The sequence below is a fragment of the Cobetia sp. 1CM21F genome (genome assembly GCF_023161745.1).
GTDB lineage: Bacteria > Pseudomonadota > Gammaproteobacteria > Pseudomonadales > Halomonadaceae > Cobetia > Cobetia amphilecti.
The window spans coordinates 1,331,275-1,388,945 of the sequence record NZ_JALNTQ010000001.1; the positions used below are offsets into that span (position 1 = coordinate 1,331,275).

Annotated in this window: 49 protein-coding genes and 1 pseudogene (2 of these 50 only partly in view); 19 read left to right on the forward strand and 31 right to left on the reverse strand. The window is 61.9% G+C overall.

Features of this window, described 5'->3' with window-relative positions; genetic code table 11:
* From tolA to MSG32_RS05400, 9 genes are all read right to left on the reverse strand, one after another.
* A protein-coding gene (gene tolA, locus MSG32_RS05360) for a cell envelope integrity protein TolA (RefSeq protein WP_248378325.1) crosses the window boundary here: on the reverse strand, positions 1-369 show its start. Its footprint begins 822 nt before the window's first position; only the first 369 of its 1,191 coding nucleotides appear in the window; its start codon is at positions 367-369; its stop codon lies off the left edge, out of view.
* 3 nt (positions 370-372) lie between these two features.
* Complete coding sequence (tolR, locus tag MSG32_RS05365; RefSeq protein WP_054556687.1) at positions 373-819, reverse strand: protein TolR; 447 nt, start codon at positions 817-819, stop codon at positions 373-375.
* Between the two features lie 14 nt (positions 820-833).
* Positions 834-1,511 carry a protein TolQ gene (tolQ, locus tag MSG32_RS05370; protein WP_107336548.1) on the reverse strand — a complete coding sequence of 226 codons (678 nt, stop codon included), beginning with the start codon at positions 1,509-1,511 and terminating at the stop codon, positions 834-836.
* A gap of 135 nt (positions 1,512-1,646) precedes the next feature.
* Positions 1,647-2,081: a tol-pal system-associated acyl-CoA thioesterase gene (ybgC, locus tag MSG32_RS05375; RefSeq protein WP_176677072.1), complete on the reverse strand. Its 435-nt coding sequence runs from the start codon at positions 2,079-2,081 to the stop codon at positions 1,647-1,649.
* Positions 2,078-3,121, reverse strand: coding sequence for a Holliday junction branch migration DNA helicase RuvB (gene ruvB / locus MSG32_RS05380; protein WP_043333609.1), 1,044 nt, complete (start codon positions 3,119-3,121; stop codon positions 2,078-2,080). The genes ybgC and ruvB overlap by 4 nt, the downstream gene beginning before the upstream one ends.
* 240 nt (positions 3,122-3,361) lie before the next feature.
* On the reverse strand, positions 3,362-3,976 hold the full coding sequence (gene ruvA / locus MSG32_RS05385) for a Holliday junction branch migration protein RuvA (protein ID WP_043333607.1): 615 nt from the start codon (positions 3,974-3,976) through the stop codon (positions 3,362-3,364).
* 312 nt (positions 3,977-4,288) lie between these two features.
* Positions 4,289-4,867 carry a crossover junction endodeoxyribonuclease RuvC gene (gene ruvC, locus MSG32_RS05390; protein ID WP_043333606.1) on the reverse strand — a complete coding sequence of 193 codons (579 nt, stop codon included), beginning with the start codon at positions 4,865-4,867 and terminating at the stop codon, positions 4,289-4,291.
* A 280-nt stretch (positions 4,868-5,147) separates the two neighbouring features.
* On the reverse strand, positions 5,148-6,935 hold the full coding sequence (gene aspS / locus MSG32_RS05395) for an aspartate--tRNA ligase (protein ID WP_225348074.1): 1,788 nt from the start codon (positions 6,933-6,935) through the stop codon (positions 5,148-5,150).
* Between the two features lie 147 nt (positions 6,936-7,082).
* Positions 7,083-7,307: a zinc ribbon domain-containing protein gene (locus tag MSG32_RS05400; protein ID WP_043333602.1), complete on the reverse strand. Its 225-nt coding sequence runs from the start codon at positions 7,305-7,307 to the stop codon at positions 7,083-7,085.
* 319 nt (positions 7,308-7,626) lie between these two features.
* Between MSG32_RS05400 and MSG32_RS05405 the strand changes: the two genes are divergently transcribed.
* Positions 7,627-8,679 carry a D-2-hydroxyacid dehydrogenase gene (locus MSG32_RS05405; protein WP_348983957.1) on the forward strand — a complete coding sequence of 351 codons (1,053 nt, stop codon included), beginning with the start codon at positions 7,627-7,629 and terminating at the stop codon, positions 8,677-8,679.
* 138 nt (positions 8,680-8,817) lie between these two features.
* Here the strand turns inward: MSG32_RS05405 and MSG32_RS05410 are convergent, their stop codons facing one another.
* Positions 8,818-10,734 (reverse strand): cache domain-containing protein, encoded by a 1,917-nt coding sequence (locus MSG32_RS05410; protein WP_248378327.1) that lies wholly within the window; start codon positions 10,732-10,734, stop codon positions 8,818-8,820.
* A 170-nt stretch (positions 10,735-10,904) separates the two neighbouring features.
* Between MSG32_RS05410 and MSG32_RS05415 the strand changes: the two genes are divergently transcribed.
* From MSG32_RS05415 to MSG32_RS05425, 3 genes are all read left to right on the forward strand, one after another.
* A complete protein-coding gene (locus tag MSG32_RS05415) occupies positions 10,905-11,825 on the forward strand; it encodes a ribokinase (RefSeq protein WP_248378329.1) in 921 nt (306 codons plus the stop codon).
* Between the two features lie 143 nt (positions 11,826-11,968).
* Positions 11,969-12,922, forward strand: a complete 954-nt coding sequence (locus tag MSG32_RS05420) for a nucleoside hydrolase (protein WP_131432025.1) — start codon at positions 11,969-11,971, stop codon at positions 12,920-12,922.
* A gap of 412 nt (positions 12,923-13,334) precedes the next feature.
* Positions 13,335-14,489 (forward strand): bifunctional nicotinamide-nucleotide adenylyltransferase/Nudix hydroxylase, encoded by a 1,155-nt coding sequence (locus tag MSG32_RS05425; protein ID WP_107334817.1) that lies wholly within the window; start codon positions 13,335-13,337, stop codon positions 14,487-14,489.
* 135 nt (positions 14,490-14,624) lie between these two features.
* Here MSG32_RS05425 and MSG32_RS05430 read toward each other — a convergent pair whose 3' ends face one another.
* A complete protein-coding gene (locus MSG32_RS05430) occupies positions 14,625-15,557 on the reverse strand; it encodes a LysR substrate-binding domain-containing protein (protein WP_248378331.1) in 933 nt (310 codons plus the stop codon).
* A 321-nt stretch (positions 15,558-15,878) separates the two neighbouring features.
* On the opposite strand from MSG32_RS05430, the gene MSG32_RS05435 reads away from it, so the two are divergent.
* A complete protein-coding gene (locus MSG32_RS05435) occupies positions 15,879-17,288 on the forward strand; it encodes an aspartate ammonia-lyase (protein WP_235507031.1) in 1,410 nt (469 codons plus the stop codon).
* A 137-nt stretch (positions 17,289-17,425) separates the two neighbouring features.
* Here MSG32_RS05435 and MSG32_RS05440 read toward each other — a convergent pair whose 3' ends face one another.
* The 5 genes from MSG32_RS05440 to MSG32_RS05465 all read right to left on the reverse strand — a co-directional run bounded on the left by MSG32_RS05440 (position 17,426) and on the right by MSG32_RS05465 (position 24,293).
* Positions 17,426-17,914, reverse strand: a complete 489-nt coding sequence (locus MSG32_RS05440) for a hypothetical protein (RefSeq protein ID WP_248378333.1) — start codon at positions 17,912-17,914, stop codon at positions 17,426-17,428.
* A gap of 158 nt (positions 17,915-18,072) precedes the next feature.
* On the reverse strand, positions 18,073-19,971 hold the full coding sequence (locus tag MSG32_RS05445; RefSeq protein WP_248378335.1) for a protein kinase: 1,899 nt from the start codon (positions 19,969-19,971) through the stop codon (positions 18,073-18,075).
* A gap of 42 nt (positions 19,972-20,013) precedes the next feature.
* The gene (locus tag MSG32_RS05450; protein WP_348983958.1) at positions 20,014-21,828 is read right to left on the reverse strand and encodes a dihydrolipoyllysine-residue acetyltransferase; all 1,815 of its coding nucleotides are present in this window, start codon (positions 21,826-21,828) and stop codon (positions 20,014-20,016) included.
* A gap of 21 nt (positions 21,829-21,849) precedes the next feature.
* Positions 21,850-22,818 carry an alpha-ketoacid dehydrogenase subunit beta gene (locus MSG32_RS05460; protein ID WP_043333588.1) on the reverse strand — a complete coding sequence of 323 codons (969 nt, stop codon included), beginning with the start codon at positions 22,816-22,818 and terminating at the stop codon, positions 21,850-21,852.
* 149 nt (positions 22,819-22,967) lie between these two features.
* Positions 22,968-24,293 (reverse strand): thiamine pyrophosphate-dependent dehydrogenase E1 component subunit alpha, encoded by a 1,326-nt coding sequence (locus tag MSG32_RS05465; protein WP_248378445.1) that lies wholly within the window; start codon positions 24,291-24,293, stop codon positions 22,968-22,970.
* Between the two features lie 228 nt (positions 24,294-24,521).
* Between MSG32_RS05465 and MSG32_RS05470 the strand changes: the two genes are divergently transcribed.
* Positions 24,522-24,737, forward strand: coding sequence for a hypothetical protein (locus tag MSG32_RS05470; RefSeq protein ID WP_248378337.1), 216 nt, complete (start codon positions 24,522-24,524; stop codon positions 24,735-24,737).
* A 189-nt stretch (positions 24,738-24,926) separates the two neighbouring features.
* The gene (locus MSG32_RS05475; protein WP_054556697.1) at positions 24,927-26,183 is read left to right on the forward strand and encodes a dicarboxylate/amino acid:cation symporter; all 1,257 of its coding nucleotides are present in this window, start codon (positions 24,927-24,929) and stop codon (positions 26,181-26,183) included.
* Between the two features lie 163 nt (positions 26,184-26,346).
* On the opposite strand, the gene MSG32_RS05480 is transcribed toward MSG32_RS05475, so the two are convergent.
* From MSG32_RS05480 to betT, 3 genes are all read right to left on the reverse strand, one after another.
* Complete coding sequence (locus MSG32_RS05480) at positions 26,347-28,149, reverse strand: AMP-binding protein (RefSeq protein WP_282460257.1); 1,803 nt, start codon at positions 28,147-28,149, stop codon at positions 26,347-26,349.
* Between the two features lie 438 nt (positions 28,150-28,587).
* Positions 28,588-30,321 carry a BCCT family transporter gene (locus MSG32_RS05485; protein WP_248378339.1) on the reverse strand — a complete coding sequence of 578 codons (1,734 nt, stop codon included), beginning with the start codon at positions 30,319-30,321 and terminating at the stop codon, positions 28,588-28,590.
* Positions 30,322-30,822: 501 nt separating this feature from the next.
* Positions 30,823-32,850 carry a choline BCCT transporter BetT gene (betT, locus tag MSG32_RS05490; protein ID WP_248378341.1) on the reverse strand — a complete coding sequence of 676 codons (2,028 nt, stop codon included), beginning with the start codon at positions 32,848-32,850 and terminating at the stop codon, positions 30,823-30,825.
* A gap of 267 nt (positions 32,851-33,117) precedes the next feature.
* Here betT and MSG32_RS05495 point away from each other — a divergent pair, with 267 nt between their 5' ends.
* The gene (locus tag MSG32_RS05495; RefSeq protein ID WP_216060601.1) at positions 33,118-33,675 is read left to right on the forward strand and encodes a hypothetical protein; all 558 of its coding nucleotides are present in this window, start codon (positions 33,118-33,120) and stop codon (positions 33,673-33,675) included.
* A gap of 132 nt (positions 33,676-33,807) precedes the next feature.
* Here MSG32_RS05495 and smrA read toward each other — a convergent pair whose 3' ends face one another.
* The 6 genes from smrA to MSG32_RS05525 all read right to left on the reverse strand — a co-directional run bounded on the left by smrA (position 33,808) and on the right by MSG32_RS05525 (position 40,330).
* The gene (smrA, locus tag MSG32_RS05500) at positions 33,808-34,449 is read right to left on the reverse strand and encodes a DNA endonuclease SmrA (RefSeq protein ID WP_282460258.1); all 642 of its coding nucleotides are present in this window, start codon (positions 34,447-34,449) and stop codon (positions 33,808-33,810) included.
* A 155-nt stretch (positions 34,450-34,604) separates the two neighbouring features.
* Positions 34,605-35,681, reverse strand: a complete 1,077-nt coding sequence (locus MSG32_RS05505) for an extracellular solute-binding protein (RefSeq protein WP_197738736.1) — start codon at positions 35,679-35,681, stop codon at positions 34,605-34,607.
* Position 35,682: 1 nt separating this feature from the next.
* Entirely contained in the window at positions 35,683-36,465 is a 783-nt protein-coding gene (gene potC, locus MSG32_RS05510) for a spermidine/putrescine ABC transporter permease PotC (protein WP_043333579.1), read from the reverse strand.
* Positions 36,462-37,343, reverse strand: coding sequence for a spermidine/putrescine ABC transporter permease PotB (gene potB, locus MSG32_RS05515; RefSeq protein ID WP_248378343.1), 882 nt, complete (start codon positions 37,341-37,343; stop codon positions 36,462-36,464). Before potB ends, potC begins: the two co-directional genes overlap by 4 nt.
* The gene (gene potA / locus MSG32_RS05520; protein WP_248378345.1) at positions 37,340-38,473 is read right to left on the reverse strand and encodes a spermidine/putrescine ABC transporter ATP-binding protein PotA; all 1,134 of its coding nucleotides are present in this window, start codon (positions 38,471-38,473) and stop codon (positions 37,340-37,342) included. Before potA ends, potB begins: the two co-directional genes overlap by 4 nt.
* A gap of 573 nt (positions 38,474-39,046) precedes the next feature.
* Positions 39,047-40,330 carry a YihY family inner membrane protein gene (locus tag MSG32_RS05525; protein WP_248378347.1) on the reverse strand — a complete coding sequence of 428 codons (1,284 nt, stop codon included), beginning with the start codon at positions 40,328-40,330 and terminating at the stop codon, positions 39,047-39,049.
* A 105-nt stretch (positions 40,331-40,435) separates the two neighbouring features.
* Here MSG32_RS05525 and MSG32_RS05530 point away from each other — a divergent pair, with 105 nt between their 5' ends.
* From MSG32_RS05530 to MSG32_RS05545, 4 genes are all read left to right on the forward strand, one after another.
* On the forward strand, positions 40,436-40,795 hold the full coding sequence (locus MSG32_RS05530) for an arsenate reductase family protein (protein WP_248378350.1): 360 nt from the start codon (positions 40,436-40,438) through the stop codon (positions 40,793-40,795).
* Between the two features lie 78 nt (positions 40,796-40,873).
* A complete protein-coding gene (gene wrbA / locus MSG32_RS05535; RefSeq protein WP_043333572.1) occupies positions 40,874-41,506 on the forward strand; it encodes an NAD(P)H:quinone oxidoreductase in 633 nt (210 codons plus the stop codon).
* Positions 41,507-41,914 (forward strand): DUF2069 domain-containing protein, encoded by a 408-nt coding sequence (locus MSG32_RS05540; RefSeq protein ID WP_153635739.1) that lies wholly within the window; start codon positions 41,507-41,509, stop codon positions 41,912-41,914.
* A 221-nt stretch (positions 41,915-42,135) separates the two neighbouring features.
* Positions 42,136-42,624: a cytochrome c gene (locus MSG32_RS05545; protein WP_172978663.1), complete on the forward strand. Its 489-nt coding sequence runs from the start codon at positions 42,136-42,138 to the stop codon at positions 42,622-42,624.
* Positions 42,625-42,742: 118 nt separating this feature from the next.
* Here the strand turns inward: MSG32_RS05545 and MSG32_RS05550 are convergent, their stop codons facing one another.
* Positions 42,743-43,501, reverse strand: coding sequence for a cytochrome b/b6 domain-containing protein (locus MSG32_RS05550; RefSeq protein WP_248378352.1), 759 nt, complete (start codon positions 43,499-43,501; stop codon positions 42,743-42,745).
* 339 nt (positions 43,502-43,840) lie between these two features.
* Between MSG32_RS05550 and MSG32_RS05555 the strand changes: the two genes are divergently transcribed.
* The 5 genes from MSG32_RS05555 to MSG32_RS05575 all read left to right on the forward strand — a co-directional run bounded on the left by MSG32_RS05555 (position 43,841) and on the right by MSG32_RS05575 (position 47,409).
* A complete protein-coding gene (locus tag MSG32_RS05555; RefSeq protein ID WP_248378354.1) occupies positions 43,841-44,731 on the forward strand; it encodes an AzlC family ABC transporter permease in 891 nt (296 codons plus the stop codon).
* Positions 44,728-45,102: an AzlD domain-containing protein gene (locus MSG32_RS05560; protein ID WP_248378356.1), complete on the forward strand. Its 375-nt coding sequence runs from the start codon at positions 44,728-44,730 to the stop codon at positions 45,100-45,102. Before MSG32_RS05555 ends, MSG32_RS05560 begins: the two co-directional genes overlap by 4 nt.
* A 70-nt stretch (positions 45,103-45,172) precedes the next feature.
* On the forward strand, positions 45,173-45,823 hold the full coding sequence (pdxH, locus tag MSG32_RS05565) for a pyridoxamine 5'-phosphate oxidase (protein WP_043333565.1): 651 nt from the start codon (positions 45,173-45,175) through the stop codon (positions 45,821-45,823).
* A gap of 320 nt (positions 45,824-46,143) precedes the next feature.
* Entirely contained in the window at positions 46,144-46,671 is a 528-nt protein-coding gene (locus tag MSG32_RS05570; RefSeq protein ID WP_248378358.1) for a hypothetical protein, read from the forward strand.
* Positions 46,672-46,737: 66 nt separating this feature from the next.
* Positions 46,738-47,409, forward strand: a complete 672-nt coding sequence (locus MSG32_RS05575; protein WP_248378360.1) for a pseudouridine synthase — start codon at positions 46,738-46,740, stop codon at positions 47,407-47,409.
* Between the two features lie 166 nt (positions 47,410-47,575).
* Here MSG32_RS05575 and MSG32_RS05580 read toward each other — a convergent pair whose 3' ends face one another.
* The 4 genes from MSG32_RS05580 to MSG32_RS05595 all read right to left on the reverse strand — a co-directional run bounded on the left by MSG32_RS05580 (position 47,576) and on the right by MSG32_RS05595 (position 54,279).
* The gene (locus MSG32_RS05580; RefSeq protein ID WP_043333667.1) at positions 47,576-48,496 is read right to left on the reverse strand and encodes a glycine betaine ABC transporter substrate-binding protein; all 921 of its coding nucleotides are present in this window, start codon (positions 48,494-48,496) and stop codon (positions 47,576-47,578) included.
* A gap of 166 nt (positions 48,497-48,662) precedes the next feature.
* Positions 48,663-49,520: a proline/glycine betaine ABC transporter permease gene (locus tag MSG32_RS05585; protein WP_043333557.1), complete on the reverse strand. Its 858-nt coding sequence runs from the start codon at positions 49,518-49,520 to the stop codon at positions 48,663-48,665.
* Positions 49,517-50,725: a glycine betaine/L-proline ABC transporter ATP-binding protein gene (locus MSG32_RS05590; protein ID WP_043333554.1), complete on the reverse strand. Its 1,209-nt coding sequence runs from the start codon at positions 50,723-50,725 to the stop codon at positions 49,517-49,519. Before MSG32_RS05590 ends, MSG32_RS05585 begins: the two co-directional genes overlap by 4 nt.
* A 464-nt stretch (positions 50,726-51,189) precedes the next feature.
* Positions 51,190-54,279: a bifunctional acetate--CoA ligase family protein/GNAT family N-acetyltransferase gene (locus MSG32_RS05595; RefSeq protein WP_248378362.1), complete on the reverse strand. Its 3,090-nt coding sequence runs from the start codon at positions 54,277-54,279 to the stop codon at positions 51,190-51,192.
* A gap of 201 nt (positions 54,280-54,480) precedes the next feature.
* On the opposite strand from MSG32_RS05595, the pseudogene MSG32_RS05600 reads away from it, so the two are divergent.
* Positions 54,481-55,407 (forward strand): annotated as a pseudogene (locus tag MSG32_RS05600) (histone deacetylase family protein); the annotation flags it as partial.
* Positions 55,408-55,951: 544 nt separating this feature from the next.
* The gene (locus MSG32_RS05605; RefSeq protein WP_043333550.1) at positions 55,952-56,590 is read left to right on the forward strand and encodes an XRE family transcriptional regulator; all 639 of its coding nucleotides are present in this window, start codon (positions 55,952-55,954) and stop codon (positions 56,588-56,590) included.
* A gap of 328 nt (positions 56,591-56,918) precedes the next feature.
* Here the strand turns inward: MSG32_RS05605 and MSG32_RS05610 are convergent, their stop codons facing one another.
* Positions 56,919-57,671: the 3' portion of a helix-turn-helix transcriptional regulator gene (locus MSG32_RS05610; protein WP_248378364.1), read on the reverse strand. It continues 297 nt past the right edge of the window; the window shows 753 of its 1,050 coding nt (coding positions 298-1,050); the start codon falls outside the window, past its right edge; its stop codon occupies positions 56,919-56,921.

The following is a 57,671-nucleotide window of genomic DNA, read 5'->3' on the forward strand; positions in this document are numbered from 1 at the left end:
CTCCGCCGCCTTGGCCTGCTCAGCCGCCTTTTGCTGTTGCGCCTTCTGGACAGCCGCCTTTTCCTCAGCGGCGCTGCGCTGCTGTTCCGCTGCACGCTCTGCCTCTCTGGCCGCCTCTTCCTTGGCGCTCTGGCGCTGATCGGATTCTTCGGCCGCATCACGCGCCTTGCTGGACTTCGCCTGCTGGGCCTGATTGGTCGTGGTCTCGGTACTGACCAGCGTCGCGTTGACGATGGTGGTGTCGGTCTTCTCCGGTTCGGATTCTGGCCAACTCACCAGAGTCAGAATCAGGATGCCCAGGTGCAGACCAACGGCCAGCACCACAGGCAACCCCAACCCGACCCGCTGTTCTATCTCTGGCTGACTCATCCATCAGCCCTCGGTCGGTGGTTCTGAAATCAGCCCGACATTGGGGACACCGGCACCCTGCAGCGTGCTCATCAACCCCATGACATCGCCGTAGGGCGCCGTCTTGGCACCCTTCACCAGCACGGGCGTCTTGGGCTTCTCGGCCACGATGGACGCGACCTTGCTGCCCAGTTCATCCAGTGCCACCGGCGTGCGCTTGTCTTCATCCGACCCCAGATCGATGTAGTAATTGCCGCTGTCGTCCAGCGAGACGATCAATGGTGTCACATCATCGGGATTGTCGATCGGCTTGGAGGTGACCTTGGGCAATTCGACCTGAACACCCTGCGTCATCATCGGCGCGGTGATCATGAAGATGACCAGCAACACCAACATGACGTCGATGAAGGGCACCACATTGATCTCGGAGGACAGCTTGCGCTTGTGGCCTCTGCTATACGGTCCTTTCATTGACTCGCCTCCCTTCAAGCGTCGTTGCTGCCACGACCGTGCAGATTACGATGCAGAATGGAGTGAAGTTCTTCGGCGAAGTCTTCATAGCGACCCAGCAGCTGATCAGCGCGGCTGGCCAGACGGTTGTAGAAGATGACGGCCGGGATTGCCGCGAACAGGCCCATGGCAGTCGCGACCAGTGCTTCGGCAATCCAGGGGGCGACAGTGGTCAGAGTTGCCTGCTGAGCCGTACCCAGTGCCTGGAAGGAGCCCATGATGCCCCACACGGTACCGAACAGGCCGACATAGGGGCTGACGGAGCTGACCGTGGCCAGAAACGGCAGATGAACGTTCAGGCGCTCTTCTTCACGTGACAGCGTGACGCGCATACTGCGTTGCACACCATCCATCACCGCATCGGCATTGCTGGACTTGGGCTTGAGGCGGCTGTACTCGCGGAACCCGGCACGGAAGACGCCAGAGGCGCCCGGGGTGGATTCTTCATCCGTCGGCAATTCACGATAGAGGTGATTGAGGTCGACCCCGGACCAGAAGCGCTTTTCAAAGGCCGCGTAAGCCTGCTTGGCACGGGACAATGCCATCCCGCGCTGAAAGATCACCACCCAGGATGCAATGGAAGCTGCCAGCAACAGCAACATGACTGCCTGAACGACCAGACTGGCGTTCACGAACAGCGAAATGATCGACATCGAATCTTCCACGGAAATCCCTCTTTACTTGGTTCAGTCTGTGCCACCGTCAATCAGTGACACGATAAATAATCTGTTCATCAGCCTGGCGTCTCGGCACCTGACTGGCAGCGGCCTCATCTGCGCCTTGTGATCTCAGACCTCAAGAGCCGCAAGCAATTCCCCGGGCCAGCGTCTGGGGCGCAAGGTCGTGGCATCGACGCAAGCGATCACGACTTCCGCTTCACTCAAGATCTGCTCACCGCGCAGCGCCTTCTGGGTGAACGTCAAACGTGCACCGCGCAAGGCGCCTGCCGTTGCCGTCACGGTCAGCAGGTCATCCAGATGCGCAGGACGAAGATAACGATTTGTTACACTGTGTACTACCAACTGAATGCCTTTTTCAAGCAAGGCTTGCTGCGTGAAGCCCTTCGCTCGCAACCATTCACTGCGCGCGCGCTCCATGAAGCGCAGATAATTCACGTAGTAGACGATGCCACCGGCATCAGTATCCTCGATGTAGACGCGCACAGTGTGGTGAAAACATGCAGCTTCACCCTTCAACGTATTTCCTGCGTCTTCAGATGTCATGACGCGTCATTTCCTTCCTGTCCCAGCCGCGCCTGCTCTTCACGTGGGGTGATCCCGAAGTGCAGATAGGCCGAGCGTGTGACCAGACGCCCACGCGCCGTGCGCATCATGAAGCCCTGCTGAATCAGATAGGGCTCAAGCACATCCTCGATGGTATCGCGCTCTTCCCCGATGGCCGCCGCCAGTGAATCGACACCGACCGGCCCGCCATCGAACTTCTCGATCATCGCCAACAGCAGTCGACGGTCCATGTGATCCAGGCCGTGGCTGTCGACATTGAGCATGTTGAGCGCCTTGTCGGCCACTTCCAGCGTCAAGCGACCATCCGAGCGCACTTCGGCGAAGTCACGCACTCGGCGCAGTAGACGATTGGCAATACGCGGCGTGCCGCGGGAACGACGCGCAATCTCAAGCGCCCCTTCCATCTCGACTTCCATGCCGGAAAGCCTGGCACTGCGTGCCACGATGTCGGTGAGTGACTCGATATCGTAGAACTCGAGGCGCTGGACGATGCCGAAGCGATCGCGCAGCGGCGCCGTCAGCAGCCCCGCGCGCGTCGTCGCGCCCACCAGGGTGAATCGTGGCAGCTCAAGCTTGATCGAGCGGGCCGCGGGGCCTTCACCGATCATGATGTCGAGCTGATAATCTTCCATCGCCGGATAGAGCACTTCCTCGACGGCCGGTGACAGGCGGTGAATCTCGTCGATGAACAGGACATCGCCTTCCTGCAGGTTGGTCAGCATCGCTGCCAGGTCCCCTGCCCGTTCCAGCACCGGCCCGGAGGTCGACTTGATATCGACACTCATCTCGCTGGCGATGATATGCGCCAGCGTCGTCTTGCCGAGTCCGGGCGGGCCGAAGACCAGGGTGTGATCCAGACTATCGCCTCGTCCTCGTGCGGCACTGATGAAGATTTCCATCTGCTCGCGGACGATGGGCTGTCCGATGTAGTCACTCAGCGTGCGTGGCCGATTGGCGCGATCGATCCGCTCTTCCGGATCATGCGTCGCCGCGGAGATCAGTCGGTCCGACTCCATCATGATGCTTGCTCAACTCCTGATGACGCAGGTCACGCACATGACGCGGGTCATGGGCCATGAACGTGCGTCAGTGGCAGGTGGCAAGGTTTGCCAGGGCGGTGCAACGATCTAGCGCATCTGCGTTCAAGCGCGCACTTTCTACCCCAGTAACCTGCCAACCCCTAGTCAATAAATCCAATCACGATGCGCCGTTTCCTTCACGGAAACTATAGGGCGCATGTTTGCTGCCCTGGCGGGGCCTCAGCTGGCCATCTTGCGCGCCAGCGCCGCCTTGATGAGCGCTTCGGTGGAGGCGCCGGTCTCGAGCCCGGAGAGCATCTTGGCCGCCTCGACAGGCTTGTAGCCCAGAGACACCAGCGCGGCTTCGGCATCCGCCAGAGGATGGGTGACCGGCGGTTGCGGCTGGGAGGCACGCGCCATTTCATCCAGCCCATCATCCGCCGGCAGCGTCCAATGCTTGAGGCGATCACGCATCTCGATGATCAGTCGATCCGCCGTCTTCTTGCCGACGCCCGGCAGACGTGTCAGCGCTCGGCTGTCTTCGTCGTGAACACAGCGAATGAAATCGGACTGCTCCATTCCCGACAGAATCGCCAGCGCCAGACGCGGGCCGACACCGGAGATCTTGATCAATTCACGGAACAGTCGACGCTCGGGCTCCTTGCCGAAGCCATACAGCAACTGCGCGTCTTCGCGCACCACCAGGTGGGTGTAAAGCTGGCAATGTTCGCCCACGGCCGGCAAGCCCAACAGGGTGTTCATCGAAGCTTCCAGTTCATAACCGACACCCTGTACGTCAAGCACCAGCTGCGGCGGTTGTTTTTCCAGCAATGTCCCGGTCAGGCGTCCAATCATGTTGCGGCTGTCCTTGCTCGGCAGAGAACGTGTTCGGTGGGATCGTGCTGCTCGCAGACCCGATTCTCTGCACGGATTGTTACAATGCGGGCAAGCCTACCAAAGATGAAGCGTAGGCGGCATGTCCCAGTGTCACGACGAATTTGTCGCATCTTTCTGACAGTCATACCTTGGGTGATGGCACGAAGCCTGATGCCACGCGGCTTGGCGCATCACGCAATCGGCTGCTGCCAGGCTCGGCAGACACTCTACAAGTGACTGAAAAATCGCTATTAATTGAGCACAATACCGCATTTGTCGCTCAGCGGCATGTCAGGCGTCGGGCTCGAAGTCTCGCCAGCTGCTGCTACGCCGTACGCGGGTTCCCTTGCGTCGACTGGTATTCCCCAGCCCCAAGGCTTCCAACTGGTCATTGCCGGGCGTCAGGCGTCGACGCGCGAAACAATGCGTCAAGGCGATGGCCAGCGCATCGGCGGCATCGGCCTGCGGCGTGGCGGAAAGCTTGAGCGTATGCGTGACCATATGCTGCACCTGTGACTTCTCGGCGGCACCGGTACCGGTCACGGCCTGCTTGATCTGCCGCGGCCCATATTCGAACACCGGCAAGCCGTGATTGGCCGCACACACGATGGCAGCCCCGCGCGCCTGGCCCAGCTTGAGCGCCGAATCGGCGTTCTTGGACATGAAGACCTGCTCGATGGCGAATTCCGCGGGGCGATGCAGGGCGATCACCTCGCTGATACCGGCATAGATCTGCGCCAGGCGCTGATCCAGGCTGACCTGTGACATGCGAATGCAGCCACTGTCCACATAGCGAGGCTGGGCCGCAGAGACATCCAATACCCCATACCCGGTCAGACGTGAGCCCGGGTCGATGCCAAGAATGATCATGCTGCCGCCTCGCTTCTCACACCTTGCGTCTTCGCTGTCGTCATCGCGCCATCGCTCTTACTGTGTATATAACCAGCCACCATGCCACAAAAAAGGCGGTGCGACACTGTCATGGCCTGACGTGAACGCCAGCAAACAGTCTCGCACCGCCTTGTCGGGCTTGCTCGCCCCCTCGCCTACCAGGTCAAAGGGACAAACCTGCCACTGCGGGACCGCCCTTGTCTGATCGAATCAGTCCAGACGGCCCCACCAGTCACTCTCTCGGTCATGCGCCGCTGAATCAGGCCTGACCGCTTTCGTCCTCGACCTTGACCTTCTGACGCAGACGGATGTTCAGCTCCTTGAGCTGCTCACCGCTGACCACGCCCGGGGCGTCGGTCATCATGCAGCCGGCGCTCTGGGTTTTCGGGAAGGCAATCACTTCACGAATGGTCTTGGCGCCGGTCATCAGCATCACCAGACGGTCGAGACCGAAGGCCAGACCACCATGGGGCGGCGCGCCGAACTTCAGGGCGTCGAGCAGGAAGCCGAACTTCTCTTCCGCTTCTTCTTCACCGATGCCCAGCACTTCGAATACGGTACGCTGCATGGCCTGATCGTGGATACGGATGGAGCCGCCACCCAGCTCGGTGCCGTTGATGACCATGTCGTAGGCGCGAGACAGTGCCGCTTCCGGGTTGGCCTTGAGCTCTTCCGGCGTGCAGGACGGCGCGGTGAACGGGTGGTGCAGCGCGCTCAGGCGGCCGTTGGCATCGGCTTCGAACATCGGGAAGTCGACGACCCACAGCGGCGCCCACTCGCGGGTGTAGAGGTTGAGGTCTTCACCCAGCTTGACGCGCAGCGCACCGATGGCCTCGGCCACGATGTTGGCCTTGTCAGCGCCGAAGAACACGATGTCGCCATCGACGGCGCCACAGCGGTCCAGCACTTCATCCACGACGTCTTCCATGAACTTGACGATCGGCGACTGCAGACCCTCGACGCCCTTGGCACGTTCGTTGACCTTGATCCACGCCAGGCCCTTGGCACCGTAGATGCCGACGAATTTGGTGTAAGCGTCGATTTCCTTGCGTGACAGGCTGGCACCGCCCGGCACACGCAGTGCGGCGACACGGCCCTTGTCGTCCTTGGCCGGACCGGAGAAGACCTTGAAGTCCACGCCGCTCATCAGGTCATCGACATCGACCAGTTCCAGCGGGATACGCAGGTCCGGCTTGTCGGAACCGAAGCGGCTGATGGCCTCGGAGTACGGCATGGTCGGGAAGTCGCCCAGCTCGACATCGAGCACTTCCTTGTAGAGGCCACGGATCATGGTCTCGGTCATGCCCATGATGTCCTGCTCGTCGACGAAGCTGGCTTCGAGGTCGATCTGGGTGAACTCCGGCTGACGGTCAGCACGCAGGTCTTCATCACGGAAGCATTTGGCGATCTGGTAGTAACGATCGACACCGGCGACCATCAGCAGCTGCTTGAACAGCTGCGGAGACTGCGGCAGTGCGAAGAAGCTGCCGGCGTAGGTGCGGCTCGGCACCAGATAGTCACGTGCGCCTTCCGGCGTGGCACGTGTCAGGATCGGGGTTTCGATGTCGAGGAAGCCCAGGGCTTCGAGCTGGGCGCGCACGCTGTGAGTGATGCGCGAGCGCAGACGCAGCTTCTCGATCATGTCGGGACGACGCAGGTCGACATAACGATACTTGAGGCGAACTTCCTCACCGACCTTGTTGTGGTCGTCGAGCTGGAACGGCGGCGTCTGTGCGGTGTTGAGCACTTCGACGTCCTTGGCCAGCACTTCGATCATGCCTGTCGGCATGTTCGGGTTCTGGGTGCCTTCCGGGCGCAGACGGATACGGCCCTTGATACGCAGCACGAACTCGCTGCGCGCCTTGTCGGCAGTGGCGAAGGCATCGACGGTGTCCGGATCGACGACGATCTGGGCGATGCCATCACGGTCGCGCATGTCGAGGAAGATGACGCCACCGTGGTCGCGACGGCGGTGCACCCACCCGCACAGAGTGACATCCTGATCGATCAGGGTCTCGTTCAGTTTGCCGCAATAGTGGCTGCGCATGTTGATTCCTTGTTGCTCAAATTCATGATCGACGCGCTGATGCGCATCTGTCTCAGAGGGCCTGCCGTTGGCGATGAGGGTCAAGGGTACCCGCTGGGCGCCCCTGACCCTCATCACGCTGATGCCTGACGCACTATCCCAGCTGTGTCAGGCGGTGCTGTCGCTACCACCGGCCAGATTCTTCTTGCTGCCGGACTTGAAATCCGTCTCGTACCAGCCACTGCCTGCCAGACGGAACCCGGCGGCGGAGACCAGCTTCTCGAGCTGGTCCGTCTTGCATTCCGGGCACTCCGTCAGCGGCGCAGCGCTGATCTTCTGCAACTTGTCCATCCGATGGCCACAGGCCTTGCAGTGGTATTCATAGATCGGCATGGTTTTCTTTCCTGACAATACTGGTCACGGGGCTGTCTGAGCACCGTGAACCATGACAATGTTATGCCTTGCGGCGCGTCTTGCGTTCAGCGCACCTGCGGCCCCAACATGAGAGCTTTCGCAAGCACCAGCAAGAGACGCCTACAATAAGGCCAGTTGAGCGGCTTTCAAGTCAAAGCGAAAGGGGCACATTATAGCGTGCTCGGCCCCGTGCGGGGCAACACCCAAGCACAAACCGGCCCAGACGCTACGTACTCGTCATTTCCGGGCCAGCCTTTCTGTCTTCCTATCTATCTTCCTACGCCATCATGAGGCACCTATGTCCGATCACGATCGTACTGCGCAGTCTCCCTCTCATTCTTCCACGCCCGCTTCCTCTCACTGCGAGCCCGCCTCGTCCACCAGCGCCCCGCAGGCCGTCATGCTAGATGCCGGCTCCGTCGGTGACGGACTGGACTTCTCGCGCCTCGAGGCCCGCCTGGAAGGGTTGGTATGCCATGACGCCACCGCGCCCGAGGAAGTGGTGCCACGGCTGAGCGGTGCCTCCATCGTGCTGGTCAACAAGGTACGCATCGAGGCTCACCACATGGATGAGCTGCCGACCCTCAAGCTGATCGCGGTGATGGCGACCGGCACCAACAATATCGACATGGCGGCTGCCGAAGCACGCGGCATTCGGGTCATGAACGTCAATGCCTACGGCACTCACTCGGTGGCGCAGCACACCTGGATGCTGCTGCTGGCACTGGCAGGCCGCCTGCCGGAATACCAGACCGACATCGCCGCGGGCGAGTGGCAACGCAGCGCGACCTTCTGCCTGATGGGACGCCCCGTGGTGCAGCTGTCCGGCAAGCATCTGGTCATCATCGGCAAGGGGGAGCTCGGCACTGCGGTGGGCAGGCTGGCCGAGGCGTTCGGCATGCGCGTGACCTTTGCCGCCCGACCGGGCACAGCCCCCACCGCTGAGCGCCCCGCGCTGGAAAGCCTGCTGCCCCAGGCTGACGCCATCAGCCTGCACTGCCCGCTGACCCCAGAGACGCAGCATCTGATCGATGAGCAGGCGCTCGCCGCCATGAAGCCAGGTGCCCTGCTGGTCAATTGTGCCCGCGGGGGCATCATCGACGAGGACGCAGCCCTGGAGGCACTGGCCACCGGGCAACTCGGCGGCCTGGCGGTGGATAGCCTGCCGGAGGAGCCGCCACGTGAAGGCCACTCGCTGCTCTCGGCCCTGGAAAGCCAGCACCATTCGGCGAGTGCGCCCTTGAACCTGATCGTCACGCCACACAATGCCTGGATCAGCCAGGAGGCGCGCCAGAACATGCTCGATCTCAGTCTGGCCAATATCGAGACATTCCTGAGCGAACACGCCTGACACGGCCACAGCCTCACGGCCTCAACCTCGCGATGACAGCCACTGACGCCGAGTGGCAGGTGTGATCGGCACGTCACGAAAAAAGCCCCCGAACCGGCATATGCGCCGAGTCGGGGGCTTTTTATGAGTGGCCTGGCGTCAGCGGATGCGGATATGCATGCCCGCCGCCTTGAGGGCGTTGCCTTCAGCGTCCCACGACACCACACGACCGCGTGAGCTCAACAGTACCCACCGGGTGCCGCTCGCTCGCTCGCCGTCCTCATGCTCACCGTCATCGTCAGCGCTCAGGCTCCGCTGTTGCAGGAACTCGTCGCCAGCCTTGCCTGTGGCGTCCGCCATGCCTGCCTCGTTCATCCCCATCGCCTCGATCTGCTGAAGGTCCTCTTCCTGCGGCGCACGCATCCGGTACTGGCACTCACAGCTTTCGCCATAGGTAGTGATGATCTTGTGTCTGAGCGCATGTACCTGCTCGAGATCCTCCGGGTGAATCAAGCGATCGAAGTCCATTTCGCGCATCGCCAACGGCTCGTGGCCCGAAGCGCCGAGCATCTTCCAGAGATTGGGGTGGATCTGGACGATGCGCTCAGGAATGTCCATTTCCCACAGGCTATCGCCACTGGCTTCGAGGGAATCCAGCAAGCGACGCTCGCTGGACTGCAATTCCTTCTGGGTCTGGCGCAGCCGCTGGTACATCTCTTCGGCGGTGGCGTTGGCATCATCCAGCTCGACGATGCCACTGCCACCCGCGGACTCGACTTCCGCGCCCATGCCGATGCGATGCAGACGCTCACGCAGCTCGGCCAGCGGCACCGAAAGACGACGGCTGATGTGGTGCGTGCGCCAACTCATGAGTATGAAGAAGGTGAAATAGAACAGGATCAGGCCACCGACCAGCGCCATGCCGACCAGCTGGAAGTTGCGCCCGATCTCGGCGGTACGAAAGAAGACGGCGCTCTCCTCGACCATGCTCAACATGATCCAGCCATTGCCCGGCAAGCGCTCCCACGCCACCTTGTAGGGCGCTCCCGCCACATTGACGCTCTCCAGGCCACGCCGCTGCTCGAGGATACGGGGTGCGAGTCTCTTGAAGACGTCATGACCTTTCAGCTCCAGCTGGGCGGGCCGAATGACATCCTCTTCCTGGAGGTCATTGGCATCGGGAATCTCCAGCGGCAGCAGCGACAGCAACTGCTCACCGGCGCGCGGGACGGCGAGTGAGCGCCCCTCGGCATCGAACAGCATCGCGAAGCCTTGCCAGGGCAGCTCCATCGCCAGCACCTGATTGACGATCACGTCCAGGGTCATGTCGACGCCGGCGACGCCGAGAAACTCGCCTTGCTCGGAATGGAAGGGACTGACGGCCGACGTCATCCAGCCATTGCCGGCCGGGTCTTCGTAGATGTCGGTCCAGATGGTGTTTCGCGAGGGATTTGCCTCTGGCGCGGCCAGATAGAAGAAGGAGAAATCACGACAGTCGTGGTCGGCTGGCACCAGCGAGGCCAGATCGACATAGGGGAAGAGGCGGACATAGCAGTCGGCCATCGTGACGAAGGACTGCACCACGGCCGAGTGCGAGGACACGACACTGCGCATGATCGGGTCGACCGCCGTCATGCGCAGCGCCATGGGGATGTCCTGCTCGAGGCCTGGCAAGGCGGGATAGAAGCCGCTGCCCTGATTGTCCGCCGTCTGCTGACTGGCCCAGACACCGCTGGGCAGGCTTGCATGACGGGCAACCTCGCGCGCCGCCACCCCGGTACCGGTGTCACCCATGGCCAGTTCGCCTGCCTGGGCACCAAGCCCGCGCGACAGGTTCTGGACATGCTCCAGTTGCTGGCTGAGTGACTTGGCCTCTCGCAGCATCGCCAGATTGAGCTCGCTGCTCGACTGGGATTGCAGGTAATTGAGGTTGGCATCACGAATCTCGTCATTGGACACGAAATACACCGCCACCAGGGCGGTCTCGACCAACAGCAACGGAATCATGGTACTGGTGAAGAGCGCTCGCCAGACCCACTTCTTGATCGTGACGGCGGGTTGCTTCGACTCCGACATGGGCGACTATCCTGAATCCAGCGAGATGACAGGAAGTATGCACTTTCTCTTGCGTTCCAAGAGGCTAATAGCTTCAACGCTTAAACATGACCTGAAGGTCAGACCTTGGTGATACGACTGGGGACAGGCGGCCAAGGCTTTGCTAGGATGCTCGACCCCAAGGAGGCTGCATGCTTTACAACTACGGTTCTATCAATATCGATCACGTCTATCGGGTACCTCACCTGGTACGACCGGGTGAAACCCTGGCGAGTCTCTCCTACCGTCAGGTACTGGGTGGCAAGGGTGCCAACCAGTCGCTCGCGCTTGCGCGCGCCGGAGGCGACGTCACGCACTGGGGCCGCCTTGGCAACAGTGATCGCTGGGCACTTGAGCCGCTGGAAAGCGCCGGTGTCATCACCTCGCAGGTCGAGCTCAGCGCCAGCGCCAGTGGCCACGCCATCATCCAGGTGGACGACCACGCCGAGAACAGCATCATTCTGCACCCGGGTGCCAACCACGGTTTCACCGATGAGCATCTCGCGACGCTGTTCTCCGGCGTGACGCAGGGAGATTGGCTGCTGCTGCAAAATGAGTGCAACGCGCTGGGCAAGGTCATCGAGCTGGCGCACGCCAAGGGCATGAAGATCGCGTTCAATCCGGCCCCGATGGGCGCTGATGTCCTGCGCCTGCCGCTGGAACACTGCCAGGTGCTGTTCCTCAATCGCGGTGAAGCGGCACAGCTGGTCGAGCTGGAAGAGAGCGCACCTGTCGCCACCCTGCTTGCCGCGCTGCACTCTCGCCTGCCTGACACCGAAGTGGTCATGACCCTGGGCAGCGAAGGCGTCTGCTACCAGCTGGGGGAACAGCGCATCCAGCTGCCGGCGCACCGCGTCAATGCCGTGGACACCACCGCGGCGGGCGACACCTTCATCGGCTATTACCTGGCAAGCCAGATCGAAGGCCAGAGCATCGAGGAAAGCCTGCGTCGTGCCAGCACTGCCTCTGCCCTGTGCGTGAGCCGTGAAGGCGCAGCGCCGAGCATTCCGCTGGCCAGTGATGTCGCCGCTGCCCTGGCCGAATGGCCGACGCTCGACGTTCTGAGCAACTGACTTTCTGGGCAACTGAGCCTTTCAGCAACTGAACTACCTGCACGGGGCACCACCACGTGGCCCGTGCCGTGCCCGTGTCACCTCATGGGCGCCCTGTTGGCGTAACGCCCTCTATTGCAGGTCACTTCTTTCACGAGGTCAGCATGAAAACACCGATTATCTTTGATACCGATCCGGGCGTGGATGATGCCCAGGCGATTGCCATCTGTCTGGCGCATCCGGACATCGAATTCCTCGGCATGACCACCACCTTCGGCAACGTCACCATCGAGACGGCCACCTCCAACGCCCTGCTGCTGGGCGAACTGGCGGGTCAGGAGATTCCGGTCGCCCAGGGCGCTGCCCAGCCGCTGGTCAAGGACAAGTTCCCGGCGCCGGCGCACATCCACGGCGCCAATGGCCTGGGCAACATGGAGATCCCGGAGCCCAAGGGCAAGGCACTGTCCATCAGCGCACCGCAGTTCATCGTCGAGCAGGTCAATGCGCGTCCGGGCGAGATCACCCTCGTCGCCGTCGGCCCGCTGGGCAATCTGGCCACCGCACTGCAGCTGGACCCGAGCATCATCAGCAAGGTCAAGCAGGTCGTCATCATGGGCGGCTCCATCCGTGAAGGCGGCAACGTCTCACCGGTCGCCGAAGCCAACATCTTCAATGACCCGCATGCCGCCGCCAAGGTGCTGACCGCCGGCTGGCCGCTGACCATGGTCGGTCTCGATGCGACGCACCGCTGCGTGCTGTCTCCGGCCCATGTCGAGCGCATCCGTGTCGCGCAAGGCGCACTCGGCGAAGTGCTGTCCGGCAGCTATCAGTTCTACAAGGCCTTCTATCAGGAAGCGCGCGGCATCGATGGTTGCTGCCCGCACGACAGCTGCGCCCTCGCCTGGCTGATGAAGCCGGAGCTGTTCACCACCGAGCGCGGCCACCTGAATGTCGAAGTCGAAGGCCTGGCCGAAGGTCAGACGCTGTTCGCCCCTGAGGGTCGCGAATTCCTCGGCAATCAGTGGTCCCAGACGCCGCTGGTCGACGTCTGCGTCAATGCCCAGGGCGACAAGGTCGTCGAGTGGATCACCGACGTATTGACCGCCAAGGCGTCCTGATCCGGCGCCCGGCAGGCCCGCCTGGGCCTGCCATCGGCCTTGCCACAAACCGAGACAACGTCCGCCAGCAATGATGCTGACGGGCGTTGTCTCGGTTTGAGCACTCGCATTTGTTCACTTTCCCCTTTCCTTCCTCCTTCCTCCTTCCTCCTTCCTCCTTCCTCCTTCCTTCTCCTCCTCTTTGGCGTCTCTCCTGTACCGCAACGGCCTCCCCATTCCCCCGAAGACCGAGAAGTTGCTGGGTTATGGAAATTTTTTCAGCAAGATAACGGGATAAACTTTTGACTACCCCTTACCAGACGAGAGTGAATGGCGAGCCGTTCGGCGCATGCACATAATCTGATACGCTAGCAAAATCTCACTGGGCAAGCGCCTCATACGCCGCCCCATCCTGCCTGCCACGGAGCTCATCATGCCTTCGACGACAACGTTGCCCTCTGCACCCGCTGCAACGCTTCGCACTCAGGATTCTCCCGCGATCGCCGACACCCAGTACGACTGCCTGGTCTTCATCGGTCGCTTCCAGCCCATGCACCATGGCCATGTTGCCGTGATGGAAGAGGCCCTGCGCCTCGCGCGGCAGGTCATCGTGCTGGTCGGCTCTGCCTGGCAGGCACGTTCACTGCGCAACCCGTTCACCTTCTCTGAACGCACGCGCATGATCCGCAGTTGCTTTGACGATGCCGACAATGCGCGTCTCGAAATCGTGCCGTTGCTGGACGCCCTCTACAACGACGATGTCTGGGTGCGTGATGTGCAGCGCAAGGTACGCGATATCGCGCGCCCGCAGGCCAACCGGATGCCGAGAATCGCGCTGATCGGTGCCAATCGTCGTGACAGCAACAGCCAGTCAAGCTACTACCTGAGCCTCTTCCCGCAGTGGGAGTCGGTGGCGGTGCCACTGCGCGAGGGGATGGAGGCCAGCCGTATTCGTGAGGTCATCTTCACCGAGCGTGCCCGCGCCGAGGATTGGCTGGACAATGAGGGACTGGAGCTGCTGCCACCGCCGGTGGCTCAGCACCTGCATGGCTTCCTGGATGAGACCGCGTGGCAAGGGCTGGTCGAGGAACGTCGCCTGCTGGAGCAATATCGCGCCGCCTGGAGCGATGCGCCCTACCCGCCACTGTTCATCACGGTCAACGCCGTGGTGGTGCAGTCCGGCCATGTGCTGCTCACCACGCGGCGCGCGGCGCCGGGCAAGGGGCTTTACGCCCTGCCTGGCGGCTTCGTGCAACCCCAGGAGCGCCTGCTGGATGCCTGTCTGCGTGAGCTCAAGGAGCGTGTGCGCCTCAAGGTGCCGGAACCTGTTCTGCGTGGCTCTCTGCGCGGACAGCGTCTGTTTGACGCACCACATCGCAGCTGGCGCGGACGCACCCTGGCAGAGGCCTTCTACTTCGCCCTGCGACCGGAGCAGCAGCTCCCCAAACTCAGAAGCGGCGGCGGCGAGAACGAGGAGCAGGCACGCTGGGTCGCGCTGGCGGATCTGGAGCCCGACACCCTCTTCGAGGACCACTTCTTCATCATTCAGAATTTCCTCGGCCTGCATGCAGGCCAAAGCAGTTTCTGACTACCCAGAACGGCCTCACACTTCCCTGCATCAGCACAACGAAAACGGCAGCCCAAGGGGCTGCCGTTTTCGTCACAAGACACCTGGCTTTCGTTTGTCTTCGCCTGTCCTTGTCTTTGCCTGCAACTCTCGGGCTCAGGCTTCGAGGAAATCTCGCGGCAGATTCATCAGCTGCTTCCAAAGCTTGTCGATGCCGGGCTTGTGGACAAGGGAGCAACGATAGAGACGAATCTCCAGCGGGATATCCCACGCCTCGTTGCCCGCGCGCAGCAGCTTGCCGCTTTCCAGCTCATCGCGAATGCAGAAATCCGGAATCCACGCCATGCCGACGCCCTGCAGGGCCATGCCCTTGAGGCCCTCGGCCATCGCCATTTCATAGACGGTGCGCAGGCGCAGGCGCAGCGGATCATTCTTCAGCAGCATCTTCACGCTGCGGCCCAGAAATGCCCCCTGGGTGTAGGACAGCAAGGGAATCGCATCCTGGCTGGTCTCGCTCTGCCCGGTCAGCGGGAAGCGCGGCTCGCCATTCTCCAGCGGCACGCACACCGGCAGCATGTTGACCTTGGCGACCGAGAAGGACGGGAAAGCCTCGGCATCCAGCTGCATGCTGGCGTAAGGGTCGTAATAGGCGAGCATCAAGTCGCAGTTGCCTTCGCGCAGCGAGTGAATGGCGTCGCCGACATTCATCGCGGACAGGCGTGTCGGCAACTCCCCCAGGCCCTGCTGGAGACGCGAGATCCACTTGGGGAAGAAGGCCAGCGCCAGCGAATGCGCGGCCGCGATATCCAGGGTCTCGTTGGCCATGCCCAGCCCGCGCAGGTGGGCGAGACACTCTGACAGCTGCTCTGTCAGGTTGCGCGCGGTGACCAGGAACAGCTGGCCCTCCGGCGTCAGACTGACCGGGGTCGTCGAGCGGTCGACCAGCGTAGTGCCCACGGCCTGTTCAAGCGCACGGATGCGGCGACTGAACGCAGGCTGGGTAACATGTCGCAGGCGAGCCGAGGTGGAGAAGCTGCGGGTATTGGACAGCGCAACGAAATCTTCCAACCACTTAGTTTCCAGGTTCACCCGAACTCCCAAAAATGTCGAACATGCCCAAGCGAGGCTTGCCTGGCCGGTCATGCAGGGTCTTGTCATGGAGAATGGTGCGTCGCGGCGCACCACCACCTTCGTCTTATGCGTTTGACGTATACGGCAGCGTTGAATGGCATTGGCCGCCGAGGGGCTGCGCTGGTTACCCTTGTCCACCTAGCCGCCATTCAAGCGCCACAGTGTACTTCAGCCAGGAGTTCCGCCCAAGTGAACCATCTCTCGGAAACCCCCAACGCCGCCAATGCCACCCCGGCAACTTCCACGCCGGCCGACTTGAGCCATGCCGAGCGTGAGGCACTGGCCAACGGCTTCCGACTTGAAAAGGATCTCCTCGGGCGCGAGCCGGTGCCGGCTGACGCCTACTACGGTGTGCAGACCCAGCGCGCGCTGAACAACTTCCATCTCTCCGGCGTGCCGTTGTCGCACTTCCCGCGTCTCGTCGAAGGACTCGCGCTGGTCAAGGCCGCCGCCGCCGAAGCCAACCATGCGCTGGGCTATCTCGAGACACGCGAGCACGATGCCATCCAGCACGCCTGTGCGCGTCTGATGAATGGCGATCATCACGATCAGTTCGTGGTCGACATGATCCAGGGCGGCGCCGGCACCTCGACCAACATGAATGCCAACGAAGTGATCGCCAATCTGGGCCTGGAGTTCCTGGGCTACGAGAAAGGCGATTACCAGCAGCTGCACCCCAACAATCACGTCAACATGGCGCAGTCCACCAACGACGCTTACCCGACCGCCATCCGTGTCGGCCTGCTGCGCAGCCATTCGGTACTGGTGGACGCGCTGAGCGAACTGGCCAATGCCTTCGCCAGCAAGGCGCTGGAATTCGATGACGTGGTCAAGATGGGGCGCACCCAGCTGCAGGACGCGGTGCCGATGACACTGGGCCAGGAATTCCGCGCCTTCGCCAACACTCTGCGCGAAGACGTCGATCGCATCGCCAACCTCAATGAGTTGCTCAAGGAGGTCAATCTGGGCGGGACCGCGATCGGTACCGGCATCAATGCCGACCCGCGCTACAGCGCACTGGCGATCGAGGCTCTGGCGCGTCGTTCCGGCATCGACTTCCGCCCGGCGTCGGACCTGGTCGAGGCCACCAGCGACATGGGCGCCTTCGTGCTGTTTCACGGCATGCTCAAGCGCCTGGCGGTCAAGCTGTCCAAGATCTGCAACGACCTGCGCCTGCTGTCCTCAGGCCCGCGCACCGGCTTCAACGAGATCAACCTGCCGCCTCAGCAGCCGGGCAGCTCGATCATGCCGGGCAAGGTCAACCCGGTGATTCCGGAAGCCGTCAATCAGGTCGCCTTCGATGTCATCGGCAACGACACCGCGCTGACCATGGCCGCGGAAGCCGGCCAGCTGCAGCTCAACGTGATGGAGCCGCTGATCGCCTACAAGCTGCTCGACTCCATCCGCCAGCTGAGCCGTGCCATGACCATGCTCAAGAATCGCTGCGTGATCGGCATCACAGCGAATCGTGATCGCTGCGCCGAGCTGGTCAACAACTCCATCGGCCTGATCACCGCGCTCAACCCGTATATCGGCTATGACAATGCCACCCGCATCGCCAAGGAAGCCCTGGTCAGCGGTCGCAGCGTGCTGGAACTGGTACGTGAGGAAGGCCTGCTGGATGAAGCACGCTTGGAGGCACTGCTATCCCCACAGGCCATGACGCGCCCGCGTCAGATGAAGGACTGACCCTTCAGCGAGAGTCTGCTCTCTTGCCGCATCAACCTCTTGTCACATGCGACAGCGCCGCACCAGAAAGCCTCTGGTGCGGCGCTGTCGTATCAAGGCCATGAGTCAGACGACTTTACCGACTTCGGGCATCACGCTTACTGCTGTGTGCTGGACTGCGAGATTACATCATCACGATGCGCGGCAAAGTATTTGCGTGCACGCTCAGCTTCTTCCACGGTAGGTGTATAGGTCGTCCATTCTCCGCCCTTCTCATCACGATAACGCACGACACCCTCGTCATGGTCGATTTCATAGTAAGGGTGGACTTCACGCAGATTGAAGAATGCGGCGGGGGCGAAGAACAGGATATCTAGCGCCAGATAACCGCCATTGAATTTCAGCGGCAGAATGCCATACATGGGCATCTTGTTGTCATCCACTACTTCAAACTCGTAATTGCCGAAGCTGGTAGTGGGAAGCGTTTCTTGAACGGTAGACTGATCTCTGGTGACATCTTTCAAGTTGATACGCGCCGTCTCTGACGGGCTGCTGATCGTCGTATGCGCGCTACATCCTGCCAGCAGCGCCAGAATAGCCAAACTACCTGAGGCTTGACGCAATTTCCGGGCGAGAGGTCGAGACATGAGTACGTTCCCTGTAGGTTATCGATTTTTATCGATCTGATTATTGAGTTCAGCAAGATCAGCAATGATCACGCGATGTGACCCTAACACGAATCACGATAATCACGGTTATATAAATCGGCATCACCATGCGACTGCCATCCAAGGCAAACTCCTTTTCACACCGCGCGCGGGTCACGCGGATCCCGTGGATAGAAGCGTTCGGGTTGCGCCTCGATATGATCGAAATGCTTGGTGTTCTTGTAGGGCATCTTCATGAAGCCGGAAATTCCCAACCCGGAGATCAGCGGCACTGCATCGAGAATCTCCGCCAGCAGACGCGCGAATTCCTGCTCTCGCGAGGGGTCCAGCAGTCGGTAGTAACTGTGAATCTTGAGGTGGTGTGGCAGGGCTTCGAAGATCAGCATGCCGGTGTGGTGGATGGCATTGAGTGACTCCAGTACCTTCAATATCTTCTCGGGCAGCACCAGCAGTTCCTCAGGGTCCGGGCCATCCTCGAAGTAGGAGTGCACACGCGAGTCATCCTCAAGCTCCGGCACCGCGCTGACCTCATAGCTCAAGCGAGGTCTGGCCTCCCCGTCTGCCGTCGGCGCGAAGACGAAGGCAGCCTCCGGGTCTTCGCGCTCCAGATGCAGGGTATCGCGGGCATTGAACAGACACGCCTTGAACACGCCCTGGCGATAGATGGCACGCGCCAGAGCGACCATGTTGTTGATCGCGACGACGAAGGCGGCCTTCAAGGCAGGGTCATGCAGGTGCAGCGCAGTATCCACGAAGATGCCCTGTGGCTCCCAGCGAATCGCCAGACCGCCGACGATCGGGTATTTGCCCAGACGACTGACCGCGGCCAGGAAGGCTTTTTCGGTGCCGCCCATGCCTTGCATGAAGTTCTTGTAATAACGATCCAGCTGGACATCATTGACGGCGTCCAGCGCGTTGCCAGCATGTTCGCCGGTCTCGTCCGCCTCGAAGGCCTCACGCAGGAAGGATTTGCGCGAGGTATAGACGACCGTGTCGATCTCGCGCGTTGCCGGCCTCACCCAGACCGGCAGCAGAGACAGTGGCGGCTCGAGAGGCAATTCCGGCATCACCAGCCGTGCGATCCTGCCCATCTCGCGCAGGAAGTAGTCGCCGGCCTGCATGCGCAGCTGCGGGTCATCCGCCAGCATGCCATCGAGCAGACGCGCGAATTCCCGGGGTAACCCCAGCGACACCGCCGGGATGGCGCGCACGCCAAAGCGACACGACTGCCCAGAGGCCAGCGCGTAAAGTGTGGCGGCCACGCCCTGCTCATCGAAGCGCGGCGAGGACAGCGCACCATTGAGCTGCTCCTCGCCGATGAAATAGACATCGCCCAGACGCGCATTGGTCTGTTGCAGGTTGTCCGACATCAGCTGCATCACGTTGGTGGTGATGAACTGTTGATGCTCATCGAGCTGAGCGAATACCGAACTGCCCCAGTCGATCAATGCCACCTGTTCCCGCTCGACATCGAAGACCAGATTCGACGGCTTGATGTCGCCATGCACGACCGGTGGCGTGCCCGCTCCCGTCGATGCCCCGCGCAGCGACTTGAGGATGTCGGCCAGCTGACTGGCGATCTTGACCACCAGACGCGGCGACATGCGCCCGTGACGCAGTGAATACTCCTCGAGATTGATGCCCGGCGCGCGCTGCATGACCAGAATCGACTGCCGCCGTACCCGCTGATAGCTGACCAGACGCGGAATCAGCGGGTGAGCGACCTGGTCGAGCATGTAGGCCTCTTCCTCCAGGCGGTCCTGCAGGGCCTGGGGAAGAGTCACCCGCGTGAACTTGAAGACATGTTCTTCACGCGTGCGCCGGTCTTCGCCCAGGCGCCAGCCCGCGAACACGAAACCGTAGGCGCCCTTGCCGACCAGATGGATATCCCGGTAGCCCAGCCCCTCGAGCTGGGAGATGCACAGCGCCACCCAGTCCTTGAGCTTCTTGGCATCATGATGCGAGAGCAGATAGATCGACTGCTCTTCCGGGATATAGAACTGTTGCAGGCGCTCGTGGGCGCGCGCATCACTCATGCAGGATGCTCTCTAGCCGGGGCCCCTGGAGCAAGCAGCGCCTCATGATAGCGACAGCAGCATTTCGTCAGGGTGCTCCAGATAGTGCTTCCACAGATTGCTGAAGCGCGCGATGGTCCCGCCGTCGATGATGCGATGATCCCCCGCCCAGGTGATGGTCATGATGTCACGCGCACAGACATTGCCCTCGCCATCGAAGCGCGGTAGACGCTGAGTGCGCCCCAGCGCGACGATGGCGACCTCCGGCTGGTTGATGATCGGAGCGGCGTAGGTGCCGCCCAGCGCACCGATGTTGGAGATCGACAAGGTGCCGCCCTTGAGGTCCGCCTGGGCAACGCGCCCGCTGCGCGCAGCTTCAGTCAGCCGCCCGACCTCACGCGCGATCTCGAGAATGCTCAGACGTTCGACGCCCTTCACGTTCGGCACCATCAGCCCGCTGGCACTGTCCACCGCCATGCCGATGTTGCAGGCGCCCTGATAGAGAATCTCGCTCTCATCCTCACTGAGACGCGCATTGAGAATCGGCTCCTCGATGACCGCCAGCGCCATGGCCTTCATGATGAACGGCATCAGGGTCAGGCGAATGCCTTGCTGCTCGGCGCGTACCTTGAGGCGGGCCCGCAACGCCAGCAGGTCGGTGATATCGAGCTCATCGCCATAATGGAAATGCGGGATCTGCGTGCTGGCCTGCACCATGCGCCTGGCCATCACCGCCGCGACACCCTTGAGCGGTACCGCTTTCGACTCAAGGCGTGACGACCTCTCCTCGTCACTGGCCACGTCACTGACCACAGCACACGCTTCGGCAGCTGTCTTGTCGGTCTCGGCGGCCGCGCCGACCTTGTGAGAGTCATCAGGCGTCACGTCAGTCTCGTGAGCCTCGGATTGCTTGAGATATGCCAGCACGTCTTCCTTCAGCACCCGGCCGTTACGCCCCGAGCCTGCAATGACCTGGATATCGAGCTGATGCTCGCGCAATAGACGGCGCACGGCTGGGGTCGCGGGTATGCGACGCTGGCTCTCCTCGTGACGCCCGTCTTGCTTACTCTTGTCGTCGCTCTTGTCGTCGCCCGCCTGGCGGTGCTCCGCCAGACGCTCTGGCTGAGCCTGTTTGCGTTCAGACGAGGTGACGTCGCTCTCAGTGCTCTCAGTGCTCTCAGCCTCTGCCTCCTCATCAGGCACATAGGCATACAGCGGCGTATGCACTCGGGCATTTTCGCCCTGGGCGTAATGGAAGCGCACGATACGCCCGGGCTCCGAGGCAGTGATCTCGACCAGCGCCTTGTCGGTCATCACATCGACGATCGTCTGGTCTTCTTCCACCGTGTCGCCTTCTGCAACGTGCCAGGTGACCACCTCACATTCGACGATGCCTTCTCCGATATCCGGCAGGATGAAATCACGCGAGCGCCGCTCAAGGGCCGCGGCTGTCGGTGTGGTAGCTGCCCCATTGCTGACTGACAGAGCAGAAGCTGGCGCTGCGACATCCGACTGACTGCTGACCGCCTGGCTGGCTGCTGACTGAGCCTGTGCCGTCGAGCGAGCAGGCGCCGCAACCATGACATCGCCGGCGTGGTCATCCTCACGCTCGCCGTGTCCGGTCTTGTCACTATTACTGTCACTGCCATCATCCACCGCAAACAGCGGCGCATGGACACGGGCAATCTCGCCTTCCTGACAGTAAAGCTTGACCACGGTACCGGCGTGGGGCGCGGGGATTTCCACCAACGCCTTGTCTGTCATGACCTCGGCCACCGGCTGATCTTCCTCGATCACGTCGCCTTCCTTGATCAACCACTTGACCAGCTCGCACTCGACGATGCCTTCGCCGATATCGGGCAGGATGAAATCATTCATGGCGCGCATCACTCCCTGTCATCAGTAATTCAAGCTTTGCTTGATGGCCTCGTAGATCTTGAGCTCGTCCGGCAGATGCTCCTTCTCGAGTACCAGCGGGAACGGCGTATCAAGGCCAGTGACGCGTCGGATCGGCGCCTCGAGATACAAAAAGCAACGCTCCTGCACGGTGGCGGCAATCTCGCTGGCAAAGCCTCCCGTCAGCGGCGCTTCATGACTGACCACCAGACGACCGGTCTTGAGCACCGAGTCACACACCGTCTCGATATCCCAGGGAAGAATGCTGCGCAGGTCGATGATCTCGCAGTCGATGCCATCCTGCTCGGCGAGCGCAGCGGCCTTCTCGATGACCTCCATCTGTGCGCCCCAGCCGAGCAGCGTGATATCGCGGCCTTCACGAATGACGTCGGCCACGCCCAGGGGCAGTTCGTAATCGGCTTCTGGCACCTCGCCCACCGAGGCGCGATAGAGCCGCTTGGGCTCCATGAACAGCACCGGATTGGGATCGCGAATCGCCGCCAGCAGAAGCCCCTTGGCTTGGTGGGGGTTGCGTGGCATCACGATCTTGAGGCCCGGGGTATGCGCGAAATAGGCCTCGGGCGACTGGGAGTGATAGAGCCCGCCTGCGATGCCGCCACCATAGGGCGTGCGAATCGTCAGGCCGCCGACATCGAACAGATCACCGGAGCGATAGCGGAACTTGGCCGCCTCGTTCACGATCTGGTCAAAGGCGGGGAAGATGTAATCGGCGAACTGGATCTCGGCCACCGGCGTCGAGCCCTGCGCCGCCAGCCCGTTGGCGAATCCGATGATTCCCTGCTCGGTGAGTGGCGTATTGAAGCAGCGCTCTCGACCGTATTTGTCCTGCAGGTGGCTGGTAGCCCGGAAGACGCCACCGAATACCCCGACGTCCTCCCCGAACAGCACCACACGGGGATTGGCGGCCATGGCGATATCCAACGCATTGTTGATCGCCTGCAGCATGTTCATCTGCTTCTTGCCCGAGGCCGAGGCTGCTGCATCCTTGCTGCCTGTCGCCGCAGACGCTTCTTTCGCAGCTGAACCCACCGCAGCTGAGTCGCTTGTAGCTGAGTCTGTCACTGGTGTTTTCTCCAACGGCTGCTCACTCATCTGCTCGCTCATGATGTCTGGCCTCCATCCACAGGCTGATGGCTCACTACCGGCTGATGGTTCTCAACAGGCTGCTGGCTCTGCATGTGCTGCTGACGTGCCTGATACGCCTTGCGACTGTCTTCCAGCTCCTGCGCAGTGAACCCCATGCTGGCGGCGCCCTTGGGATAGGCATGCGGATACTTGCGAATGTGCTGTTTCACCTCTTCGAGCTGCTGTATGAGCAAGGGCGTCGGCGTGTCGTAGACATCGCTGATCAGCGTGTCCAGCGCCGGTGGCGCCAGTTTCTCGGCACGCTTCATGGACTCAAGCACTTCGCGGCGCAGTTGATCGCCAGTGGCCTTTTCCTCCTCCTCGCTCCACCAGCCTTGCGCCTCCAGCCAGTTGCGCATGCGCAGGATGGGGTCCTTGTCGCGCCAGATGGCCTCCTCCTTCTTGCTGCGATACCCGGAGGGATCATCCGAGGAGGAATGCGCCGCCAGACGGTAGGTCATCGCCTCGATCAATACCGGCTGATTCGTCTCGACCGCGATCTTGCGCGCTGCCAGGGTGGCTTCGTAGACGGCGATCACGTCATTGCCATCCACCCGGATGCTCTGCATGTGATAGCCGAAGGCGCGTGGCGCGATGCCATCGGCGGCGAATTGCTCGCATGACGGGGTGGAAATGGCATAGCCATTGTTGCGACACAGGAAGATACACGGTACTCGGTGCACGGAGGCCATGTTGAGGGCAGCATGGAAATCGCCCTCGGAGGCGGCCCCTTCACCGAAGATGGTGATGGTGCACTGCCCCTTGCCTGCCAGCTTCTGGCCGTAGGCATAGCCGGTCGCCTGGGGAATCTGGGTCGCCAGCGGCGAGGAAATGGTCATGTAGTGCAGGTCACGCGACCCATAGTGGATCGGCATCTGACGGCCCTTGCCGTAGTCGCGCTCGTTGCCGAACATCTGGTTCATGAATTCGTCACAGCTGAAGCCGCGCCAGGCCAGCGCCCCCTGCTCACGGTATTGCGCCATGATCATGTCATCGTCCTGGAGCGCCGCCGCACTGCCGATCACCGTGGCTTCCTCGCCGGTGCATTGCATGTAGAAGCTCAAGCGCCCTTGGCGCTGGGCGGCCAGCATGCGCTCATCCAGCACCCGGGTGAACAGCATCGTCCGGTAGATCTTGAGCGCCGTGTCGCGCTCGATCGGAGCGCGGTCGATAGGTGAACTGTCCTGCGACTTGTCTCCCTGAGAGACATTTCCCTGCCCCTGTGGCGCATCGACAGGATAAAGAGTGCCGTCCTGACGCAGGCGCTTGAAGATCGGGATGCAGAGCTCATCGCCGGTCATGAAGGCCAGGTGATGCAGCACCGTCGGCCCCTGCGGCGCGATCTGGTCTGCCGTCGGCATGGCGGTCAGGTCATCGAGCTCTGGCTGTGAGCCATCGGGCGGCGCGGTCCCCGGGGATACGGGTCCGCGTGTTGTTGTATCGGACATGCTCAGCGTCCTCTCTTACCGATCAGGCGTTTGAGGGATTACCCAGCCCTCGTGAGGCCGGGCAGGCAATGGAGTACCTTCATGAATGTCGAACCGGAAGCTGTCGAACCGCAAGCTGTCGATTCGGCGATGACAACAGTGCCTACCATCAGACTAGTGGAAAGTCGCTCCGGCGGCCTAACAGTTAACGTTAACGTCAAGGTAACGCAAAGGCAGACGATATGCCTGCCTGACAACTACTTCTTTGGTGGAACCTTTTGCGGCATGAGCGCATGCGCGTTCGGCATGGAAAGCTGAATTCGCGTGAAAGGACGCTTTTTTGCGACTAAAGGTGCAGAGGGTGAGTGCAGGCTGACTGTTAATCTTCCCGCACCAAAAAAGTGCTTAATGCAGTGCGCAATCGTGACAAGGCATCGAGACGACAGACTCGGGCGCGCCCTGAGCATCATCAGCGATGATCATCGCTAGACACCTAAGGACAGTTCCATGAGTGATTCCTCCCGCCCTAACCTGTGGCGCCGTTTGCCGTTGTGGCAGAAGATCCTGGGCGGCCTCGCCCTGGGGGTACTCGCTGGTGCCCTGATGGGAGAAAGCGCCAGCATGTTCAAGCCGCTGGGCGATATCTTCATCAATGCGATCAAGATGCTGATCGTGCCGCTGGTCTTCAGCACCCTGGTGGTCGGTATCACCTCGATGCGTGACCCGCAGAAGATGGGCCGCATCGGCGGCAAGACCATCGCCCTCTACCTGCTGACGACCGCCTTCGCGATCGCCATCGGCATGCTGGCCTCCAGCATCTTCCAGCCGGGTGCCGGCTTCGAATTCAACTTCGACAAGGCGATGGAAACCAAGGACGCGCCTTCACTGGTGCAGATTCTGGTCGACCTGGTGCCGAGCAACCCGATCGATGCGCTGGCCAACGGCAACATCATGCAGATCATCGTCTTCGCCATCGGGATCGGCATCTCGCTGATCATGATCGGCGACAAGGGTGAGCCGGTCGTGCGCGTCTTCGACAGCTTCGCCGAAGTGATGTACAAGCTGACCGAGTTCGTGATGGCCTTCGCGCCGTTCGGTGTCTTCGGCCTGATGGCGCATGTCTCCGGCAACTACGGCCTGGATGTGCTGCTGCCGCTGGCCAAGGTGATCGGCGTGGCCTATCTGGCGAGCATCGTGCACGTGCTGGTGGTCTACTCCGGCCTGCTGGCGACGCTGGGCAAGCTGAACCCGGTGCGCTATCTGCGTGGTATCGTCGATGCACTGGTCGTGGCCTTCTCCTCGGCCTCCAGCTCCGGCACCCTGCCGATCTCCATTCGCTGCGCCCAGAAGAACCTCGGCGTCTCGGAAGGTGTCTCCGGCTTCGTGCTGCCGGTCGGCGCGACCATCAACATGGATGGCACCGCCATCTATCAGGGCGTGGTGGCACTGTTCATCGCCCAGATGACCGGCATCGAGCTGTCGATGATGGACTACGGCATGATCGTGCTGACCGGTACGCTGGCCTCCATCGGCACCGCCGGTGTGCCGGGTGCCGGCCTGATCATGCTCTCCATCGTGCTGAGCCAGGTAGGCCTGCCGCTGGAAGCCATCGCGGTGATCGCCGGTATCGACCGTATCCTCGACATGGCGCGTACCACCGTGAATGTCGCGGGCGACCTGATGGTCACCACCCTGGTCGGCAAGTCCGAGAACGAGCTGGACCTCGAGGTCTACAACGCGACCCAGCCCAAGAAGGACGCCTGACGCCAGGCGCAGGCCTTCTCGCCTGCGCCTTGCCTTGAAACACGAACGCCCCGCTCATTGAGCGGGGCGTTCGTGTTTCAAGGGCTATGATTCAGGGCTGTGTATACCGTCTGTGATTACGGCCCGTGTTTCAGGCTGTAACAGGGAGAAAACACAGGCAAGGTCAGGCAGATTCCGGCGGCGAGTCGCGCAGTTCACGTCTGAGCACCTTGCCGACATTGGTCTTGGGCAGCTCGTCGATGAAGACCACCTGACGCGGCACCTTGTAGCTGGCCAGTTCCTTGCGCGACCAGTCTCGCAGCGCATCCGCCTCTAGCTCTGCGCCATCCTTGAGCACGACATACAGCTTGATCGCCTCACCACTGCGCTCATCCACCACCGAGACGGCGGCCGCCTCGAGCACGTCCGGGTGACGCACGATGACGTCCTCGACCTCGTTGGGATACACGTTGAAGCCGGAGACGATGATCATGTCCTTCTTGCGATCGACGATGCGCATATAGCCATCGTCCTGGAAGACCGCGATATCCCCGGTGCGCAGGAAGCCATCGGCAGTGAAGCTGTCTTTCGTCGCCTGCTCACGCTGCCAGTAGCCCTTCATCACCTGCGGCCCCTTCACGCACAGTTCGCCCGGCTCCCCCATCGCGACCAGCGCGCCTTCATCGTCATACAGACGCACCTCGGTGGAGGGCATCGGCCGACCGATGGTGCCGAGCTGAATGGCATCCAGCGGGTTGAACGACACGATCGGCGAGGTCTCGGTCATGCCGTAGCCCTCGGAGATATCGCTGCCGGTGACCCGCTTCCACTCTTCTGCCGCCTTGCGCGTCAGCGCCACGCCCCCTGAGGTGGTGATCTTGAGCTTCGAGAAGTCCAGCGCCTGGAAGCCGGGGTTGTTGCACAGCGCCACGAACAGCGTATTGAGGCCGACGAACATCGTGAAGTCGTGCTTTTGCAGCGTCTTGACGAAGCCCGGAATATCGCGCGGATTGGGAATCAACAGGGTGTGATTGCCTTCACTGAGCATGCAGGCCAGATGAATGGTAAAGGCGTAGATGTGATAGAGCGGCAGCGGCGCCACCAGCGTCTCATGGCCGGGGTTCAAGCCCTGCGTGAGGGCCATCTTGCCTTGCAGCATGTTGGCGAGCAGGTTGCGGTGAGTCAGCATCGCGCCCTTGGCGACCCCGGTGGTGCCGCCGGTGTACTGCAGCACAGCGACATCATCGAGTGCCAGTGTCGGCCGCTCCCAGCGCTCGGCCTTGCCCTGCGAAATGGCCGTGCGCAGCGGGATGGCGTCGGGCAGGTGATAGCTCGGGACCAGTTTCTTGACGTGCTTGACCACGGTGTTGATCAACAGCCGCTTGAAGGCCGGGTGCATGTCGCCCAACTCACAGACCAGCACGTACTCGAGGCCAGTGCGCTCCCGCACGCGTTCGACCTTGTCCGCCATGTTGGCCAGCACCACCAACGCCCGCGCGCCGGAATCATTGAACTGATGCTCCATCTCACGTTCGGTATACAGCGGATTGGTATTCACCAGCACCAGGCCTGCACGCAGCACGGCGAAGGCCACCACCGGAAACATCAGCGTATTGGGCAGCTGGATGGCGACCCGATCGCCCGGCTTGAGGTCGGTCTCATGCTGGAACCAGTCCGCCAGCTGACGACTGGTGGCATCCAGCTCCGCAAAGGTCATGGTGCGGTCCATGCAGGTAAAGGCAGGACGCTCGCCATGCGCGGTGCAGGCCTTCTCCAGCATGTCCATCAGGGAGTCGTAGCCGCTGAAATCCACCTCCTGAGAAGACCGCAGGCACGACATGCCGCTCATGTCGCCTGCCGTTGGCTGTGCTCTCGAAGCGTCGGGCGAGGCATCTGCCACGCGGGAAGGTTCTGTAGTGGAATCGGCAGTGGAATCGTTAGTGGACTTGCCTGACTCATCGGGTCGAGCCGCTAGGGGATCATGCATGGCGTTGCTCCTTGATCAGTACGTGGGGCGCTCGGCGTCACTGCCCCCGCTACCTTGTTGTTGTAGACGTCGTTGTAAGACCTCGTTGCAAGACGTCGTCGTGAGACCAGGTCGTAAGACATCGTGGTGAGGCGCTGTCGGGGCTCCGTCGGATGGGTGTCAGCCTGTGGGCCCTTCACTGTCGACAGCATAGCCGCAAACCGATGCTGCGCGCCGTTGGCGGAATCGATGGACCTGCCAGCATTGGAACATACGTACGTTTGATATTGCCTTGCGACCTTGGTGACATGCGCAGGCCTGCTCTGGAGCAGGGAAACAGCCCTGAGCCCAAGGAGGTAGGCAGCCCTGAGCCGTAAGCGAGAAACAACGAGGCCCCTGCCCAGGGGGCAGAGGCCTCATGTCTTGCACACCAGACGCATACGTCTGGCAAACGGCAACTCAGGAGAGGTCGCGGACCTCGTTCTCGATCATCTTGCGGATATGCTCCTCGTTCTCGATCATCGATTCGCCGTCCTCGCGCAGCGATTTCAACAGTCCGATCATCATGGCGATCAGCACGAAGGTGAACGGCAAGGCGCCGGCGATCGAGGCAGCCTGCAGGGACTTGAGCGCCTGATCGCCCCCCAGCAACAGCAGGATCAAGGTCACGGCGCCCAGCATCATGCCCCAGATGATGCGTTGCTGCACCGGAGGACGACGACCGAAGGCCAGCAGGCGTCCCAGCACCAGGGTGCCGGAATCCGCAGACGTGACGAAGAAGATGATCACCACGACCAGCGCGGCCACCTTGGCCACGGTCGCGGCGATGCCGGGTGTGAGCACATCGAACGAGTGGTAGAGGGTGCCGGCGTAGTCCCAGTTGGTGACCGCAGCCGTGTAGATGCCCATGTCAGCCCCGTACAGGGACTGATAGATCCCCGCCGAACCGATGACGCCGAACCAGACCAGCGCCACGATGGAAGGGATGACCATCACCCCGAGAATGAATTCACGGATGGTCCGGCCGCGCGAGATGCGGGCAATGAACATGCCGACGAAACCGGCCCAGGCGATCCACCAGCCCCAGTAGAAGATGGTCCAGCCGCCCTGCCACACTTGCTCGTCCGGCGTGCGCGCCGTCCACAGTGTCATCGAGACGCCATCGGTGAGGTAATCCCCGAGCGCGGTGATGGAGCTCGCGATCAGATAGTTGGCGTCGCTCACCAGCAGGAAGTAGGCCAGGATGCCGAGGCAGACCCAGGTATTGAAGGTGGAAAGCAGCTTGATGCCGCGTGCCACGCCGCTGGTCGCTGACAGGGTAGCGATGACGCTGATCAACACGATGGAGACCACGGTCACCATGCGCGACTTCTCTTCGATGAGGCCCAGTGACATCAGGCCGGAGCCGATCTGCTCGACGCCCAGACCGAGCGTGGTGGCGATGCCGAAAATGGTACCGAACACGGTCAGGATATCGACGGTGTGCCCGATGGGTCCGTAGATCCGGTTGCCGATCAGCGGATAGAGAGCCGAGCGCATCGAGAGCGGCAGCCCCTTGCGGAAGGCGAAATAGGCCAGTGACAGCCCGACGATGGCATACATGGCCCAGGCAATCGTGCCCCAGTGGAAGACGGTGAGCTTGATGCCACCGGCGGCCGCTTCCGCGACGCGGCTGTCAGGCACCGGGAAGCCTTCGTCCCCCGGCATGAGACCACTCGCCAGAGCGGCCTGCTTGGCCTCGAAGAAGGCGGCGACGGCCGCCTTGACGTCCGCACTCAGAAACGGATTGCCGCCGCTCCAGTCACTCGCGAAATGGATCATGGGCTCGGACATCGAGAAGAACAGCATGCCCGCGCCGGTCCCGCAGCCGAACAGCATCGAGAACCAGGCAAAGTTGCTGAACTCGGGGCGCTCATCGTCGCGCCCGAGTCGAATCTTGCCGACACGCGAACACATCACGTAAAGACAGACCACGAAGGTCGAGAACATCACCAGCACGTAGTACCAGCCCAGGGTGCTCTCTATCCAGGCCTTGATGCCCAGAAACTGATCGCTGGCCGTCTTGCCCAACAGAATCGCATAGAGAATGAAGAACACGGTCATGGTGATCGCGGTGATACCGAGCGTCGAGTTGAGTCCCTTCAGGACACCTCGCTGCTCGATGAGTGCATCCAGTTCCTTTCCTTTCAACATGTTTCTACCTCGTGACGGGTTTTTATTATCATTTTTCATGATGCCGCTATCGTCGTTCGTGACATCGGTATCTTCGTTCATGACATCGTTATGGTCGTTCATGACTGCGGATGCTGGGGCTCAAGGAACCTCAGTCGTCATGGGGACATTGCGGGCAGATCGCGTTCACCTTCGGCCAGACATGGGCGGTAACCTTGGCAGACGACAACGCCACGGCATGTCATCTGACCCCAGCCAATATGCGACTTTGTGGGGAGAGTCCATGCTATAGCCCCCCCGCTTGCGAGACCAATAAGATCTCGACGCCGCCTGGATAAGCAGAGCTAATGCCAGAGATGAGAAAAAGAGGCCTCACATTGCGGCGTCTTTCGGCAGAGGTCCTATCCAGGCCGGTTCCTTCAGGGAACCTCATCCAGACAGACAAGAGCCCCTGGCGGATCTCTCCACAAGGGGCTCTTGCGTCATGGCGACGCGTGAAGCGTCACTGACTGCCCGCTCGGATCATTGACCGACGGACTGGCTCAGACGCAGCTGGTGCAGGTAGTGCATATGACGCTCGTACTGCTCGAGCAGATCATTGATGACCTGGTCCTTGCTGTAGCCCATCAGATCATAGGACTGACCGCCTTCCTTGAGGAAGACTTCGGCACGACAGTAGTCCTCTTCATCCCCCTCGTCTTCCTGATCCAGATTGAGGTCCGGACGCAGGTGAGAGCGAATGCGCACGCCATAGATGAAGTCATCTTCCTCGCCGTGGCGTGCATTGAAGTAGACGCGATCACGGCTGGTGGTGACATCGACTTCCAGTCCCTGGCTGCGCAGCTCTTCAGCCAGTTCCTGCATGCCTTCCGCGACAGTGCCGCGCAGGAAGCCACGTACCATGGCGCGCGTCGGGAAGCTCATCAGGTGCTGGGCACGCTTGCGCCAGTTGCCCTTCTCGCCCATCGGCGTCGCGGCTGCGGTGTTCACCGACAGCGAGCGGCGCTTGACGGACTCGAGATTGAGCTGACGCAGCAGACCGAAGATCGCGGCCAGCAGGATCATGCCGAACGGCAAGGCGGTAGCGATGGTGGCGGTCTGCAGTGCCCCCAGCCCACCGGCCAGCATCAGCACGATGGCCAAAAGACCCACCGCGAAGGCCCAGTAGATACGCTGCCAGGTCGGGGTGTCTTCACGACCACCGGAGGCCAGCATGTCGACCACCATCGAGCCGGAATCCGCCGAGGTGACGAAGAACACGATGACCATCACCAGCGCGATCACCGAGGTGATGGATGACAGCGGCAGCTGCTCGAGGAAGGTGAACAGGGCCAGCGAATAGTTGTCGTTGACGGTATCGACCAGCGCCGTGACGTTCTGCTCCAGAATCATCGAGATGGCGGTGTTGCCGAAGATGGTCATCCACAGCAGGGTGAAACCGGCCGGCACGAACAGCACGCCGATCACGAATTCCCGGATGGTACGGCCACGCGAGACACGCGCGATGAACATGCCGACGAACGGAGACCAGGACATCCACCAACCCCAGTAGAGCAGCGTCCAGCCACCGATCCAGTCATTGGGTTCGTAGGCGTAGAGTTCGAAGGTCTTGCCGACGATATCGGCCATGTAGAAGCCGGAATTCTGGACGAACGCCTTGAGCAGGAAGGCGGTCGGGCCGAGCAGCAGCACGAACAGCAACAGCACCACGGCAAGGCCAAGGTTGATCTCGGACAGGATACGGATGCCCTTGTCCAGGCCGGTCACGACCGAGATGGTGGCCAGGCCGGTGATCACGACGATGATCGCGACCTGGGTCCAGTCATTGTTCGGCATGCCGGTCAGGTGCGAGAGTCCGGCATTGACCTGTGCCACACCGTAGCCCAGCGTGGTGGCGACACCACAGACGGTGCCGACGATGGCGAAGATGTCCACCGCATGGCCGATCGGGCCGTAGATGCGCTTGCCGATCAGAGGATACAAGGCACTGCGCAGCGTCAGCGGCAGGTCATGGCGATAGCTGAAGTAGGCCAGAATCAGCGCGACGATGGCGTAGATCGACCAGGCATGCAGCCCCCAGTGGAAGAAGGTCAGCTTCATTGCTTCACGCGCGGTCTCGACCTGCTCCGGGGTGCCCGTCGGCGGATTCAGGAAGTGCATCACCGGCTCGGCCACGCCGAAGAACATCAGACCGATGCCCATGCCCGCCGAGAACAGCATCGCGAACCAGGTGACGTTGCTGTAGTCCGGCAGTGAGTGGTCCGGCCCCAGGCGAATCTCGCCATGGCGTGAGAAGCCGACATACACCACCGAGATCAGCACGATGGCCACGCACAGGATGTAGAACCAGCTCACGGTGTTGGTGATCCAATGCTGGACCGACTCGAACACGGACATGGCCGTATCCGAGAACACCGCGGTGAAGATCACCAATAACAGGATGATGGCATTCGCGCCGAAGAAGACCGGCGGGTTGACCTTGGCAAACAAGCCGGTGCGCGGCTCGGCACTGGCATCTTCGCCACCGCCCGCTGCAGGGGTATTGCGCATGGAGATTTCCTTGTGAGTGTCCGGGAGAGACGCCGTGAGCTGTCTCGGCGCCCTGCTGGCAAACAACACTATAATGAAAAAACATGATCAGATTGCGCGCGGATAATATCACCTGATGACTACATGACCAATGTCTTGTCCAACTACCGTCCAACTTCTCGGCACACAGATGGCGCAGGATGCCATTTGTTTTCTTGATGCTTGCACGCTGGCACCCAACGTCATCGGCACACTCAAATGCCATGCTGGTCACACAGGAGTAAACGCATGAGTCGCAATCGTCATTCCGGCAAGGGCCCCCTGCGCGCGCTCGCGCTGTCTCTCGCCCTGTTGAGTGCCCTGCCGACCACGTCCGCCATGGCGGGCCCGGGGCATGGGCGCTTCGATGGGCCGGGCTACATAGGCCCCGATATCGTGATCGGGCATGGTGAGCCCGGTCGGCTGATTCGCTGGGCACCGGGTGGCCCTGGGCACGGTCATGGCCTGCCCGCAGGGGCGCGCGGTGTCTGGGTGGGCGCTACGCTGTATTTCCTGGCGGCAGGCACCTATTACCTGTGGGAAGAGAGCCAGCAGCAGTATCTGCCCGTCCAGGCCCCCGCTCAGGCGACACTCACGGCCGCAGCGGTCGATGTCATCGCCTACCCCACCAAGGGCCAGAGTGAAGACCAGCAAGCGCGTGATCGCTATGAGTGCCATCGCTGGGCCAATCAGCAGAGTGGCGCCGAAGCCAATTCCGCGGCGCCGCCCGTGACCGCCAGCAACGCAGACACCTATCGCCGCGCGCTGAGTGCCTGCTTCACCGGTCGCGGTTACAGCGTGCAATAGTCAGCTTGAGCCATGAGCATGAAAAAGCCCCGCCAGCTCGCGATGATCGCGGCCTGGCGGGGCTTTCTTGTGTCCATTGTCGGCTTTCTGCTGTCTGATTTGACTGCTTGCGGGATTTGCTGCTCGCAGCGATCAGCCGCGCCGCTTCTGATGGCGTTCGCGGTTGTTGTCACGCGCCGTGCGGGATTTGCGCAACATCACCAGCGTCGCCCCCAACCCACCATGGCGTGGCGTGGCACTGCTCCAGGCCTGCACCTCGGGCATCTGCTCCAGCCAGTGCACCAGGTAGGCACGAATCAAGGCGGCATGCGATTCGCTGTCACGCCCCTTGCCATGAATCACCAGCAGGCAGCGCAACTCGCTGCGCCAGGCATCCTGGATGAAGCGGTGCACCTCACGGCGACACTCGATGAGCGGACGACGCATCAGATTGAGCTGCGCCTCGGGTGGGTAGCCGCCCTGGCGCAAGCGCTCCAGCACACCGGTCTGGATGCCATCACGGCGAAACTCGACCGGGTCATGCGGCGAGAGATGCTCCACGTAGCTGTCGGACAGCCCGTCCAGCTCATTGCCCAGGGTCTTCTGCGCGTCTTCACGCCGTGCCAGCTGAGCCTCGCTGGGGCCCTTGCGGGCCGTGGTGACATCGGCGCGGTCCTTGCCGCGCCTAAGGGGAGCAACGCCTTGCATCTCACGACTGAACAGATCATCCGCCTCGGCACTGCTCAACTCACGGGCATGCGCCGCCGACATCATTGCAGGGGAAAAACGTGACATGGCACCCTCCAGTCTTCACCAGGACGTGTCAATTACGTGGAGCGCGCAGCCAAGGTCGACAAACGACGACGCCCCGAGACAGAGCATGCCTCGGGGCGTCGGTTCAGCTCAAGTCGCTGACGTGATTTCTTGCGTCATCACGCCTAAAGGGCGGATCAATGCCCGGTCTTGAGCTGCTCCCAGTACTTCTGATAGATCGACAGCGCATCGCCGACATCGGTCTGGAATTCGCCGCGGGCGAGATCCTGCTGAGTCGGGAAGACCACCGGGTTGTCACGCACTTCCGGGTCCATCATGTTCTTGGCCGCCAGGCTCGGCGTGGTGTAACCCACGTATTCGCTGATTTCCTTGCTGACTTCCGGGCTGATCAGGTAATCGATGAACTGATAGGCCGCATCGACGTGACGCGCGTTGGACGGAATCGCCATGGTGTCCATCCACAGGATGATGCCTTCCTTGGGATAGACATACTCGACCGGCACGCCTTCCTGGTTGGCCTGATAGACCTCACCGTTCCAGATCAGGCCGGCATCGACCTCACCCTGCATGAAGGGCACGCGCGCCGCATCGGAGTTGAAGGCACGCACGTTGGGCATCAGCTGGGTCAGCTTCTCGTAGGCCGCCTTGATCTCGTCCGGGTCCGTGGTGTTGCCACTGAAGCCGAGGCTTGCCAGTGCGACATGGAAGACTTCGCGCATGTCGTTGGAGAGCAGCAGCTTGTCACGATACTTGTCGTTCCACAGATCGTTCCAGCTGGTCAGCGCGCCCTCTTCGACATAGTCCGGGTTGTAACCGATACCGGCGCTGCCCCACATGTAAGGCACGCTGTACTGGTTGCCCTTGTCGAAGTCACGATCGACCAGATTCGGGTCGAGGTCCTCGAAATGGTCGAGCTTGCTGACATCCAGCTTCTGCAGCAGACCTTCACGCGCCATCTTGTCGATGTAATAGGTCGACGGGAAGACGAGATCGTAGCTGTTGTCGCTGTCCAGCAGCTTGAGCTTGGCATACATCGCTTCGTTGGAATCGAAGGTGGAGTAGACGACATCGATGCCGGTCTGCTCTTCGAAGCGCTCGATGACCTCATCGGGCATGTACTCGGTCCAGTTGTAGACGTAGAGGACCTTGTCGCTGTCATCCGCGGCCAGAACGGGGGCGGATGTGGCCACGGAAGCCAGGCTGACGGCAGCCATCAGGCCAGCGGCACGCAGCGGGAAACGGGTACCTTGCATGTTATTTTTTCTCCTTGAGCAACAACTGTGAAATCAACAGCAGACAGAGCGACAGCCCCAACAGCAGGGTTGCCAATGCATTCACTTCAGGTTTGAGCCCCAGTCGCACCATCGAGTAGATGCGCAGCGGCAGCACCTCGAAGGTCGGCCCGGTGACGAAGGTCGAGATCACCACATCATCCAGCGACAGGGTGAAGCTCAGCAGCCAGCCGGAGGCGATCGCCGGCATCAGCGCCGGTACCAGCACGTGCCAGACGGCGCGGGCTTCACTGGCACCGAGATCACGCGCCGCTTCCAGCAACTGCGGGTTGATGCCCGTCAGGCGGGAATAGACGGTGATCACCACGAACGGCAGACAGAAGGTGGCGTGCGAGACCAGCAGCGAGAAATAGCCCAGCTGGATACCCAGCGCAATGAACAGCGCCAGGAAGGCGATCGCCATCACGATGTCCGGCATCATCATCACCGTGAACAGCATGCCATTGAGCAGCGGCTTGCCGCGGAAGCGATAGCGGTAAAGCGCAGTGGCCGTCAGCGTGCCGATCAGGGTCGCCAGCGTCGCCGCCGTCACCCCGAGCCACAGCGTATTGAGCGCAGCCTCCATCAGATTGCCATTGCCCAGCAGCTTGTCGTACCAGCGCAGGCTGAAGCCGCCCCACACGAAGGGGTTGCGTGAGTCATTGAACGAGATGCCGATCAACACCAGGATCGGCACATACAACAGCGTGAAGATCAGCGTCAGATAACAGCGGCTGAACCAACGCAGCGCGGCGCTCGCCTTCATAGGGTCACCTCACGCTTGAAGAGCTTGACGCTGCGGTAATAGGCCAGCAGCAGGAACGCCATCACCAGCGTCAGCATCACGCTGATCGCCGCGCCGAAGGTCCAGTTGTTGGCCTCCAGGAACTGGCCCTTGATGATGTTGCCGATCAGCGGATGGCGCGAGCCGCCCAGCAGGTCCGAGACATAGAACATGCCCATCGCCGGCAGGAACACCAGCAGCACGCCCGCGATGATGCCCGGCATGGTCAGCGGCAGCACGATATGGCGGAAGGTGGCCAGGCCATTGGCGCCAAGGTCGCGGGCCGCCTCCAGCGTCGGGCGGCTCAGCTGCTCGAAGATGGCATACAGCGGCAGGATCATGAACGGCAGCAGCATGTAGACCAGCCCCACGATCACCGCCTCCTCGGTATACAGCAGACGCAGCGGCACATCGATCAGGCCGAGATTCATCAGCACATCGTTGAGCAGGCCGCGCGTCGCGATCAGCGTGCGCAGGGCATAGATGCGGATCAGCGAGTTGGTCCAGAACGGAATGATCACCAACAGCAGCAGCAAGGGCTGCAGGCGCGGGCTGGCCCGCGAGATCATCCACGCGAAGGGATAGCCGAGCAGCAGACAGATCAGCGTCGTGATCAGGCCGATCCACAGCGAATGGCCGAAGACACTCAGGTACACCGGGCTGATCATCTGGCCATAGTTGGTCAGAAAGCCCTGCCACAGCGTGCTCAGCGACAGCTCACCGCCCAGCAGCTGGCCGGTGTTTTCCGGCATCAGACTGACCAGTACCACCAACAGCGTCGGGGCCAGCACCAGCACGATCAGCCAGCCCCAGATGATGGTCAGGGTGGCGGTCTTGAAGGGATTGCGCACCAGACTCATGCACCCGCCCCCGTCACGGACGGCTCATCATCGGGCAGGATGATCTCCCAGTCCGGCACCCAGCTGACGCGCACGCGCTCGCCGAGGCGGTAATCGAAGTCAGGGTCATCCTCGTCGAAGAACTCGCTGGCCAACAACTGCTGACCGCTGTCCAGCTCCAGCACCGTGTCCAGGGTCATGCCCTTGTAGTTGCGCTCGATGACACGCGCCGGGAAGCCTTCGCTGTCCTCGGCGCCCTTGAGTCGCATGTCTTCCGGGCGCAGCAGCACCTGCACCGCCTCTCCGCCCTGATAGGTCCGGCCATGGCTGCTGAGTTCCAGCGTCTGACCGAGCAGCGTGATCTCGATGCGCCCGGCCGTCGCCGCGGGGCGCACGACCTGCGCCGCCAGCTGGTTGATCTCACCGACGAAGCGCGCCACGAACAGCGTGCTCGGCGATTCATAGACCTCACGCGGCGTACCGATCTGCTCGATGCCGCCTTCGCGCATCACCACCACGCGATCGGACATCGACAGCGCCTCTTCCTGATCGTGGGTGACGAACACGAAGGTGATGCCCAGGCGACGCTGCAGGCGCTTGAGCTCGTTCTGCATCTGCTTGCGCAGCTTGTAATCCAGCGCCGAGAGCGGCTCATCGAGCAGCAGGACGCGGGGACGCTTGACCACAGCGCGGGCAATCGCGATGCGCTGCTGCTGCCCGCCGGAGAGCTGGTCCGGGCGGCGGTCCGACAGATGGGCCAGTTGCACCATCTCCAGCGCTTCGCGCACCCGCTCATGAATCTCGGCCTTGGCGACCTTTTCCATGCGCAGCCCGAAGGCCACGTTGTCGTAGAGGTTCATGTGCGGAAACAGCGCATAGCTCTGGAAGACGGTATTGACCGGGCGCTGGTGAGCGGGACGCTCATGCAAGGCCGTCGACTCGAGCGTGATGGTGCCGCTATCCGGCGATTCGAAGCCGGCGATCATTCTCAGCACGGTGGTCTTGCCGCAACCGGACGGGCCCAGCAGCGTGACGAACTCACCATCGTTCAAATCCAGGTCAAGGCTGTCCAACACCTTGCGATCACCAAAGGTCTTGGAAATGCCACGCAGCTTGACCAGCGGGGCCTTCTCAGGAGCAGAGCTTTTCATCGGCGGGTTGTCACCTCCAGCGGGCGCCGCGAACGGCACCCTCATGCATGTCAGGCGCGCCAGGGACTGGCACGCCACATCGTCAATTCCATCGTGCCTGGCCACCGGCTGACTGCCAGCTCTCGCCTCGCCGCTCGCTTTGGCGCTGGCGCACAGGTTACGCAAAGGTCACATCAGACAGCGGCAAGGCGCCGTCGCCAGTCTGGCATGCCAACCTTTCACTTGCGTGTCTGCCCGGCGAGCCGCCGCCAGCTGACCGGCCTCACTCATGCCTCGACCACGCCTCACCCTCACCTCGCTCACACCTCGCTCACTCCTCACCCTGGCTCTCCAGCGAGCAGGCCGAATTGCGGCAAGGCAGGCGAGCGGATCCGGTTGATGTGCGAGGTTGATGTGCGAGAGACAAAGGAAAAGGCCCGAACAGGTGTCGGGCCTTTTCATTGGCGTCATCGCTTTCGATATCGGGGCATCGGCATCCGCCTCAACCCCCGTCGGGATGAGCAGACGGCACAGGGTGCGCATTCTGCCCATTCGACTTCAGGCTGTCACCTTGCAATCGCGTTCCAGTGCCGCTCAGGAAGTCGCAAGTTGCGGATCTTGCGAGTCTTTTTCCTCCTGAGTCATGGCCTCATCACCCACCTCACCGACACTGGGCAGCACCTCGACCAGACCGCAGGTCATGCGCTCCTTCTCGGCGGCACGCGCACGCGCCAGCGCCTCACGCAGGGGTTCCAGGCGCGGATGCGGCGCTTCGCCCGCCTCGCCGGCCGGCAGTTCCCATGGCAAGGCGTGCGCCATCTCCCACAGCGAGTATTGACTGAGATCACGCCCGAGCACCCATTGGCCATCCTGGGTCTGGCTGGCGATGTTCTCGGCGATGAGCGGCTTGAGCACACGACGGTAACGACTGCCCAGCACTTCCGTGAGGCGATCATCGGACAGCGGCTCACCGCGCTCATGGGCATCCTTGAGCAGCATCACGGCGCCGAGGGTCTGCCAGAACGGCGGCCAGCGATGCCAGTCAGCATTGGAGCGCTCGCCCATCCAGGCCGCGACTTCCGCCCCCAGCAGCACGATGCACCAGGACAGGAACACCCACAGCAGGAAGAGCGGCACAGCCGCGAAGGCGCCGTAGATGGCCTGATAGGACGGGAAATGCGTCACGTACAGCGAGAAGCCCGCCTTGGCCAGCTCCAGCGCCAGCGCCGTGGTCAGCGCGCCGACCGCGGCGTCACGCAGGCGAACCTTGCAGTTGGGCACCGCGGCATAGATGAAGGTGAAGGCCGCAGCGCTCAACAGCGGCGGCAACAGACGCAGCAACAGGGCCTTGCCGCCCAGCATCTCGGCGGCCGAGTCGAAGAAGGACAGCGAGGTCAGAAAGGACGACAGCAGAAAGCCCGAGCCCAGCATCAGCGGCCCCAGCGTCAGGACGGCCCAGTACATCAGGAAGCTCGACAGTCCCTTGCGCCCTTCCGGCACCTGCCAGATGGCATTGAAGGCGCCTTCGATGGTGATCATCATCATCACCGAGGTCACGAACAGGAAGATCAGACCCACCGAGGTCAGATTGCGCGCCTGACCGGAGAACTCGTTGAGATACTCGAGCACCGTGGCGCCGGTCGAGGGCAGAAACTGGGAGAACACCGTGGTCTGCAGTTGATCGCCCACGCCGTCGAAACTCGGAATGACGGCGAACATCGCATAGATGACCGTCATCAAAGGCACGATGGCAAACAGCGTCGTATAGGTCAGTGCCGACGCGGTCTTCTTGCCGTCGTGATAGTTGAAACGTGATACCAGCTTGAGGATGACGCCGATGGCGGGCATGACCCGCGAGATCCCTGGCAGTTGTGGCATTCTTGTGCGCCCCTCTACAATGCGTGCCTGATTCATTCGCCACCGCCGGCCATGGCCAGTAGCGCTTGCGTGAAACCCATCACCTGTCCGGAAACGGAGACAGTCATGTCAATATTGAAACTCTACCATAACCCACGCTGCTCCAAGTCACGGGAAACACTGGCGCTTTTGACCGCGCGCCTCGAGGGCGATGCCTTCGAGACCGTCCGCTACCTGGAAGATCCCCTCGATCGTGAGCAGCTCGCGGCCCTGGCCGCCCGAGTGGAAGGCGGCGCGCGGGCTCTGACCCGTGAGAACGAAGCCGAGTGGAAGGCACTGGGTCTTGTAGCCCCCAGCGATGCGCAACGCCTTGACGCGATTGCCGCAACGCCGAAATTGATGCAGCGGCCGATTCTCGATGATGGCACCCGTGCCGTCATCGGTCGCCCGCCCGAAGATGTGCTGGTGCTGTTGAGCGACGCCTGATCCCCTGATGACAGGGTGTGCTCACGCAAGCGTCCCGCTTGCCCCTTTCGATAGATTGTCATCCACCTGAGGAAGCTCATGTCCGCAACGACCCCCGACGCGACGCCGTACGTCCTCGTCCTCTATTACTCGCGCCATGGTGCGACCCGCACGCTGGCCGAGCAGATCGCCGCCGGCATCGAGTCCATCAGCGGTGTCGAGGCACGCCTGCGCCGGGTGCCCGAGATCTCGGCCACCTGCGAGCAGACCGAGCCGGAAATCCCCGACAGCGGGGCCATGTATGTCGAGCTGGACGACCTGCGTCACTGTTCGGGCCTCGCGCTGGGCAGCCCGACCCGCTTCGGCAACATGGCGGCGCCGCTCAAGTACTTCCTGGATTCCACCAGTGAGCTGTGGATGAACGGCGCCTTGATCGACAAGCCCGCCACTGCCTTCAGCGCCTCAAGCTCTCTGCATGGCGGTCAGGAAACCACGCTGATCACCATGCTGATCCCGCTGCTGCATCATGGCATGGTGTATGCCGGTGTGCCCTACAGCGCCACCGAGTTGCTCGAGACCACCCAGGGCGGCACGCCCTACGGCACGACCCACGTCAGCGGCAAGCGTGGCGACAACGATGTCGATGACAACGAACAGCGCCTGGCACTGGCGCAAGGCAAGCGTATTGCTCGCCTGGCCCTTGCCATGCAACCTCTCAGGGAGACGAAATAGATGCGCGCCTGGCTTGAACGACTGGAACGTGAGCAGGGCCTCGACACGCTCGAAGCCAAGAGCCGCCGTGGTGTGATCGCAAGTTTTGCCGCCGTCGCCCTGCTGCTGCTGATCGGCGGCATTCAGCTGATGGCGCAGAGCGAGAACAGCGGCCTGCTGCCGCTGTTGATCCGCCTGCTGCCCATCGCACTGTTTCTGCCCGCCATCTTCACCCGCCGGGCACGTGGCCATGTCTGGCTGGCCTTCGTCAGCCTGCTCTACATCATGCAGGGCGTGATGCTGGCCGGTGTGCCTGGCCACGCCGTCATCGGCGTACTGGAAGCACTGGCGGCGCTGGGGCTGTTCATTTCCAGCATGGCTTACGCCCGTTTCCGCTCGCGCAACCTCAAGCGTCAGCCGCAGGCCTGATCAAGCTCTGGCCTCTCCATTGCCCGCCCTTCTCGTCGTGCCTTGTTCGGCTAGAATAGCCGACTAGAATGGCGGGTATCGGTTTGCGGCTTGCCGCTTTCCCCGTCGCTACCCACTGCTTCTCCCAGCGTGTCTCCTCAACCATCGCGAGCCGCCCATGCTGTATCGACTTTGCGAGTTGACCACAGCGAGGCTTTGCCATGATCGGCCTGACAACACACTTGTCTTTTCCGCGCCCTGCGGGCGTATCGCGCAACCGCCTGACCACTGGCGTGCTGGCGGCTGGCGTGGTGCTTGCCAGCCTGTTGGCGTCGCCAGCGGCACTGGCTGACAAGACGGAAGATGCCATCCAGTATCGCCAGGCCGTCTTCCAGACGCTGGCGTGGCAGTTCAGTCCGATGGGCGCGATGGTCAAGGGCAAGCAGGATTATGATGCCGAGGAGTTTCGCACTCGCGCCGAGCGACTGGCGCTGTTGGCGCAGATGCCATGGGAGGGCTTCATCGCCGGTTCCTACGACGGTGATACCGACGCGCTGAGCAAGATAGAGAGCGACCGTGCAGGCTTCGACAAGCGTGCAGAGGCGCTGATGACCCAGAGTCGGGCATTGGCCGACGCCGCCGCCAGTCAGGACCTTGACGCCCTGCGCAGCCAGTTCGTCGAGACAGCCAAGACCTGCAAGGGCTGTCATCAGCAGTATCGCGCTGACTGAGATAGCCAAAGCTCCGTCAAGACGCAAAAGCGCCGCCATGAGATTGCTCGTGGCGGCGCTTTTGCGTCTTGGCATACCTGAAGGCGAAAATCAGAGCGAGAGCAGGAGCGAGCAGAGCTTACGGCAACTGCGCCCCCTGCCAGATGACCAGAACGGCAATGCCGATCGCCAACCCCAGCGCGAGCCACCTGCGTGCGCGTGAAGGTGGCACTGGCTCACCCTCGTCTGCCACCGACTCATCGCGCCTGAAATGCTTGCGGCCATGCACCATCGCCCAGATCAACCACTCACCGCGCAGGCCATGCCAGACGATGGCCATCAGATGCAGGGCGATCAGCCCCCACAGCAGCGTGATATTGGTGTGATGCACCCAGGCCAGCCCCTCGGCGACACTCGCTGGGACCCGGTCATGCAGGGGCCCTTCGAACAGCAGATCATCGGTGAGAAACAGCCCGCTCGATCCCTGAATCGCCAGCACCAGCAACATGGCCAGCGTCATCCAGCCACCCAGGGGATTGTGGCCTGCATGGCGTGGCGCGCATCCCGACAGAAAGTCAGCGGCGTAGCGCCAGGTCGTGCGCGGTGACGCCACAAAGCGGCTGAAGCGAGCATGCCCGCTGCCCACCAGCCCCCAGATGACGCGAAACATTACCAGCCCGATCACGCAATATCCCAGCCGTGCGTGCCAGACCATCGGAAAATCGAGCCCTGCGCCCACCTCGGCGGTGTACCACATGCCGATGATCGCCAGAATCAGCAGCAGGTGAAACAGCCGGATGGCCAGCCCCCAGATCACGACACTGCGCAGCGGCGAAGGCTCGCCCTGATCAAGATGCGGCGTCTCAGACGAGGACTTGCGGGATCGGTTCGAACTCATCCTGGTGACTCCCTCAGCGAATGGACCTTTGATGGCACGGCACGCGTTCAGGCAGCGATAGCCAGCCAACGAGCGGCCACAGACCAGTATAGGTGGACTCGGTCTGGCGGCTCACGGCAAATCAATCGGCCGTGGCGCCATGAGACATGTGAAATATCAGCAATGAAGCGCTGATTCAGCACTTTCCACTGCCAGCTGCCACCTTGGCAGCATCGCCTGACGCTTGATGACATTATATGCTGCGTAGATTGTCCGCGGCTTACCGGGTCTCGGCCTCTTGAAGGCTCCCGGCATGTGTCGCCCGTCTTCACCCCGCCTGCGCAGAACGGAACTCTCGCCATGTCATCGCCTTCCACGGCCAGTACCTCGCACGTCTCTCGGGGCGACACCCCCGGTGCGGGCTCGCCTCCCCGGCAGCCAGTCAGCGGTCGCCACCTATGGCAACAGGCACTCAACCAGACCCTGCCGGTGATGTTCGGCTATATCCCGCTGGGCGCTGCCTTCGGCGTGCTGTTCACCCAGCTGCCGTTGAGCCCCTGGCTGGGCCTTCTCATGTCACTGGTCATCCTGGCCGGGGCCGGCCAGTTCCTGGCGGTGGCCTTGCTCGGTGCAGGCGCCGGCATCACCGAGGTCTTCGTGGCCACGCTGCTGCTCAATTCGCGCCACCTCTTCTACGGCCTGTCGTTGCTGGAGCGCTTCCGCGCGGCGGGCCTTGGCAAGCTCTATCTCATCTTCGGGCTGACAGATGAAACCTACTCGCTGCTGGCCAGCCTGCCGCGCAGCGGCGAACGCGATGATCCCGTGGCGCGCCGTGATGACCAGCGCCTGATGTTGCGCATCACCTTCCTCAACCAATCCTGGTGGGTACTGGGGACGCTGCTGGGTCTGGCAGCCGGACAGCTCAGCTTTGACAGCAGCGGCATCGAGTTCGCGTTGACGGCGCTGTTCGTGGTGCTGGGCATCGAACAGTGGTTCGCCCTGCGCGAGCGCTGGCCCTTCATGCTCGGTCTGCTGGTCACGCTCGCGGGCCTGTGGCTGCTGCCGGAAGATCAGCTGTTGCTGGGCAGCATCGCGGCAGCCTGCGCGCTCCTGCTGGGGCAGTATCATTACCAGCGTGGCAAACATCAGCCACACGTCACGCCTGCCCCGCGTGACGATCATCCCCCACAAGACTCGTCTGGCGCGCGCCAGACTGAGCACACTCAAGCCTCGGAGCACACCATCCCATGACGACCCTGCAGGCCTTGCTGTTGATCGCCGTGTCAGCCGGTGCGACCTTCGCCACGCGCGCGCTGCCCTTCGTGTTCCTGTCCCGCCATTCGGCCCATCCGCTGATTCTGCATATGGGCCGCTATCTGCCGGCCATCGTCATGGTCGTGCTGATCATCGTCTCGCTGTCGGCCATGCAACTGCCTGACATGTCAGAGTCCGCGCACCGCATCTCAGCCTGGAAAAGCTGGCTCGTAAGCGCCGAGGGCGCCGGCATGCTGGTCGCGGCCCTCTGCGTGGCGGGACTGCATCTGTGGCGACGCAATGCGCTGCTCTCGATTGCCGTCGGCACCGGGCTTTACATGGCGTGGCTGCAGCTGGGCGGTGTCTGAGGCTTGCGATCCAGCACGTGAGCGGTCACAGTCATGTCATTACATGAGCAATTCATCAAGGGAGCCCACCATGAACCGCGATATCGCCGATGTGCGCAGAACCTATTCCGGTGATGGCCTGAGCCTTGCGAACACACCGCTGGAACCCTTCGAGCTGTTTCAGGAGTGGTTGACCAGCGCCCTGTCCGCCGATGACAACGACGCCAATGTCATGACGCTCTCCACCGTCGACAGCCAGGGCAAGCCGCATGCGCGCATCGTGCTGCTCAAGGGCTGCGACAGTGAAGGCTTCATCTTCTATACCAACTATCAGAGCCACAAGGGCAGCGAGCTGGCCAATGTGCCCTTCGCCGCGCTGACCTTCTGGTGGCCCGCGCTGGAGCGCCAGGTGCGTATCGAAGGCAGCGTCGAGAAGGTCGCAGATGCCACCTCCGATCAGTACTTCGCCTCACGCCCCAAGGAGAGCCAGCTGGGCGCCTGGGTCTCGCAGCAGAGTGTCGAGATTCCCGATCGCGAATGGCTCAGCGAGCGCCAGGGTCGCTTCGAACAGGTCTATGCCACCACCGAGGTACCGCGTCCGGAGCATTGGGGCGGCTATCGCGTGGTGCCGGAAATGATCGAATTCTGGCAGGGGCAGCCCTCGCGCCTGCACGATCGCGTGCGTTACCAGCGCCTGGACACCGAAGACGGCGAATGGCACAAGCAACTGCTGGCGCCCTGACCCGTTAGCCAGGCTGCACCGATAGCCAGGCTGTGCCGATAGCCAGTCTGCGCCAACACAGCGCTCTTCTCGAGGCTCCGTTAACGCGGGGCCTCTTGCGTTACCGTTCGGGTTGCCGTCCGGGCTGCCGCTACTGCTATCGCTTGCGCTATTCCTTGAGACCCCGCAGGTGCAGATTCGCGCGGTCAGCGGCTTGCCCTCACGGGGCACAAACCGGACAATGGCCGCCCTTTCGGCCTCTCGAACGCCAGTCAGCCTGCGCCCTTCATAGCGCACCCGACATGGCCTGCGATGCCAGACACGCTCAGATTGGAGGCTTCATGGCCTGGGATGACAGCGGCACCCCCAAGGTGGCACGTCAGACACTGGTAGACCGTCTGCTGGCCGGCTATACGCCGTCCGACAGTCATGGCATCTCGCTGGTCGATCACGCCGTGGTCGGCAATGTGCTGTATACCGTACTGGAACATCCTCACGGCCATACCTTCATTCGCCAGCACCTGATGCAGGCCCCCAAGAATGGTGACCCCAGCCGCTGGGAATACCATATCCGTGACGAGGGCACGCCAGACATTCCGCTGCAATGCCCCGAGGAGCTGCTCGAACAGTCGACAGCGCCCGGTGAGATTGCCGCCCAGTGGCGCGCCGACACCCGCGCGGCGCGTGATGCTGCCGCGACGCGCAAGCGCAAGATCAAGAAGCTCAAGAAGGGTGAGCTGCTGACCGCCCTGGATGGCAGCCAGGTGATCTTCGTGCGCGCCTTCACCGCCAGCCTCTTCATCGGTCGTGCGCCAGAGGATGGTGAGGGCGACGAGTACGAGTATCACTGGCAGGATATCGTGCTTTAGACCACGCCAGCGCTTGCCCCACTTGCCGCTTCGCCCCGCCCTCCTTGATGTCACTGACGAGCCCCTATGCAGCCACAAGCCGACCCGTTCATCGTTCCCGTCTGCCACGAAACCTACGCGGTGCTGTACGCCGACGATAACATCCTGCTGATCCACAAGCCCAGTGGCCTGCTCAGCCTTTCCGGCAAGCATCCGCTCAATCTGGATTCGCTGCATCATCGCCTGGTCAAGGAATACCCCAGCGCCAAGCTGCTGCATCGGCTGGATTTCGGCACCTCCGGCATCATGCTGGTCGCGCTCAACAAGCCGGCCAACGGCAACCTGACCCGCCAGTTTCAGGACCGCAACATCGGCAAGTCCTACACCGCGATCCTGCATGGCCATCTGGAGGAGGACAGCGGGCGCATCTCGCTGCCCATCGCCAAGGACGTCGATCAGTTCCCGCTCCAGAAGATCTGCCACGAGACCGGCAAGACCGCCATCAGTGATTTCCGCGTCATCGAGCGCCTGGAGAATCCGGCGCGCACGCGAGTCGAATACACGCCGGTGTCAGGTCGCACGCATCAGTTGCGCATCCATAGCCAACAGATCGGCCACCCGATCCTGGGCTGCGATCTCTATGCGACGGATGAGGCCTTCTTCATGGCCGAGCGCCTGATGCTGCATGCCGAGATGATCAGCTTCGATCACCCGGTGAGTGGTGAGCGCATGGAAGTGCGCAGTCCCTGTCCTTTCTGAGCCCGCCCGTTCTGCGCCAGTCCGCTCTGAGCCCGCCCGTTCTGATCAAGTCTGAGCTCGCCGAGTGTGAGCCACGCGTCATTGCAGGCACACAACGAAACGCCCCCACAGGAGACCCTGTGGGGGCGTTTCGTCATTCATGACTCACTGAGTCATGCGTCAGGCATCACTCAGCTGCAGCCGGCAGCCATTCCTTGACGATATCCTGATGGCTTTCCACCCACGCCTTAGCGGTCTCGTAGGGGTCGGCGTCATCTTCCTGGTTGTTGAGCATCACTTCGCCCATGTCAGCCGGCGTCCAGGCGAAGTTGTCGAGAATCGCGTAGACCTCCGGCATGTCTTCCTCGAGTCCCTTGCGCGCCAGGGTGTGAATCTCCTCGGCACCGCCGTAGACGCCCTTCGGGTCATCCAGATACTTGAGGTCCCAGCGGGCGAACATCCAATGCGGCGTCCAGCCGGTGACGACGATCTCACGCTCGCCCTTGATCGCATTGCTCAGTGCGGCGGTCATGGTTGCGCCACTGCCGGTGGTCAGGTCGATGTCCTCGAGATCGTAGTCCTCAAGCACCTGCTCGGTCAGACGCGTCAGACCTGCGCCCGGCTCGATGCCGACGATGCGCTCATCGATATCCTCGGCGTGGGTCTTGATGTCGTCGATGGTCTCGAGCTTGCTGTAGGACGGCACGACCAGCCCGAGCTTGGTGCCTTCGAGGTTGACGCCCAGGTCGTCGACCTTGTCGGCGATCTTGGCCATGTAGTCTTCGTGGGTGGTGGGGAGCCACGCACCGACCATGCCATCGGCATCGCCGAAGGCGACTGCCTGGAACATCGCCGCCGCAGACAGCGCCTTGAGTTCGACGTTGTAGCCCTGTGATTCGAGCACTGCCTTGACCACATTGGTGGAGGCGACTTCAGAGGACCACTCAACGTAGGCCAGCGTCACATCGCCCTTGTCACCAGCGGCATACACGGCGCTTGCCCCGGCCAGTGAGGAGGACATGACAGCGCCGAGCAGCAATGCCTTGGTGGCGGCATTCATCTTCGCGGTGACGTTCAAGGTAGTGCGGGAGGCATCTTGCTTGTTCATCATTTTCCCCTTTATTCGAATTTACTCATTGTTTATCGAAGCACGTCTGTCGAAAAACGCGTGTCGACGGCCAAACGTTGAGTCGGGTATGGAAGTGCTCGAGGCGGCCTCCGCATGGGCCAGGCAATACAGTCAGGCAATACACGGAGGCCGCTGGTGAATCCCCTCATGAACGGGGCTTCTTTTCCTTGCTGAAGGTCTGGGTCAGGCGGTCGAGCAGCATGGCCAGGATGACCACCGCGATGCCCGCTTCGAAACCATCTCCCGGACGCAGGCGCTGGATGGCTTTCCAGACCTCATTCCCCAGGCCATCGGCGCCGATCATGGCCGCGATCACCACCATCGACAGTGCCAGCATGATGGTCTGGTTGATACCGGCCATCACGGTGGGCAGGGAAAGCGGCAGCTGCAGCTTGAAGAGCTTCTGGCTGCGGGTGGCGCCGAAGGCATCGGCGGCTTCGATCAGGTCATTGGGCACCTGACGAATGCCCAGCGTGGTGAAGCGAATCGCCGGCGGCATCGAGAAGATCACGGTGGCGAAGATGGCGGAGACCGAGCCGATGCCGAAGAAGGGAATCGCCGGGATCAGGTAGACGAAGGCCGGCATCGTCTGCATGAAATCCAGCACCGGCATGATGACCTTGTAGAAGCGGTCCGAGAGTGCCGCCAGTATCCCCAGCGGTACCGCGATGACCACGGCGACCAGGGTGGCGATCACCACCAGGGTCAGCGATTCGATCATCGGGTCCCACAGATCCAGGTTCCAGATCAGTCCCAGCCCCAGTACGGAACCGATGGCCAGGCGCGTGCCGGCCAGCCGCCAGCATAGCAGCGTCACCAGGGCGATCAGCGCCCACTCGGGCAGCCACATCAGCGCATCGTTCAGGACGTCGATGCCGGTTTCGGTGAACTTGGAGATGCCGCGCGTGATGCTGGAGTAGTTGGTCGTCAGGTAATCCAGCCCCGTCTCGATCCAGTCACCCAGCTCTATCTTCGGGATGGTAAAACCGGTTGCGTCGCTCATGCGTGTGCCTCCCCTGCTTCCGCCAGTTCCGCGAGTACGGACCCTTTGATCACCACGCCCAACAGGCGGGATTGCTCATCGACCACCGCCAGCGGGTGGTGATGACCGGCAAACATCGCGAACAGGTTGTGCAGCGGTTCTTCCGGCGAGACCTGACAGCAATCGGAATGGATGATGCTCGAGAGATCGGTGAGATTCTCGCGCACGGCACGTTCGGTATCCTCGGCGGTGATGATCCCGAGCACGGTGCGATCACGACGGACCACGAACAGGCTGTCGAGGCCGTTGTCACCCATCTTGCGCAGCGCCGTGCGCGGGCCATCATCATCACGTGCAGTGGCCCGCACATCGGTCATCGCCGAGCGGGCAGTGAGGATGCGCGACATGTCGACGCCTTCGACGAAGCGCGCCACATAATCATTGGCCGGGGAAGTGAGGATGCTTTCGGGGGAGCCGATCTGCACGATCTCGCCATCCTTGAGCAGGATGATGCGGTCGCCGATGGAGAGGGCTTCATCAAGGTCGTGGGTGATGAAGATGGTGGTCTTCTTCATCTTGTGCTGCAGCGCCAGCAATTCCTGCTGCATGTCCTTGCGGATCAGGGGATCAAGCGCCGAGAAGGCCTCATCCATCAACAGCACCGTGGAGTCGTTGGCCAGCGCTCGCGCCAGGCCGACACGTTGTTGCATGCCGCCGGAGAGCTGGCTGGGGTAGGCATCTTCCCAGCCATCAAGGCCGACCTGCTTGAGCGCATCGCGGCCGCGCTGATAACAGACTTCCTTCTCCTCGCCGCGCACCTCAAGCCCGAACTCGGCATTCTGCTGCACGGTGCGGTGCGGGAAGAGCGCGAAATTCTGGAACACCATCGAGAAATGCTTGCGACGACAGCGCAGCAGCGACTTGTCATCCAGCTTGGCGACATCATCGCCGTCGATGAGGATCTCGCCCTCCGTCGGCTCGATCAACCGGTTCAGGCAGCGGATCAGGGTCGATTTTCCGGAACCGGACAACCCCATGATGACCAGCAACTCGCCTTCCATCACATCGAAATCCACGTTGGAAAGCCCCAACGTCTGGCCAGTCTTCTCGAGAATCTCGGGGCGTTTCATGCCCTCATCACGCAATTTGAGCGCCTTGTCGGGCTGATTGCCGAACACCTTGCTCAGATTGCGCACTCGAATCTTCACGTCGCGAGTGTCAGTCATTGGCTTTCCTGTCGTCAGCGGGCAGGAAATATCCACGGATTCTGTCAATTACGCACTCAATCCGGCAGGGAGAATGGCTCGCCCTGCCGCTGACATCGCGCAATCTGGCCGCAAGCATCGCTTGCCGACCTGCTGACAGAATACTGTGTCATCCCCTGCGCCATTATCCATAAAGGATTCTTATATTTGTAATTACAATACAGTTTTATTGATAAGCGCTCAAACACGAACAGGCGTTTATACGACCAAGGTGGTATGCCCTTGACGCTTCTTGCTGATACCTCCCTGAATCACGACATTGCATGGTGTTATTGGTCCATTGCTCTCCATCCCCTGACGCATTGCGTGTTGCCGAGAACCGCCTGGCAAGCCTACGCACGCGCCCTTGAACACCCCCCCGCACACGCCTATCAACAAGCCCAGGCACACGCCTATCAACAGGCCTGATGCACCACGAAGGTGCATCAGGCCTTGGCTTCCAGCCTCAGCCGCTGCCAATCACTGACCGGCTCGTTGAGACGGATGCTGGCATCGATGACCTGCTCCTCCATGTTGTAGCGACAGGTGAAGCCAAGGTGCTTCATCAGGGCGCGCATCGGGTGGTTGTCGATCATGATCTTGCCGACCATCTCCAGCGTGCCCAGCGAGCGGCAATAGCGCAGCATCTTCTCCATCAACAGGCTGCCGATCCCCTCGCCTTGCATGTCATCACGGATGATGACGGAGAATTCGGTGCGAATGTTGTCCGGGTCATTCCATACCCGCACCACCCCCAGCATCTCGCGCTGCGGCGACTCGCCTGGCTGGGCTTCCACTTCACGCTCGGCGATGAAGGCCATCTGGCGGTCGTAATTGATCTGGGCGAGCAACGCGAGATCTCGCTGCGTCAGCGCCGCCTTGTGATGGAAGTAGCGGAAACGAATGCTCTCCTCGGAGAGCCGGGCATGGAAGGCCGTGATCAAGGGCGCATCCTCGCCGCGTATCGGGCGAACCTCGACGTGCATGCCATTGTCCAGCGACACCCATTCACGCAGCTCCTCCGGATACGGCATGATCGCGAAACGGGCCGGTTTGCCGAGATCCAGCGAGAAATCCACTGCCACGGCCTCCTCGCGATTGAGCAACAACGGATTGATTTCCAACCCTCTTATGTCAGGCAAATCCGATGCCAACTGTGAGAGCTTGATCAACAGCGTGCTGACGCGCTCGAAATCGCGCTCCGGGTCCGGCGAGTGCTCGGCGATCAGGCGGGAGGCATGGCTGCGCGAGATCAGCTCACGCGCCAGGGTCATATTGAGGGGCGGCAAGGCGACCTGGCGGTCCGCCAGCACATTGACCTTGTAACCGCCGATACCGAACACGATCACCGGGCCGAATTCGTCATCGCGCGTGATGCCTGCACTCAACTGCAGCGAGTGTTTGCCACGCTGCATCGGCTGCAGGCAGAACTCATGAATGCGTGTGCGCTCGTGGTCACTGCGGCCGCGCTCGGCATCGCCCTCCGCCACCTTCTGGGTGATGCGGCGAATCGCCAGCGCGATATCCTCCGGACCGGAAAGGTCCTGCACCACGCCGGAAGACAGACGCTGTGGGTAGCGGCGATAGCGGAACGGCTGGCTGTTGTGTTCATGCACCACGCGCAGCGCATAGGGGCCCTGGCGAGAAGGCTTGTCGTCATCCGTGGCAGAACGCTGCAACTCGACGATGGCACGCGCGCCTTCGGCGGCGTCGAGCACATAGCGGCTGGGCGCGGTGGCGATGCCGTAGGTATCGAGCACCTGCGCCGCCTCCGAGTGGGTCAACCATTCCCGGCCCGCACGCCGCGCGCTGTGCACCAGATCATGGGCGCGGGCGCGGATCTCGGCGCTGGTCGAGAAGGCCAGGCTTGGCGGCGTCTGCTGCAGCAGTGTCTGCACACGGTGGTAATCGACCATCTGCAGGAAGGCCTTGACGCCCTTCTCCGGTGACAGATAGGTCGGGATGCCGGCCAGATGGCATTCATGGCGGGCCGAAAGTGCCTGCTCGAGCCCCATCCAGCTGGTCAGCAGGTTGCGCCGGAATTGCTTGCGATGTGCCACCAGGGCTTCAGCGGTCGCCCGTGAGGGAGCAAGGCGTGTCGGCGCATGCACGACCAGCACGGCGTCCACGCCACGGTCATTGGCCACGATGTTGACCGCGGCCAGGAAATCTTCCGGCGTGGCATTGCCGCCCAGATCCACCGGATTGCGCCCCGGCAGGCTGACATCCAGCTCGGCCTTGAGCAGCGCCTGGCGGCTCTCCTCGCTCAGCTCGGCCAGCTTGCCGCCACCCGCCATCAGCTTGTCGATGGCCAGCAAGGCCGGGCCCAACCCATTGGAGACGATCGCCAGCCGATCACCGCGCAATGGCTTCATGCGATTCAGCGTCTCCAGCGCATCGAACATGTCTTCGCTGTCATTGACGCGCACCACCCCGGCACGCGCGAGGGCAACATCGACGATCCGGTCGCGGTTGGGCACACCACGTGTGACATGTGTGCCGAACAGGTCGGCATCTGGGGTACGGCCACTCTTGATCGCCAGCACCAGCCGATTGCGGGACGCCTCGCGCAGCGCGGTCATGAAGTGCATCGGGTCGTGAATGCGCTCCAGGTGCAACAACAAGGCCTGCGACGGCCCGTACTGGTTCAGATAGTCGATCAGATCGGGCAGCATCACATCGACGCTGTCGCCCAGGGTCACCAGATGCGAGAAGCCGATGCCGCGCCCCGCCGCCCAGTCGATCATCGCATTGCCCAGCATCCCCGACTGACCGAGATAGGCGACCTTGCCCTTGGCCACTGGCTGCCCGCTGAAGGAGGCGTTCAGGTGACGGTTGGGCACGCAGATGCCCATGCATTCCGGCCCGAGCAGGCGGATCCCACTGCCTCGTGCGGCCTTGAGCAACCGACTGTTGAGGCTTTCCTGATCACGGTGGATACGCGGGACTTCGACACCCGGCTCTCGTGCCTGCGAGGCATCCAGCACGTCGTCCGTGCTGTCGGCGATCCGCGGGTAGCGCTCGGCGCTCGACGCGCCAGGCTCGCCGGCCTCATCCAAAGGCGACGACTCGGTGACGGAGGGATCGGGGCCTGGCTTGCCCGTAGTGGATCTGTGAATGCCCGGCAGGCGCGGGGCAGAGAAGTTCAGCCCGTCGCGGCGTGACAGCATCTCAAGCCCCTTGCCGGTGACGCGGGCCAGCGAGCTGACCGGCGTCGGGGCGACACCTCCCGAAATCAGCAGCGCCGCCTTGACGCCGCGCCGGCCCAGCTTCTCGACCACACGCGGCAATGTATCCGGCGGTGAGCACAGAATGGCCAGGTCCGGCACCTGCTCAAGCTCACTGACTCGCTTGACGCACGCCACGCCATGCACCGTCTCATATCCTTTGGGGTTGACCACCGTCAGGGCGCCCTTGAAGCCCCCTTCAAGCAGATTGCGCAGTACCTGCCCGCCCAGTGAATGCGGCTTTTCCGAGGCGCCGATCACCACGATACTGGCGGGCTCGAAGAAATTGCGCAGAAATCGCGTTCCCATAGGCTTGTCCTGTCAGCGGTTGCGCCTCGTCAGCGCGATATGAGCAGCATGCCGCGAAAGCGCAGGTCTGAACAGCCATCCTCGCGCCCTTCATGCGTGAAACAAGGTAGACCATCGGCGACTGGCTCATGCCATTGACGACTCTTACTGTTACGTCATGGTGCAGACCATTATGACCCGCACACTCACGCAGGCATGCCGATGATCACCTCCTACATATCCCATCGCGACTGCGGTCAGCATTTCATGGGCCCCACCCATCCCGAAAGCCCACTGCGTCTGCAGGCCATCGAGCGTCAGCTGGCGCTGAGCGGCGTGATTCAGCATGTCCAGCAATACAGTGCGCGAGCGGCAACGCTTGAGCAGCTGGCGCGCGTGCACCCCATGCGCCACCTGCAGGCGTTGGAGAAATGTCCGCCCCAGGCCGGGCAGCTGCTGACCATCAACGAAGACACCGTGATGTGTGCCGATAGCCTGGTCGCGGCGCGACTGGCCGCCGGCGCGGTGGTACGTGGGGTCGACCAGGTGATGCGCGATCAGGCCGACAACGTCTTCTGCGCCGTGCGCCCCCCGGGCCACCATGCCGAACGCGCCGATGCGATGGGCTTCTGCTTCTACAACAACGTGGCGGTGGGTGCCCTGCACGCCCGCCAGCATTACGGCATGAAGCGCATCGCGATCCTCGATTTCGATGTGCACCAGGGCAACGGCACCGTCGATATCTTCAAGCATGACCCCGATACGCTGGTGTGCTCCTCCTTTCAGGACGCCATGTACCCGTGGCGCTACCTGGAGAGCCGCTGGGAGCACATCCACAACACGCCCTTGAGCGAAGGCAGCGGCTCACTGGCCTTCCGGCGCGCCATCGAAGCCCAGTGGCTCAAGAAGCTTGATGATTTCAAGCCGGAGCTGATCCTGATCTCGGCGGGCTTTGACGCGCACCGTGAAGACCCGATGGCGGAACTGTGCTTGGAAGATGACGACTATTACTGGGTCACCCTGCTGGCGATGGATGTCGCACGGCGTCACTGCCACGGGCGTATCGTCTCCGTGCTGGAGGGCGGTTATTGCCTGGAGGCGCTGGGGCGCAGCACCGAGGCGCATCTCAAGGCGCTGGCGGGCTTGCCGATGCAGGATGGCCTCGATGCACGTGCCGGCAGCCATCGCCCCGACCAGCTCCCTTCAGAGCAACCCAAGTCAGAGCGGCCCGAGTCAAAGAAACCCGAGCCAGATCAGCTCGATCTCGCGCCTCCCCCCGTGGATGCCCTTCCACCCCGCTCCGCCTCTGGCACACCAGACGGCTCCCAGCCGCCGCTTGCCAAGCCCGCCGAGGATGAGCGTGATCACCCGCTGTTCTAGCGCCTGGCTGCTCTAATGCCCAGCTGTTCTAGCGCTGGGCATCCCCCGCACCGGTGACTTTCCCCTTGGCGAGCACCACACCTCGCGACAGGTTTCCCGCAGCCAGGAAACCTGTCGCTGCATCAAGGGAGTACCAGCGAGCCTTCGGTGTCGCAAACAGCCATGTTGGCTACGTGTCGGGATGATGCGCGCTTGCCATGCTGTGATAAGCTGGCGATAAAGTTTCCGATAGTAAACTTTATCGCCAGCTGACAGCGCTACGACACCCTATGTCGTGCGCCGCCAATATCACGCCCATAGCGAAGCCACTCTCATGAGCACACCGACAGACAAGGACGCCGCCGTCCGGATCGCCTCCGGTCGCAAACCCTTCGTTGAGCCCCTGAAGCTTGGCGAACGCGTGAAGCAGATCCGCCTCTCCCATCATTGGACGCTGGAAGATGTCAGCCAGCGCACGGGGCTGGCACGCTCGACATTGTCCAAGATCGAGAACGAGCAGATATCGCCGACCTTCACGGCGGTCCAGAAGCTGATTCATGGTCTCAACATCGACCTGCCGCAGCTGCTGAGCCCGCCCAAGCGCCAGAGTGGCACTCTCGGGCGTCGCGACCTGACGCGCGTCGGTGATGGCAAGTCACACCCGACACCGACCTATGAGCACGAGCTGCTGTCCTGGCAGCTGGCGCAGAAACGCATGATTCCTTTCAAGACTCGCGTGCGTGCGCGCAGCTTCGACGACTTCCCCGACTGGGTGCGTCACGACGGCGAGGAGTTCCTGATGGTATTGGCGGGCAGCATTCTGCTCTATTCGGAATTCTATGAACCCTTGCCGCTGGGTGATGGCGACAGCATCTATTTCGACTCCGACATGGGTCACGCTCTGGTTTCTACCAGCGAAGAAGATGCCATCGTGCTGTCGGTGTGCACTCGCAATGATTCGGATCCGAGCTGAGCTGATTTGAAGTGAGCCGAGCTGTGTTGAAGCGAGCTGGGCTGTGTTGAAGTGAGACAAGTCACGTAACGCACTGGCAGGAAGCTAAACCGCAAAGATTGCCTTAACGCGAGCGTCACCTGGCCGGTCCATTCAAAATAATGACTTGCTTGACCATGCTCGCCGTCAGCTCGAAATAAAAAAATCGCCCACTAGCCATGCGCTAATGGGCAATTTTTCTGGATATCGCAAAGACACTCATGGCTTGCGCCGAGTCCTGACCGCCAGCATCCACTGGGTGTTCAGTTTATCGAGCGTCTCATTACAGAGCGTCTCGATACCGAGCGTCTCAATCGTGCTGTGCGGCATCGCCGCGCCAGATCAACTGACCGCATTCGCGCAGATCATAGCCGCCGAGGGATTGCGCCAGCTGGATGCCATTCGGTGTGGCAAGATAGTCCAGCAACCCCTGGAAGAGATCGCGGAAGTAGACATTGCGCGGTACCACCAGGTCGAAGGCCTCTTCACAGACCGGCACGAAGCCGAGGCCGAACTCATTGGCCGCCGACAGCGTACCGGGGCCGACATCCACCTCGCCGCGCGCCACCATCGAGGCCACCTCACGCTCGGAATAGGCGATCGCCAGGGTGTTGAGCTGCTCGGCACGCATCTGATGGCCGGACAGCCACTCCTGCAGGAAGCGCTGCGAACCTGCCCCCTCCTGTCGCACCGCCCAACGCCGCTGCGAACCGAACAGGCCGCTGGGATCGATGGACAGATGACGATCATCATTGCGGATGATCAACCCCTGGGTACGACGCGCAAGCCGCACCATCACCCACTGACGATAGCCATCGTGGCCGCGAATCAGCGCCGGATGCCGCAGCGCCGCCTCCTCCGCGCGCCCCCAGTGAATGGCGCAGACATCAGCCCGCCCCTGGCTGAGCAGATCAAGCCCCAGACGCGTGCCGGTGACGCTCATGCCATAGAAGGCGCTACCGGCATGCTGCTGATTGAGACGCATGGAGAGCGCGGCCAGCAGCGGGTCGTCACTGCCGGTGATCATCAGGCGATCCGCCAATACACCATGATGGCTGGACTC

What these genes read in the sequence shown, in the direction of transcription:
- MSG32_RS05575 (WP_248378360.1), top strand. Translation starts at nt 46,738, where the DNA reads ATGCAGCCACAAGCCGACCCGTTCATCGTTCCCGTCTGCCACGAAACC.
- MSG32_RS05590 (WP_043333554.1), bottom strand. Translation starts at nt 50,725, where the DNA reads ATGACTGACACTCGCGACGTGAAGATTCGAGTGCGCAATCTGAGCAAG.
- ybgC (WP_176677072.1), bottom strand. Translation starts at nt 2,081, where the DNA reads ATGACATCTGAAGACGCAGGAAATACGTTGAAGGGTGAAGCTGCATGT.
- smrA (WP_282460258.1), bottom strand. Translation starts at nt 34,449, where the DNA reads ATGTCACGTTTTTCCCCTGCAATGATGTCGGCGGCGCATGCCCGTGAG.
- MSG32_RS05400 (WP_043333602.1), bottom strand. Translation starts at nt 7,307, where the DNA reads ATGCCGATCTATGAATACCACTGCAAGGCCTGTGGCCATCGGATGGAC.
- MSG32_RS05530 (WP_248378350.1), top strand. Translation starts at nt 40,436, where the DNA reads ATGTCAATATTGAAACTCTACCATAACCCACGCTGCTCCAAGTCACGG.
- MSG32_RS05580 (WP_043333667.1), bottom strand. Translation starts at nt 48,496, where the DNA reads ATGAACAAGCAAGATGCCTCCCGCACTACCTTGAACGTCACCGCGAAG.
- wrbA (WP_043333572.1), top strand. Translation starts at nt 40,874, where the DNA reads ATGTCCGCAACGACCCCCGACGCGACGCCGTACGTCCTCGTCCTCTAT.
- ruvA (WP_043333607.1), bottom strand. Translation starts at nt 3,976, where the DNA reads ATGATTGGACGCCTGACCGGGACATTGCTGGAAAAACAACCGCCGCAG.
- MSG32_RS05460 (WP_043333588.1), bottom strand. Translation starts at nt 22,818, where the DNA reads ATGAACATGCTGCAGGCGATCAACAATGCGTTGGATATCGCCATGGCC.
- betT (WP_248378341.1), bottom strand. Translation starts at nt 32,850, where the DNA reads ATGCGCAATACCCCTGCAGCGGGCGGTGGCGAAGATGCCAGTGCCGAG.
- MSG32_RS05450 (WP_348983958.1), bottom strand. Translation starts at nt 21,828, where the DNA reads ATGAATGATTTCATCCTGCCCGATATCGGCGAAGGCATCGTCGAGTGC.
- ruvB (WP_043333609.1), bottom strand. Translation starts at nt 3,121, where the DNA reads ATGATGGAGTCGGACCGACTGATCTCCGCGGCGACGCATGATCCGGAA.
- MSG32_RS05540 (WP_153635739.1), top strand. Translation starts at nt 41,507, where the DNA reads ATGCGCGCCTGGCTTGAACGACTGGAACGTGAGCAGGGCCTCGACACG.
- MSG32_RS05550 (WP_248378352.1), bottom strand. Translation starts at nt 43,501, where the DNA reads ATGAGTTCGAACCGATCCCGCAAGTCCTCGTCTGAGACGCCGCATCTT.
- MSG32_RS05405 (WP_348983957.1), top strand. Translation starts at nt 7,627, where the DNA reads ATGTCCGATCACGATCGTACTGCGCAGTCTCCCTCTCATTCTTCCACG.
- tolR (WP_054556687.1), bottom strand. Translation starts at nt 819, where the DNA reads ATGAAAGGACCGTATAGCAGAGGCCACAAGCGCAAGCTGTCCTCCGAG.
- MSG32_RS05505 (WP_197738736.1), bottom strand. Translation starts at nt 35,681, where the DNA reads ATGCAAGGTACCCGTTTCCCGCTGCGTGCCGCTGGCCTGATGGCTGCC.
- MSG32_RS05605 (WP_043333550.1), top strand. Translation starts at nt 55,952, where the DNA reads ATGAGCACACCGACAGACAAGGACGCCGCCGTCCGGATCGCCTCCGGT.
- MSG32_RS05560 (WP_248378356.1), top strand. Translation starts at nt 44,728, where the DNA reads ATGACGACCCTGCAGGCCTTGCTGTTGATCGCCGTGTCAGCCGGTGCG.
- MSG32_RS05495 (WP_216060601.1), top strand. Translation starts at nt 33,118, where the DNA reads ATGAGTCGCAATCGTCATTCCGGCAAGGGCCCCCTGCGCGCGCTCGCG.
- ruvC (WP_043333606.1), bottom strand. Translation starts at nt 4,867, where the DNA reads ATGATCATTCTTGGCATCGACCCGGGCTCACGTCTGACCGGGTATGGG.
- MSG32_RS05425 (WP_107334817.1), top strand. Translation starts at nt 13,335, where the DNA reads ATGCCTTCGACGACAACGTTGCCCTCTGCACCCGCTGCAACGCTTCGC.
- potC (WP_043333579.1), bottom strand. Translation starts at nt 36,465, where the DNA reads ATGAAGGCGAGCGCCGCGCTGCGTTGGTTCAGCCGCTGTTATCTGACG.
- potB (WP_248378343.1), bottom strand. Translation starts at nt 37,343, where the DNA reads ATGAGTCTGGTGCGCAATCCCTTCAAGACCGCCACCCTGACCATCATC.
- MSG32_RS05595 (WP_248378362.1), bottom strand. Translation starts at nt 54,279, where the DNA reads ATGGGAACGCGATTTCTGCGCAATTTCTTCGAGCCCGCCAGTATCGTG.
- aspS (WP_225348074.1), bottom strand. Translation starts at nt 6,935, where the DNA reads ATGCGCAGCCACTATTGCGGCAAACTGAACGAGACCCTGATCGATCAG.
- MSG32_RS05555 (WP_248378354.1), top strand. Translation starts at nt 43,841, where the DNA reads ATGTCATCGCCTTCCACGGCCAGTACCTCGCACGTCTCTCGGGGCGAC.
- MSG32_RS05420 (WP_131432025.1), top strand. Translation starts at nt 11,969, where the DNA reads ATGAAAACACCGATTATCTTTGATACCGATCCGGGCGTGGATGATGCC.
- potA (WP_248378345.1), bottom strand. Translation starts at nt 38,473, where the DNA reads ATGAAAAGCTCTGCTCCTGAGAAGGCCCCGCTGGTCAAGCTGCGTGGC.
- MSG32_RS05475 (WP_054556697.1), top strand. Translation starts at nt 24,927, where the DNA reads ATGAGTGATTCCTCCCGCCCTAACCTGTGGCGCCGTTTGCCGTTGTGG.
- MSG32_RS05570 (WP_248378358.1), top strand. Translation starts at nt 46,144, where the DNA reads ATGGCCTGGGATGACAGCGGCACCCCCAAGGTGGCACGTCAGACACTG.
- MSG32_RS05485 (WP_248378339.1), bottom strand. Translation starts at nt 30,321, where the DNA reads ATGTTGAAAGGAAAGGAACTGGATGCACTCATCGAGCAGCGAGGTGTC.
- MSG32_RS05415 (WP_248378329.1), top strand. Translation starts at nt 10,905, where the DNA reads ATGCTTTACAACTACGGTTCTATCAATATCGATCACGTCTATCGGGTA.
- MSG32_RS05480 (WP_282460257.1), bottom strand. Translation starts at nt 28,149, where the DNA reads ATGCATGATCCCCTAGCGGCTCGACCCGATGAGTCAGGCAAGTCCACT.
- tolQ (WP_107336548.1), bottom strand. Translation starts at nt 1,511, where the DNA reads ATGTCGATCATTTCGCTGTTCGTGAACGCCAGTCTGGTCGTTCAGGCA.
- MSG32_RS05585 (WP_043333557.1), bottom strand. Translation starts at nt 49,520, where the DNA reads ATGAGCGACGCAACCGGTTTTACCATCCCGAAGATAGAGCTGGGTGAC.
- MSG32_RS05410 (WP_248378327.1), bottom strand. Translation starts at nt 10,734, where the DNA reads ATGTCGGAGTCGAAGCAACCCGCCGTCACGATCAAGAAGTGGGTCTGG.
- MSG32_RS05445 (WP_248378335.1), bottom strand. Translation starts at nt 19,971, where the DNA reads ATGAGTGATGCGCGCGCCCACGAGCGCCTGCAACAGTTCTATATCCCG.
- pdxH (WP_043333565.1), top strand. Translation starts at nt 45,173, where the DNA reads ATGAACCGCGATATCGCCGATGTGCGCAGAACCTATTCCGGTGATGGC.
- MSG32_RS05525 (WP_248378347.1), bottom strand. Translation starts at nt 40,330, where the DNA reads ATGCCACAACTGCCAGGGATCTCGCGGGTCATGCCCGCCATCGGCGTC.
- MSG32_RS05440 (WP_248378333.1), bottom strand. Translation starts at nt 17,914, where the DNA reads ATGTCTCGACCTCTCGCCCGGAAATTGCGTCAAGCCTCAGGTAGTTTG.
- MSG32_RS05465 (WP_248378445.1), bottom strand. Translation starts at nt 24,293, where the DNA reads ATGACCGGCGATGAGCTCTGCATCCCGATCTTCAAGCGCCTGCGTCAG.
- MSG32_RS05470 (WP_248378337.1), top strand. Translation starts at nt 24,522, where the DNA reads ATGAATGTCGAACCGGAAGCTGTCGAACCGCAAGCTGTCGATTCGGCG.